Origin of the sequence: Micromonospora sp. C41, from assembly GCF_018070485.1 — a bacterium.
Taxonomy (GTDB): domain Bacteria; phylum Actinomycetota; class Actinomycetes; order Mycobacteriales; family Micromonosporaceae; genus Micromonospora; species Micromonospora chalcea.
In genome coordinates, this window is sequence record NZ_JAGPXP010000035.1 from 1 (window position 1) to 53,627 (window position 53,627).

The 53,627-nt window shown below is 72.9% G+C and carries 52 protein-coding genes, 1 tRNA gene, 2 pseudogenes and 1 riboswitch; of the genes and pseudogenes, 31 read left to right on the top strand and 24 right to left on the bottom strand.

The window, feature by feature from the left end:
* Positions 1-137 precede the first annotated feature (137 nt).
* Positions 138-1,070 carry a phosphotransferase gene (locus tag KBX43_RS26845; RefSeq protein ID WP_210887775.1) on the top strand — a complete coding sequence of 311 codons (933 nt, stop codon included), beginning with the start codon at positions 138-140 and terminating at the stop codon, positions 1,068-1,070.
* 92 nt (positions 1,071-1,162) lie between these two features.
* Here KBX43_RS26845 and KBX43_RS26850 read toward each other — a convergent pair whose 3' ends face one another.
* Together KBX43_RS26850 and KBX43_RS26855 are read right to left on the bottom strand one after the other, a co-directional pair.
* A complete protein-coding gene (locus KBX43_RS26850) occupies positions 1,163-2,389 on the bottom strand; it encodes an ROK family transcriptional regulator (protein WP_210887779.1) in 1,227 nt (408 codons plus the stop codon).
* Between the two features lie 184 nt (positions 2,390-2,573).
* On the bottom strand, positions 2,574-3,425 hold the full coding sequence (locus tag KBX43_RS26855; RefSeq protein ID WP_247677772.1) for a universal stress protein: 852 nt from the start codon (positions 3,423-3,425) through the stop codon (positions 2,574-2,576).
* 131 nt (positions 3,426-3,556) lie between these two features.
* Here KBX43_RS26855 and KBX43_RS26860 point away from each other — a divergent pair, with 131 nt between their 5' ends.
* Positions 3,557-4,015: a MarR family winged helix-turn-helix transcriptional regulator gene (locus KBX43_RS26860; protein ID WP_043329234.1), complete on the top strand. Its 459-nt coding sequence runs from the start codon at positions 3,557-3,559 to the stop codon at positions 4,013-4,015.
* Between the two features lie 74 nt (positions 4,016-4,089).
* Positions 4,090-5,517 carry an MFS transporter gene (locus tag KBX43_RS26865; RefSeq protein WP_210887782.1) on the top strand — a complete coding sequence of 476 codons (1,428 nt, stop codon included), beginning with the start codon at positions 4,090-4,092 and terminating at the stop codon, positions 5,515-5,517.
* Position 5,518: 1 nt separating this feature from the next.
* On the opposite strand, the gene KBX43_RS26870 is transcribed toward KBX43_RS26865, so the two are convergent.
* Positions 5,519-6,316: an alpha/beta fold hydrolase gene (locus tag KBX43_RS26870; protein WP_210887785.1), complete on the bottom strand. Its 798-nt coding sequence runs from the start codon at positions 6,314-6,316 to the stop codon at positions 5,519-5,521.
* Positions 6,317-6,368: 52 nt separating this feature from the next.
* A complete protein-coding gene (locus KBX43_RS26875) occupies positions 6,369-6,953 on the bottom strand; it encodes a helix-turn-helix domain-containing protein (protein WP_113972605.1) in 585 nt (194 codons plus the stop codon).
* Between the two features lie 79 nt (positions 6,954-7,032).
* On the opposite strand from KBX43_RS26875, the gene KBX43_RS26880 reads away from it, so the two are divergent.
* The 4 genes from KBX43_RS26880 to KBX43_RS26895 all read left to right on the top strand — a co-directional run bounded on the left by KBX43_RS26880 (position 7,033) and on the right by KBX43_RS26895 (position 12,480).
* Complete coding sequence (locus KBX43_RS26880; RefSeq protein WP_210887789.1) at positions 7,033-8,013, top strand: NAD(P)/FAD-dependent oxidoreductase; 981 nt, start codon at positions 7,033-7,035, stop codon at positions 8,011-8,013.
* Positions 8,014-8,071: 58 nt separating this feature from the next.
* A complete protein-coding gene (locus KBX43_RS26885) occupies positions 8,072-9,919 on the top strand; it encodes a glycoside hydrolase family 15 protein (RefSeq protein ID WP_043329230.1) in 1,848 nt (615 codons plus the stop codon).
* Between the two features lie 201 nt (positions 9,920-10,120).
* Positions 10,121-11,836: an ATP-binding cassette domain-containing protein gene (locus KBX43_RS26890; RefSeq protein WP_210887793.1), complete on the top strand. Its 1,716-nt coding sequence runs from the start codon at positions 10,121-10,123 to the stop codon at positions 11,834-11,836.
* Positions 11,837-11,970: 134 nt separating this feature from the next.
* Positions 11,971-12,480: a hypothetical protein gene (locus KBX43_RS26895; protein ID WP_210887796.1), complete on the top strand. Its 510-nt coding sequence runs from the start codon at positions 11,971-11,973 to the stop codon at positions 12,478-12,480.
* 4 nt (positions 12,481-12,484) lie between these two features.
* Here the strand turns inward: KBX43_RS26895 and KBX43_RS32165 are convergent, their stop codons facing one another.
* The 3 genes and pseudogenes from KBX43_RS32165 to KBX43_RS26900 all read right to left on the bottom strand — a co-directional run bounded on the left by KBX43_RS32165 (position 12,485) and on the right by KBX43_RS26900 (position 14,565).
* Positions 12,485-12,724 carry a hypothetical protein gene (locus KBX43_RS32165; protein ID WP_374226025.1) on the bottom strand — a complete coding sequence of 80 codons (240 nt, stop codon included), beginning with the start codon at positions 12,722-12,724 and terminating at the stop codon, positions 12,485-12,487.
* Positions 12,721-13,101, bottom strand: a pseudogene (locus KBX43_RS32170) (hypothetical protein); the annotation flags it as partial. The gene KBX43_RS32165 and the pseudogene KBX43_RS32170, both read right to left, overlap by 4 nt.
* 267 nt (positions 13,102-13,368) lie before the next feature.
* The gene (locus tag KBX43_RS26900; protein WP_210887799.1) at positions 13,369-14,565 is read right to left on the bottom strand and encodes a helix-turn-helix domain-containing protein; all 1,197 of its coding nucleotides are present in this window, start codon (positions 14,563-14,565) and stop codon (positions 13,369-13,371) included.
* 133 nt (positions 14,566-14,698) lie between these two features.
* Between KBX43_RS26900 and KBX43_RS26905 the strand changes: the two are divergent.
* The 4 genes and pseudogenes from KBX43_RS26905 (at position 14,699) to KBX43_RS26920 (ending at position 17,282) form a co-directional block, all read left to right on the top strand.
* Positions 14,699-15,345 (top strand): annotated as a pseudogene (locus tag KBX43_RS26905) (XRE family transcriptional regulator).
* Between the two features lie 108 nt (positions 15,346-15,453).
* Positions 15,454-16,011 (top strand): hypothetical protein, encoded by a 558-nt coding sequence (locus tag KBX43_RS26910; RefSeq protein ID WP_307851595.1) that lies wholly within the window; start codon positions 15,454-15,456, stop codon positions 16,009-16,011.
* 63 nt (positions 16,012-16,074) lie between these two features.
* The gene (locus KBX43_RS26915; protein ID WP_043329224.1) at positions 16,075-16,560 is read left to right on the top strand and encodes a hypothetical protein; all 486 of its coding nucleotides are present in this window, start codon (positions 16,075-16,077) and stop codon (positions 16,558-16,560) included.
* A 173-nt stretch (positions 16,561-16,733) separates the two neighbouring features.
* Complete coding sequence (locus KBX43_RS26920; protein ID WP_210887802.1) at positions 16,734-17,282, top strand: hypothetical protein; 549 nt, start codon at positions 16,734-16,736, stop codon at positions 17,280-17,282.
* A gap of 461 nt (positions 17,283-17,743) precedes the next feature.
* Here the strand turns inward: KBX43_RS26920 and KBX43_RS31975 are convergent, their stop codons facing one another.
* Entirely contained in the window at positions 17,744-17,875 is a 132-nt protein-coding gene (locus tag KBX43_RS31975) for a hypothetical protein (RefSeq protein WP_255358637.1), read from the bottom strand.
* Positions 17,876-17,998: 123 nt separating this feature from the next.
* Here KBX43_RS31975 and KBX43_RS26925 point away from each other — a divergent pair, with 123 nt between their 5' ends.
* Positions 17,999-18,205 (top strand): hypothetical protein, encoded by a 207-nt coding sequence (locus KBX43_RS26925; protein ID WP_043329221.1) that lies wholly within the window; start codon positions 17,999-18,001, stop codon positions 18,203-18,205.
* Positions 18,206-18,380: 175 nt separating this feature from the next.
* Here the strand turns inward: KBX43_RS26925 and KBX43_RS26930 are convergent, their stop codons facing one another.
* The 7 genes from KBX43_RS26930 to KBX43_RS26960 all read right to left on the bottom strand — a co-directional run bounded on the left by KBX43_RS26930 (position 18,381) and on the right by KBX43_RS26960 (position 24,833).
* Positions 18,381-19,496, bottom strand: a complete 1,116-nt coding sequence (locus KBX43_RS26930; protein ID WP_307851596.1) for an FUSC family protein — start codon at positions 19,494-19,496, stop codon at positions 18,381-18,383.
* Positions 19,497-19,782: 286 nt separating this feature from the next.
* Positions 19,783-19,854, bottom strand: a tRNA-Val gene (locus tag KBX43_RS26935).
* A gap of 82 nt (positions 19,855-19,936) precedes the next feature.
* On the bottom strand, positions 19,937-20,404 hold the full coding sequence (locus tag KBX43_RS26940; RefSeq protein ID WP_043329219.1) for a peroxiredoxin: 468 nt from the start codon (positions 20,402-20,404) through the stop codon (positions 19,937-19,939).
* A gap of 8 nt (positions 20,405-20,412) precedes the next feature.
* The gene (locus KBX43_RS26945; RefSeq protein WP_013287823.1) at positions 20,413-20,847 is read right to left on the bottom strand and encodes a DUF3052 domain-containing protein; all 435 of its coding nucleotides are present in this window, start codon (positions 20,845-20,847) and stop codon (positions 20,413-20,415) included.
* A gap of 110 nt (positions 20,848-20,957) precedes the next feature.
* A complete protein-coding gene (locus KBX43_RS26950; protein WP_247677771.1) occupies positions 20,958-23,837 on the bottom strand; it encodes a transketolase C-terminal domain-containing protein in 2,880 nt (959 codons plus the stop codon).
* A gap of 51 nt (positions 23,838-23,888) precedes the next feature.
* Entirely contained in the window at positions 23,889-24,371 is a 483-nt protein-coding gene (locus KBX43_RS26955; protein WP_064448237.1) for a MarR family winged helix-turn-helix transcriptional regulator, read from the bottom strand.
* 57 nt (positions 24,372-24,428) lie between these two features.
* Positions 24,429-24,833: a secondary thiamine-phosphate synthase enzyme YjbQ gene (locus KBX43_RS26960; RefSeq protein ID WP_197494962.1), complete on the bottom strand. Its 405-nt coding sequence runs from the start codon at positions 24,831-24,833 to the stop codon at positions 24,429-24,431.
* A gap of 189 nt (positions 24,834-25,022) precedes the next feature.
* Here KBX43_RS26960 and aceE point away from each other — a divergent pair, with 189 nt between their 5' ends.
* Positions 25,023-27,767, top strand: a complete 2,745-nt coding sequence (gene aceE / locus KBX43_RS26965; protein ID WP_043329212.1) for a pyruvate dehydrogenase (acetyl-transferring), homodimeric type — start codon at positions 25,023-25,025, stop codon at positions 27,765-27,767.
* 136 nt (positions 27,768-27,903) lie between these two features.
* Here the strand turns inward: aceE and KBX43_RS26970 are convergent, their stop codons facing one another.
* A complete protein-coding gene (locus KBX43_RS26970) occupies positions 27,904-28,350 on the bottom strand; it encodes an SRPBCC domain-containing protein (protein ID WP_030503643.1) in 447 nt (148 codons plus the stop codon).
* Positions 28,351-28,551: 201 nt separating this feature from the next.
* Here KBX43_RS26970 and KBX43_RS26975 point away from each other — a divergent pair, with 201 nt between their 5' ends.
* The 3 genes from KBX43_RS26975 to gltX all read left to right on the top strand — a co-directional run bounded on the left by KBX43_RS26975 (position 28,552) and on the right by gltX (position 32,654).
* Positions 28,552-29,865 (top strand): GH1 family beta-glucosidase, encoded by a 1,314-nt coding sequence (locus KBX43_RS26975; protein ID WP_210887819.1) that lies wholly within the window; start codon positions 28,552-28,554, stop codon positions 29,863-29,865.
* A complete protein-coding gene (locus tag KBX43_RS26980; RefSeq protein ID WP_043329208.1) occupies positions 29,862-31,139 on the top strand; it encodes an MFS transporter in 1,278 nt (425 codons plus the stop codon). The genes KBX43_RS26975 and KBX43_RS26980 overlap by 4 nt, the downstream gene beginning before the upstream one ends.
* Before the next feature lie 105 nt (positions 31,140-31,244).
* Entirely contained in the window at positions 31,245-32,654 is a 1,410-nt protein-coding gene (gene gltX, locus KBX43_RS26985; protein WP_082931128.1) for a glutamate--tRNA ligase, read from the top strand.
* A gap of 176 nt (positions 32,655-32,830) precedes the next feature.
* Here gltX and KBX43_RS26990 read toward each other — a convergent pair whose 3' ends face one another.
* On the bottom strand, positions 32,831-33,421 hold the full coding sequence (locus KBX43_RS26990) for a copper resistance CopC family protein (RefSeq protein ID WP_210887805.1): 591 nt from the start codon (positions 33,419-33,421) through the stop codon (positions 32,831-32,833).
* Positions 33,422-33,612: 191 nt separating this feature from the next.
* Here KBX43_RS26990 and KBX43_RS26995 point away from each other — a divergent pair, with 191 nt between their 5' ends.
* A complete protein-coding gene (locus KBX43_RS26995; RefSeq protein WP_069088916.1) occupies positions 33,613-34,281 on the top strand; it encodes a hypothetical protein in 669 nt (222 codons plus the stop codon).
* A gap of 44 nt (positions 34,282-34,325) precedes the next feature.
* Here KBX43_RS26995 and KBX43_RS27000 read toward each other — a convergent pair whose 3' ends face one another.
* A complete protein-coding gene (locus tag KBX43_RS27000; protein ID WP_043329196.1) occupies positions 34,326-34,655 on the bottom strand; it encodes a hypothetical protein in 330 nt (109 codons plus the stop codon).
* A 100-nt stretch (positions 34,656-34,755) separates the two neighbouring features.
* Between KBX43_RS27000 and KBX43_RS27005 the strand changes: the two genes are divergently transcribed.
* The 5 genes from KBX43_RS27005 (at position 34,756) to fabF (ending at position 39,792) form a co-directional block, all read left to right on the top strand.
* Complete coding sequence (locus tag KBX43_RS27005) at positions 34,756-36,030, top strand: CdaR family transcriptional regulator (protein ID WP_274479170.1); 1,275 nt, start codon at positions 34,756-34,758, stop codon at positions 36,028-36,030.
* Positions 36,031-36,128: 98 nt separating this feature from the next.
* Positions 36,129-37,295, top strand: coding sequence for an acyltransferase domain-containing protein (locus tag KBX43_RS27010; protein ID WP_210887808.1), 1,167 nt, complete (start codon positions 36,129-36,131; stop codon positions 37,293-37,295).
* The gene (locus KBX43_RS27015) at positions 37,296-38,240 is read left to right on the top strand and encodes a beta-ketoacyl-ACP synthase III (RefSeq protein WP_043329189.1); all 945 of its coding nucleotides are present in this window, start codon (positions 37,296-37,298) and stop codon (positions 38,238-38,240) included.
* An 83-nt stretch (positions 38,241-38,323) separates the two neighbouring features.
* Positions 38,324-38,563 (top strand): acyl carrier protein, encoded by a 240-nt coding sequence (locus KBX43_RS27020; RefSeq protein ID WP_007072348.1) that lies wholly within the window; start codon positions 38,324-38,326, stop codon positions 38,561-38,563.
* Positions 38,564-38,565: 2 nt separating this feature from the next.
* Positions 38,566-39,792: a beta-ketoacyl-ACP synthase II gene (gene fabF, locus KBX43_RS27025; protein WP_030503633.1), complete on the top strand. Its 1,227-nt coding sequence runs from the start codon at positions 38,566-38,568 to the stop codon at positions 39,790-39,792.
* Positions 39,793-39,886: 94 nt separating this feature from the next.
* Here the strand turns inward: fabF and KBX43_RS27030 are convergent, their stop codons facing one another.
* Genes KBX43_RS27030 through KBX43_RS27040 form a run of 3 tightly spaced genes read right to left on the bottom strand, consistent with a single transcriptional unit; the run spans position 39,887 to position 42,412 of the window.
* Positions 39,887-40,105 carry a hypothetical protein gene (locus KBX43_RS27030; RefSeq protein ID WP_104113058.1) on the bottom strand — a complete coding sequence of 73 codons (219 nt, stop codon included), beginning with the start codon at positions 40,103-40,105 and terminating at the stop codon, positions 39,887-39,889.
* Positions 40,106-40,162: 57 nt separating this feature from the next.
* Positions 40,163-41,887: a glycoside hydrolase family 3 protein gene (locus KBX43_RS27035; protein ID WP_069088913.1), complete on the bottom strand. Its 1,725-nt coding sequence runs from the start codon at positions 41,885-41,887 to the stop codon at positions 40,163-40,165.
* A gap of 33 nt (positions 41,888-41,920) precedes the next feature.
* Complete coding sequence (locus KBX43_RS27040; RefSeq protein WP_013287841.1) at positions 41,921-42,412, bottom strand: DUF3145 domain-containing protein; 492 nt, start codon at positions 42,410-42,412, stop codon at positions 41,921-41,923.
* Between the two features lie 331 nt (positions 42,413-42,743).
* Here KBX43_RS27040 and KBX43_RS27045 point away from each other — a divergent pair, with 331 nt between their 5' ends.
* From KBX43_RS27045 to KBX43_RS27065, 5 genes are all read left to right on the top strand, one after another.
* The gene (locus tag KBX43_RS27045; protein WP_043329183.1) at positions 42,744-43,073 is read left to right on the top strand and encodes a hypothetical protein; all 330 of its coding nucleotides are present in this window, start codon (positions 42,744-42,746) and stop codon (positions 43,071-43,073) included.
* Between the two features lie 248 nt (positions 43,074-43,321).
* Positions 43,322-44,227 (top strand): alpha/beta fold hydrolase, encoded by a 906-nt coding sequence (locus KBX43_RS27050; protein WP_064448227.1) that lies wholly within the window; start codon positions 43,322-43,324, stop codon positions 44,225-44,227.
* Positions 44,228-44,351: 124 nt separating this feature from the next.
* Complete coding sequence (locus tag KBX43_RS27055) at positions 44,352-46,469, top strand: AAA family ATPase (protein ID WP_064448226.1); 2,118 nt, start codon at positions 44,352-44,354, stop codon at positions 46,467-46,469.
* 94 nt (positions 46,470-46,563) lie between these two features.
* Positions 46,564-47,478 (top strand): cation diffusion facilitator family transporter, encoded by a 915-nt coding sequence (locus tag KBX43_RS27060; RefSeq protein WP_043329179.1) that lies wholly within the window; start codon positions 46,564-46,566, stop codon positions 47,476-47,478.
* Positions 47,479-47,621: 143 nt separating this feature from the next.
* Positions 47,622-47,753, top strand: a riboswitch (cyclic di-AMP (ydaO/yuaA leader).
* A 4-nt stretch (positions 47,754-47,757) separates the two neighbouring features.
* Positions 47,758-48,834: a hypothetical protein gene (locus KBX43_RS27065; RefSeq protein WP_043329177.1), complete on the top strand. Its 1,077-nt coding sequence runs from the start codon at positions 47,758-47,760 to the stop codon at positions 48,832-48,834.
* Here KBX43_RS27065 and KBX43_RS27070 read toward each other — a convergent pair.
* On the bottom strand, positions 48,831-49,367 hold the full coding sequence (locus KBX43_RS27070; RefSeq protein WP_231915621.1) for an SRPBCC family protein: 537 nt from the start codon (positions 49,365-49,367) through the stop codon (positions 48,831-48,833). The two genes, KBX43_RS27065 and KBX43_RS27070, sit on opposite strands and share 4 nt — an antisense overlap.
* A 41-nt stretch (positions 49,368-49,408) precedes the next feature.
* Positions 49,409-49,768: an STAS domain-containing protein gene (locus KBX43_RS27075; protein WP_013287849.1), complete on the bottom strand. Its 360-nt coding sequence runs from the start codon at positions 49,766-49,768 to the stop codon at positions 49,409-49,411.
* A gap of 421 nt (positions 49,769-50,189) precedes the next feature.
* On the opposite strand from KBX43_RS27075, the gene KBX43_RS27080 reads away from it, so the two are divergent.
* The 4 genes from KBX43_RS27080 to KBX43_RS27095 all read left to right on the top strand — a co-directional run bounded on the left by KBX43_RS27080 (position 50,190) and on the right by KBX43_RS27095 (position 52,544).
* Entirely contained in the window at positions 50,190-50,594 is a 405-nt protein-coding gene (locus KBX43_RS27080) for a hypothetical protein (protein ID WP_064448225.1), read from the top strand.
* 170 nt (positions 50,595-50,764) lie between these two features.
* Positions 50,765-51,439, top strand: coding sequence for a BON domain-containing protein (locus tag KBX43_RS27085; protein WP_064448224.1), 675 nt, complete (start codon positions 50,765-50,767; stop codon positions 51,437-51,439).
* Positions 51,440-51,498: 59 nt separating this feature from the next.
* Positions 51,499-51,996, top strand: coding sequence for a redoxin domain-containing protein (locus tag KBX43_RS27090; protein WP_209962822.1), 498 nt, complete (start codon positions 51,499-51,501; stop codon positions 51,994-51,996).
* Positions 51,993-52,544, top strand: a complete 552-nt coding sequence (locus tag KBX43_RS27095) for a DsbA family protein (RefSeq protein WP_064448223.1) — start codon at positions 51,993-51,995, stop codon at positions 52,542-52,544. The genes KBX43_RS27090 and KBX43_RS27095 overlap by 4 nt, the downstream gene beginning before the upstream one ends.
* 1 nt (position 52,545) lies before the next feature.
* Here KBX43_RS27095 and KBX43_RS27100 read toward each other — a convergent pair.
* The coding region (locus KBX43_RS27100; RefSeq protein WP_210887810.1) for a helix-turn-helix transcriptional regulator at positions 52,546-53,627 on the bottom strand (1,082 nt) is incomplete at its 5' end.

A 53,627-nucleotide genomic window follows, 5' to 3' on the forward strand; every position in this document is an offset into this window, starting at 1 on the left:
GTCGACAGCGGCTTCGACCCGCGCCGGCTCACGCTCACCTCGGCGCGCCCGTTCGACGCCGGCGTGGTCGTCCTGCACTACACGCGCAACGAGTAACCCGGTTGCCCCGGACGGCGGGCGGCACGCACCGTGGGACCGTGACGAAGACTCGGCTGCACTGGCACGAACTGCCCGGGCACGTACGCGACGGCATCGAGGGCGTCCTCGGCGACCGGGTGGTGGCGGCGCACTCGCAGCCGGGCGGCTTCTCCCCCGGCACCGCCGACCGCGTCCGTACCGCAGGTGGCGGCCGGGCCTTCGTCAAGGCGGTCAGCCCGGCGCAGAACGACCGCAGTCCCCACCTGCACCGCGCCGAGGCCCGGATCGCCGCCGCCCTGCCCCCGGACGCGCCCGCGCCCCGGCTGCTCGGCAGCTACGACGACGGCCACTGGATCGCGCTCGTCTTCACCGACGTCGAGGGCCGGCATCCGGCCACCCCGTGGCGTACCGGTGAGCTGGCCGCCGTGCTGTCCACGCTGGAGGCGATGGCGGCGACGCTCACCCCGGCGCCCGCCGCCGCCGGAACCACCACCGCCGCCGAACACCTCGCGTACGACTTCGGCGGCTGGCGGCGCCTCGCCGCCGACCCGCCGGCCGACCTCGACCCGTGGGCCCGGTCCCACCTGCCCGAGCTGTGCGCCGCCGCCGACCGGGGCCTGGCCGCGCTCGCCGGTGACACGCTCTGCCACGTCGACGTCCGCGCGGACAACCTGCTGCTCGGCCCGGACGGATCGGTCACCGTGGTCGACTGGCCGTGGGCCTGTCGCGGGCCGGCCTGGCTGGACACCCTGTTCACCGTCGTCAACGTCCAGGTGTACGGCGGACACGACCCGAACGCGCTGCTCGCCGCCCGACCGCTGACCGCGAATGTCGACCCGACCGACCTGACGGGTGTGCTGGCCGGCCTCACGGGGTTCTTCCTGGACGGCGCCCGCCAGCCCCCACCCCCCGGCATCCCCACGGTCCGAGCGTTCCAGCGCCAACAGGGCGAGGCTCTCCTCCCTTGGCTGACCCACCGCCTGACCCCCTGACCCGCCGCCGGGCGCGTGCCGCCGTCGATCTTGGAGTTGTGGCTCCTCACGAGGCTCACCAAAGCGACATCCCAGGCGCCACAACTCCAAGATCAGCGAAGCGCCGAGGCGCGGGTGAGGGTGCCGAAGGGGTCGGCGAACAACGGGGTGAAGCCCCGTTCGGCGGCGCCGATCAAGGTGGCGTCGTAGCCGAGCGCGGACACGCGCAGGCGGGCCTTGTCGCGGGAGATCGGCAGCACGTTGGCGGCGATCCGGCTGCGGACGTGGTCGGCGCAGACCGGAAAGACCTCGCTGAGCGTGCCCCCGAAGATCACCACGCCGGGGTTGAACAGATTGATCACGTTCGCCACGCCGATGCCCAGCCAGTCACCGATGTGCCGCAGCGCGTCCCGGGCGGCCGGCTCGCCCCGCGACGCGGCTGCCACCACGGCCCGTACCGCCTCGCGCCCCTTCTCCCCCGCCGGGCGGCCGGCGGCGTCGAGCAGTGCCCGCTCGCCGACCTCGGCCTCCAGGCACCCGCGCGAGCCGCAGCCGCAGGGCCGCCCCTGGTACGGGTTCACGAGCATGTGCCCGACCTCGGAGGCGTACCCGCCGTCGCCGTCGAGCAGCTCACCGCCGACGATGATCCCGCCGCCGACGCCCACGTCACCGTGCAGGTAGACGACGTTCTGCACGCCGACTCCGGCGCCCCGCTGGTGCTCCGCCAGCGCGCCCAGGTGCGCCTCGTTGCCGACCAGGACCGGCAGGCCCAGGTCCAGCCGCCCGGCCAGCTCGGCGCCGAACGCCTGGTCCACCCACCCCATGTCCGGTCCGAAGCGGACCATGCCGTCGCCGGGCCGGATCATCCCGCAGTACGACGCGCCGACGCCCACGCACACCGATCCGGGCGGCGCGGCGTGGTGCAGCGCCCGCCCGAAGTCGGCGAGCACCGAGACCACCGAGTCGAGGTCGGCCCCGGCCCGTGGGCGTTCCGCCTCCAGACGGGCCGACACCACGCCGCCGAGCCCGACGCGGGCGGCCACGAGCCGGTCCACGGCGATGTCGAAGGCGAGAACGTAGAAGGCGTCCGAGGCCGGGCGGACCACAAGCGAGGGTCGGCCCGCCCGTCCGCTGCCGCCGGCCGCCACCTCCCGGACCAGACCGGCCGACGCCAGTTCCGCGGTGAGCGCCATGACCGTGCTGCGGTTGACGCCCATCCACTCGGCCAGCTCGACGCGGGTGACCGGGCCGGTCAGGTGGACGCGCCGGAGCAGCGCGCCGAGGTTGGCTCTGCGGCCGTCCCCCTGCGCATGCCGGTCCGCGACCAGGCCCTTCCGCATCGACCACTCCGTCAGACGGCGACTTGGCTTGTGACCCGAGAATAGTTGCCGCGCATCGACGGGTGCCAGCGCCCGCCTCCGGGGACGGCTGCCTCAACCATGGCGGGCCCGACCGGCGCGCCGCGGGCAGCGGTGACGAAGCGGGTGCCTCACTCGGCCGGGGAGGCACCCGTGCGCCGCCGGGTTACTCCGCTTCGCGGACCGGGCTCTGCGGCACCACCATCACCGGCCGGTGGGCACGGTGCAGGGTGGCCATGGCGACACTGCCGAGCAGGATCTTGCGCATCGCCGTCCGTCCGCGCGAGCCGACCACCACCGCGCTCGCCTTGTGCTCGGTGGCGACTGCGGAGAGCGCGTCGGCCACCGCGCGTCCCTGGGCGCCGCGTCCGGCGCTGACCCGCACGACGGTGACCGAACCGCCGGCCGTGTCCGGGGTGGGCGTCTCCCCCTCGTCGCCGTCGACGGCGACCAGGACGACGTCCCGCTCGGGGAAGAGACGCCGGGTGGAGTCGAGCGCCGCCTCGGCGCCGGCGGAGGCGTCCCAGCCGACCACCACCGGGCCGGCGGCGAGCGCGTCGTGCTCGTCGGTGAGCAGCGGGTGCGGCACCACCAGGACTGGTCGCGGGCTGTAGTGCACAGCCATGTCCGAGACGCTGCCGAGCACGGCCCGGGCGCCGCCCAGCCCGCGTGAGCCGAGCAGCAGCACGTCGGTCTGCTTCTCGTCGGCCAGTTCGGCGAGCCGGAGCCCTTCCCCGCCGTAGCTGCGGCACACGAGCGGCTCGGCGTCCCAGCCGGCCGCGCGGGCCAGCATCACGCCGACGGAGGTGAGCCGGTCGGCCTCCCGGCCGCCCTCGCGCTCGATCGCCTCCACGAACGCGTTGATGTTGCGCTTGCCGGTCCAGAGCCGCTTGCGCAGTTCCTCGCTGGCGAACGGTGGCGTCCACAGATGCCCGATCCATGCGTGCGCGCCGGGGAACAGCAACGCGCCCGCCTCGATGGCGGCGCTCGCGGCCGGGGACCCGTCGTAACCCACCATCACTTGCCTGCCGTGCACGTCGCTCACCGCACCGAACCTCTCCTGCCGACGACATCTCACAAGATCGTATCCGCGGTCCGACCGGGTCCGCGCCGGATCATCCGCCACGAACCCATCGGTACGCTGGGCGGATGAGCACCCCGGACCTGTCGTACCTGCTCGACCACACCAGTCACGTGCTGCGCACCCGGGTGGCGGCGGCCCTGGCCGAGATCGGGCTGACCGCGCGGATGCACTGCGTGCTCGCGCACGCGCTGCCCGAGGAGCGTACGCAGATCCAGCTCGCCGAGATGGGCGACATGGACAAGACGACGATGGTGGTGACGGTGGACGCGTTGGAGCAGGCCGGGCTGGCGGTGCGGCGTCCGTCGCGTACCGACCGGCGGGCCCGGATCATCGCGGTCACCGAGGAGGGCGCCCGGGTGGCCGCGCGCAGCCAGGAGATCGTCGACCGGGTGCACGCCGAGGCGCTGGCGAGCCTGCCGGCGGACGAGCGGGCGGTCTTCCTGCGCGCGCTGGAGCGCCTGGCCGCCGGCCATTTGGCCACGCCGGTGCAGAGCCCGAAGCCGGCCCGCCGAGCCCGCCAATAGTCCCTCAATAGATTGTCTGCAACGGGACTATCCGTTACGGTCCTTCCTGTCGCACCTCTCGACAGGAGGACTCCATGTCCGCTCCCCGCTCGCATCGGGTCGCGCTCGGCGTACTCGCCACCAGCGCCCTGATGACCATCCTCGACGGCAGCATCGTCACCGTGGCGATGCCGGCCATCCAGCGCGACCTGCGCTTCTCCCCGGCCGGCCTGAGCTGGGTGGTGAACGCGTACCTGATCGCGTTCGGCAGCCTGCTCCTGCTCGCCGGCCGCCTGGGCGACCTGGTCGGACGCCGGGCGATGTTCCTCGGCGGCACCGCGCTGTTCACCGCCGCCTCGGTGCTGGCCGGGGTGGCGGCGAACAGCGCCACGCTCGTCGCGGCCCGCTTCCTCCAGGGTGTCGGCAGCGCGGCGGCGGTCGCGGTGAGCCTCGGCATCCTGGTCACGCTCTTTCCCGACGCCGCCGAGCGGGGCCGGGCGATCGCCGTGTTCGCCTTCACCGGCGCGGCCGGGGCGGCCATCGGCCAGGTCGCCGGCGGCCTGCTCACCGACGCGCTGGGCTGGCACTGGATCTTCCTGATCAACCTGCCGATCGGCCTGGCCACGATCGCGCTCGCGGTCCGTACGCTGCCCGCCGACCGGGGCCTGGGCCTGGCCGCCGGGGCCGACGTGGCGGGCGCGCTGCTGGTCACCGCCGGACTGGTGCTCGGCATCTACACGGTGGTCACGATCGAGCGGTACGGGGCGACGTCGGCGCGCACGCTCGGCCTCGGCGCGCTCGCCGTCGCGCTGGTCGCCGGGTTCGTCGTCCGGCAGGCGACCGCACGCCGCCCGCTCATGCCGCTGCGGATCCTGCGCTCGCGCGGCGTGGCGGTGGCGAACGTGGTCCAGATCCTCACCGTGGCGTCGACGTTCGCGTTCCAGGTGCTCGTCACGCTCTACCTCCAGCAGGTGCTCGGCTACGACGCCACAGGCACCGGGCTGGCCCTGCTCCCGGCGGCAGTCGTCATCGGCGCGGTGTCGCTGGGCGTCTCCGCCCGGCTCAACGCCCGGTTCGGCGAGCGGGCGGTGCTGCTGGCCGGGCTCGTCCTGCTCGTCGCCATGTTCGCGTGGCTGGCCCGCATACCGGTGGACGGCCGCTACCTGCCCGACGTGCTCCCGGTGATGCTGCTCGCCGGCGGGTTCGGGCTGGTGCTGCCGGCGCTGACCGCGCTCGGCATGTCCGCCGCCCGCCCCGACGACGCCGGTCTCGCCTCCGGGCTGTTCAACACCACCCAGCAGCTCGGCATGGCGTTCGGCGTAGCGGTGCTGTCCACGCTGGCCGCCGCCCGTACCGCGGACCGCCTCGCGCTCGGCGACGACCGGGCCACCGCGCTGACCAGCGGGTTCCACCTGGCGTTCGCGATCGGCGCGGGGCTGCTCGTGGTCGCCGTCGGGCTCGCGTACGCGCTGCTGCGCCCGCGCACGACGGCGGGCGCGGACACCCCGGCGCTGGTGGGCTGAGTCAGCCCGGGGCGCGCGCCGGATGGGTGAGGAACGGCAGCACCGCCGCCGGCAGCGCGGGCGAGGTCAGCACGTCGTAGTGGGTCAGCCCGGGCAGCACCGCCAGCCGGGACGCGGGGCGGCCGGTTCCGTCGCCGCCCGCGTCCCGGCGGCCGCCGCCGAGCAGGCCGAAGAACTCCGCCGCGTGGCTCACCGGGATCTCGTCCGCGTCGGCGAAGACCAGCAGCACCGGCATCGGCAGCGCGGCCACCTCGGCGGACCAGTCGTAGTCCCGCCGCAGCAGCTCGCCGCCGCGGGCCCAGAGCGCCTGCCAGTCCTGCGGACGGGGCGCCACCCGCGCGTACCGCTCGTGGAGCGGGGTGCCGCGCATCCGTTGTGCGACGCGCTCGTCGTGGGCGGACATCGCGGCGAGCGTCTCCGGGTACCAGCCGCGCCGCCGGAACGGCGTGGAGACCAGCACCAGGCGCCGGACCAGGTCGGGGTGCTGGATCGCGGTACGCAGGGCCACCCCGCCGCCGAGGGAGTAGCCGAGCACGTCGGCCCGGGGCAGGCCGAGGTGCCGCAGCAGCCCGGCGACGTCGTCGGCCATCGACTCGTACCGCAGCGGCCGGTCCACGTCGGCGGTGCGGCCGTGGCCCTGCAGGTCGACGGCGATCAGCCGCCGGCGCGTGGCCAGCGCCGGGCGGATCGGCGCGAACGTCTCCGTCGAGCCGTACTCGCCGTGCAGCAGGACCAGCGGCTTGCCGGCCCCGTGCTCCTCGTACCAGATCCGCAGTCCGCCGACCTCCGCATAGCTCACCCGCCGATCGTCGCGCCGCCGATGCCGCCGCGGGCGTGTTTGCGGTCGCCGCTCAGCTCGACGCGCGGGGGCGGGCCCGCAGGTGGGCGCGTTCGCCCTGGCTGCCGAAGAGGCTGAGGAACTCCACCCCCTCGCTGTCGGCACGCCCGAACCAGTGCGGTACGCGGGTGTCGAACTCGGCCGCCTCACCGGGGACCATCACCAGGTCGTGCTCGCCGAGCACGAGCCGCAGTCGCCCGTTGAGCACGTAGACCCACTCGTACCCCTCGTGGGTCTTCGGCTCGGGCTCGGACCGGCCGCCGGCCGGGATGATCAGCTTGTACGCCTGGATGCCGCCGGCGCGGCGGGTGAGCGGCAGCATGGTCATCCCGAACGCGGCGACCGGCCGCAGGTGGACGCGCGGGTCGCCGGTGGGCGGGGCGCCGACCAGCTCGTCCAGCGTCACGCCGTGCGCGCGGGCGAGCGGGAGCAGCAGTTCGAGGGTGGGCTTGCGGCCGCCGGACTCCAGCCGGGACAGCGTGCTCACCGAGATGCCGGTGGTGGCGGAGAGGTCGGTGAGCGTGGTCTCCCGCTCACGCCGCAGCGCGCGCAGCCGGGGACCGACCGCGTCGAGGGCCTGGTCGAGGTCGACATCCATGCCCCCAGTTTGCCACATCAGCAAGAGAGTTTGCGGTTCTGCGCTTCCCCGCCGCAGTCTGGTCGCGGAGGTGGTCACGATGACCGAGCTACGTGAGGACTACGAGGTACTGGTGATCGGCGGCGGCGCGGCCGGGCTGAGCGGCGCGCTGATGCTGGCCCGGGCACGCCGGTCGGTGCTCGTGGTGGACGGCGGCGAACCGCGCAACGCGCCCGCCGACGGCGTGCACGCGCTGCTGGGCCACGACGGCGTACCGCCGGCCGAACTGCTGGCACGCGGTCGGGACGAGGTCCACCGCTACGGCGGGCACCTGACCGAGGGCCGGGTCGAGTCGGTGAGCCGCGACGGCGACGGCTTCGAGGTGACGCTCGCCGACGGCCGGCGGGTACGCGCCGGTCATGTGCTGGTCGCCACCGGCCTGGTCGACGAGCTGCCCGAGGTGCCCGGCCTGCGCGAGCGCTGGGGCCGGGACCTGGTGCACTGCCCGTACTGCCACGGCTGGGAGGTGCGGGACCGGCCGATCGGGGTGATCGGCAGCGGCCCGATGTCGGTGCACCAGACGCTGCTGTTCCGGCAGTGGAGCGACGACGTGGTCTACCTGCGGCACACCGCGCCGCCGCTGACCGACGAGCAGGCCGAGCAGCTCGCCGCCCGCGGCGTGCCGGTGGTCGAGGGCGAGGTCGCGGCCGTCGAGACGGCCGCGGACCGGGTGACCGGGGTACGCCTGCGCGACGGCCGCACCGTCGACCGGGAGGTGCTGACCGTCGCGCCCCGGATGGTGGCGCGCACCGGGTTCCTGGCCGGACTGGGCCTGCGCCCGCAACCGCACCCCAGCGGGATGGGCGAGTACCTGCCGGCCGACGAGTCGGGGCGTACCGAGGTGCCCGGGGTGTGGGTCGCGGGCAACGTGACCGACCTGTCGGCGCAGGTCGGGGCCGCTGCCGCGGCTGGTGCCCGGACCGCGGCGATGATCAACGCGGAACTGGTGAACGAGGAGACCCGCCGGGCGGTCGAGGCGCGGCGTGACGCGCGAGGGTGGGTGACCACGAATCCCCTCTAACCTGACAATTCTTCCCCTAGGTTGAGTCGGAGAGGGCAGTCGGAACCTGGGGGGCGACGTGAAGAGCTATCCGGCGATCGAGGATCACGGGCTCATCGGCGACCTTCAGACCGCGGCGCTGGTGACCTGTGACGGGACGATCGACTGGTTCTGCGCGCCGCGCTTCGACTCGCCCAGCGTCTTCTGCGCGTTGCTGGACAAGGACAAGGGCGGCTTCTTCCAGATCGCCCCGCACGACGTCCGGTACGTCACGAAGCAGCTCTACCTCCCCGGCACGCCGATCCTGATCACCCGGTTCATCAGCGCGGACGGCGTCGCCGAGGTGATGGACTTCATGCCGGTGACCGGCGAGCGGGTCACCGACTCGCACCGCATCGTGCGCATGGTCAACATGGTGCGCGGCAGCATGCGGTTCCGGGTGGAGTGCCGGCCGCGTTTCGACTTCGCCCGGGAGAGCCACGAGCTGGAGCGGCACCGCAACGGTTACCTGTTCCGGAGCCGGTCGGCGACGCTCGCCTTCAACCCGATCGATCCGGTGCGGCAGCTCTGGGCCAAGACCGGCGAGATCCGCATGGAGGACGGCGACCTGATCGCCTACGGCACGTTGCAGGAGGGCGACACCGGCGGGGTGGTCCTGGAGACCGGCATCGACGAGCCCAGGATCATTCCGCCGGAAGAGGTCCAGGGCATGTTCGAGTGGACCCGGGACTACTGGCGGCGCTGGGTCGAGCGCTCCCGCTACACCGGGCGCTGGCGGGAGATGGTCGAGCGCTCGGCCATCACGCTCAAGCTCATGACGTACGCGCCGACCGGCGCGATGATCGCCGCGCCGACCGCCGCGCTGCCCGAGCTGGTCGGCGGCTCCCGCAACTGGGACTACCGCTACACCTGGGTACGCGACACCTCGTTTTCCGTGCACGCGCTGCTCGGCCTCGGGTTCACCGAGGAGGTCAGCCGGTACATGGACTGGCTGGACGAGCGCATCCGCGAGGCCGGCGACCACCAGGACCCACTGAAGATCATGTACCGGGTGGACGGGTCCTCGGACCTGCACGAGGAGGTGCTCGACCACCTGGAGGGCTACCGCGGCTCCCGTCCGGTGCGGATCGGCAACGGCGCCGCCGACCAGCTCCAGCTCGACATCCACGGCGAGGCGCTCTACGCCATGCACCTCGCCGACGAGCAGGGCATCCGGGTGTCGCACCAGGTGTGGAAGAGCACCGTGCGGCTGATCGACTGGCTCTGCCACAACTGGGACCAGCGCGACGCCGGCATCTGGGAGAGCCGCCACCACCCCCGCAACTACACGTTCGGCCGGGTGATGTCGTGGGTGGCGCTGGACCGCGCCATCCGGCTGGCCACCCGCACCGGCCGGCCCGGCGACATGCACTGCTGGACCGAACAACGCAACCGGATCTACAACCAGGTCATGGCCCGCGGTTTCCACCGGGAACGCGGCAGCTTCGTGCAGGCGTACGACGAGAACGTGCTCGACGCCGCCCTCCTCTACATGCCGGCGGTCGGCTTCGTCACGCCCACCGACCCGCTGTGGCTGTCCACCCTCGAGTCGATCGAGCGGGACCTGGTCTCGGACAGCCTGGTCCACCGGTACGACCCGGTCCACTCCCCCGACGGGCTCCCTGGTCACGAGGGCACGTTCAACATGTGCACGTTCTGGTACGTCGAGGCGCTGGCCCGCTCCGGCCGGCTGGACGACGCCCGGCTCACCCTGGAGAAGATGTTCACCTTCAGCAACCACCTCGGGCTCTACGCCGAGGAGATCGCCTCCACCGGTGAGCAGATCGGCAACTATCCGCAGGCGTTCAGCCACCTCGCCCTGATCAACTCGGCGCTGGCGGTGAACGACCTGCTCGACGCCGAGGCCTCCGCCCGCCTCCGCCGGTAACTCCGGTGATCTCCGGCCCGGAGCCGGGTACTGTTTACCGCATGAGGTTCTTCGCCGCTGTCATGAAGCCCTGGTCCCTCCGCTGACGGCGGCAGGGTGACCGGCTTCTTCTGACGTACCAGCTCTGCTCCGCCGTCCCGGCGTTCCCGCCGGGCGGTGTCCTCGCGCTGCCCGGCTCCACGACGAGCCGAAGAGCGGACTGTGCACAACCTCGACAACATTCCTTCCTTCCCATCCACCTCGGGCGGTTCGCTGCCCGCCGGGCACCGGGCGCACGTGCGGGCCGACGGCGTCCGCGTCGTACTCGGCGGCCGGGTCGTGCTGTCCGACGTCAGCGTGACCGTCTCCGCCGGTTCCCGCCTGGCGGTCGTCGGCGAGAACGGCCGCGGCAAGACCACCCTGCTGCACGTGCTGGCCGGCCTCATCGCTCCCGACCAGGGCGTGGTGGAACGGCTGGGCGCGATCGGCGTCGCCCGGCAGAACCTGGAGTCGCGCCACGGCGAGACCGTGGGCACGCTCGTCCGGGAGGCGATCCGGGAGTCCGAACGCGCGCTGCGGGCGTTCGACGAGGCCGCGATCGCGCTCACCGAGGGCCGGGCGGGCGCGGACGACGCGTACGCCGCCGCCCTGGACGCGGCGACCCGGCTGGACGCCTGGGACGCGCAGCGGCGCGTCGACGTGGCGCTGGCCGGCCTCGACGCCTGCCCGGACCGGGACCGGGAACTGGCCACGCTGTCCGTCGGCCAGCGCTACCGGGTCCGGCTGGCATGCCTGCTGGGAGCGCGGGTGGACCTGCTGATGCTGGACGAGCCGACCAACCACCTCGACGCGGACAGCCTGGCCTTCCTCACCGCCCGGCTACGCGACCACCCGGGCGGCGTCGTGCTGGTGACCCACGACCGCGCCCTGCTGCGGGACGTCGCCACGGAGTTCCTGGACCTCGACCCCAGCGCGGACGGGCGCCCGCGCCGCTACGCCGGGGACTACGCCGCCTGGCAGGACGGGCGCCGCCGCGACTTCGCGCACTGGGTACGCGACCACGAGGCGCAGCAGGCCGAGCACCAGCGGCTGGCCGACGGGGTACGGCAGGCGCAGGACCGCCTCAGCACCGGCTGGCGGCCGGAGAAGGGACACGGCAAGCACCAGCGCCAGTCCCGCGCGCCCGGACTGGTCCAGGCGCTGCGCCGCCGGCAGGAGGCGCTCGACGCGCACCGCGTCACCGTGCCGGAGCCACCGCAGCCGCTGCGCTGGCCACCGCTGGACACCCGTCCCGGACTGCCGACCCTGCGCTGCCACGACGTGACGGTGGCCGGGCGCCTGCGTACCCCGGTCACGCTCACGCTCGACGGCGGGGACCGCCTGCTGGTGACCGGACCCAACGGCGCGGGCAAGTCGACGCTGCTCTCCGCGCTGGCCGGTGACCTCACGCCGTCGACCGGGGAGGTCCGGCACCTGTCCGGCGCGCGCGTCGCGTACCTCGGTCAGGAGGTGCCCGACTGGCCACCGGCGCTGCTCGCCCACGACCTGTACGAGCAGCACGTGGGCCGGTTGCGCTCCGCCGGGCGCGTCGGCTCCGGCACGGCCCTGCCGCTGAGCGCGACGAACCTGCTCGACGCCGAGGCCCGGCGTACCCCCGTCGGCCGGATGTCGCACGGACAGCAACGGCGGCTGAACCTGGCGCTGCGCCTGGCCGAACGTCCCGACCTGCTGATCCTCGACGAACCCACCAACCACCTGTCCGCGCCGCTGGTCGACGACCTCACCGCCGCCCTGCTGACGACGAGGGCCGCGGTGGTGGTCGCCACCCACGACCGGCAGATGCTCCACGACCTGGCGGCGTGGCCCACGCTGTCGCTCACCGCCCCGGCGGTGCCAGGCCGTTTGGTCACGGAGGGTGATGCCCGGCCGGAAGACTGAGTGCTTCGAGCGATATGACTGAGAGGCATATTCATGCCTCTCAGTCATATCGACTTCTCGTCACCTATACCCCACCGGGCTGGGCGCGCTGGCTACCGTGGATGTCCGGGGGCAGTCGGCGAAGGAGCGGCGGGATGTCTGTCGACGGAGCGGGCGCCGGCCCCGTCAGCCGCCCCTCGCGCTACGAGGAGGTCGTCCTCGGCCTGCTACGGGGCGAGGGGGCGACCGTGCTGACAGCCGGTCTCTGGCTGCTCGTCACGTCCCTGTTCACCGCGCTGTTCCTGACCTTCGCCGGGTGGCAGGTGTGGGAGAACCGCATGCTGGAGACCAGAGGCCGGATCGGCGACGCCCAGGTGGTGCGCGCCAACTACGAAGGGCCCGGCAAGTCCCTGAACGTCGTCTACCTGTCAGGGCCGGTGGGCGCGACGGCGATCCTGGAGAACCCGGTGCACCGGCCGGCCGCGGGCGACGTGATAGCGGTCCGGTACGACCCCCGGCACCCCACCCACCTGAGGGAAGCGGACGCGCCCATCTGGCGGTGGCCGGACTTCCTGGTGACCGTGCCGCCCGCGGTGGCGGGCTGCCTCGTCGTACCGGCCGAGTGGATGCGGTTCCGGCGGCGGCTGCGGGAGCGGCGAGTTTGAGCAGTCACCGCCCCCGCGGACCGGCCTCCCGGGTCCACCCGACGAAGCGGCGGTGCAGCGCACCGGCAGGCGCCCAGGGCATGTCCTCGGAGGCTTGCACGAGATAGGCGCCGAGATACAGAGCCAGTGACACCGGCGCGCCGGCGTACTCCGCCCGCAGCTCACGCCTGCGAGTGGGGCACGGCCACGGCAGGTCGCAGCCGCCGCAGCTCCAGACCGGCATGACCGGACCGTGGGTGGTCACCGCGCACCCTCCAGGAACCGCGCGGTGATCGCCCGCGCCTGCCGACTCGTCGCCCATTCCGCCTGCCAGCACGGGTACGGCGTGAGCCGTGCCCACCACGCCCGGCGCCCGGCACACATGCCGTCGAGTCCCCGCACGTGTACCGCGAGGATCATCTCCTCCGGCCCGGCGATCACTTGTCGCTCGCCTGTGGCCAGTGACCACGATTGATCGGAAGCCGATGCCGCGAATGACAGGGCAGCTCGGCTCCGCACCAGCAAACCCGTCTCCACCGCCGCCAGCACCACACCGGCCGATGCCGCCGGGCGAACGTCAACGCGGCGGCCGACAGGTACGTGTCGTACGAGACGCGGCGTTCCCGCGAGGCGTCGCCGTCCGGGGACCGTTGCCCGCCTCGCGCCTGGTCCAGCAAACGGCGTCTGGCGATCTCCTGCTCCATCGCCTGGATGCGCTCGCCAAAGCCGGACACCGTCGACGGCGGAAGGTACCGACCGACGAGCCGTCGCAGGAGCCCAATGGTCACCGTCATCTGTCCGGCCCTCCGTGGTGAGGGCACGGAGGACACCTGCTGATGTGCCTATCCGCGCCCGGTGGAGATCCAGCGTCACGCCGAGCGCGTCCACGATCCAGGAGGTGACTGTCCGCTAACCAGGTGTGCTGCCCGCTGTCAATCGGCGGGCGGGGGCGTACTCGACGCACAGGTCACGCAACATCGCGGCCTCCGGCACGCCCGACTGCTCCACCTTCGCGAGCAGTTCCGCGGCTCGCCACCAGTTCGACGGCACCACCCGCCCGGACGCCACCGCCTGCGCCCCGAGCGCAACCGCCTCATCCGGCTGGTCGGCGGCGACCAGGGCAAGTCCGAGGTCGAGACGCGCCGACGCGGAACGGCGAGGACGCGCTCCCCCATCACCGTGCGGGTCCAGATCGGTCAGTACCGCCCGCGCCACCTGCTCGGCAGCCGGGTCACCGGCCCACGCCAACGTCGTGGCCATATAGGCGGCGGCCTTCGCGGGGTCGTAGCGGTAGTGATGCTCGGCCCGTTCCGGAACGGGCAGATTCGCCGTCAAACGCTCCACCCGCTCCAGCGCTCGCCGGGTGGCGGCCACATCACCGATCCGCGCCCACGCGCGAGCTTCCTGGGCAGTCGACTGAATCCTGGCCGAGCTGCCTTTCGGCGCGACCCGCTGTGCTTGATGAGACAGATCGAGTGCCGTCCGGTAGTCACCTTGCGTCAACACGTCCCAGGCCCGGGTCTCCAGACACCACGCCTGGATCTCCGCATGCTCGGCGTGTTCGGCAAGCTCACGAGCAGCACGCAGATGAGCAGCCGCCGCACCGCGCTGCCGCAGGTCGATGTGAACGGTGGCCCGCAGCACCGCCAACCAACCGCCCGCAACCAACAGCCGACGCTGCTGAGCAAGCGTGACCCGTCCGTCCAGCAGCCGCACCACATAGGCCAGATGTCGCCGCACCAGCGGCAACAGATCCGCCGGCGCCATAGTCGGATAGGAGCTGGCGAGGTCGTCGACGCCCTGCTCGATCCGTTCGAGCACCTCACCGCTGACATCACTGGCGGCAACCCTCGCCCGCAACTCGCCCGCCTCGGCCGCATGGTCGATCGGCGCATCGACCAGCCGAGCAAGCACACCTCCGGCGTCGAGAATCCGGTCCAAGTGGCGCGCCGTGTCGACAGTCGGAGCCTTGAGCCCTGCTTCCAGCTCGTGCAGATGGCTCTTGCTTCGATGGGCGAGCTGCCCGAGGGACCGAAGCGACAGACCACGCCGCTCCCGAAACTCGCGCAGAGCTGCCCCGAAGCGCGGATCGACGGAGGAAGCCATAGCCCAGCTCCAAGCTCAAGAGGCCCGGCGAACTCACCCGGCCGCCATTCTGTCGACCGTACCCCGAAACGCCGCTCGTCGATGACCTACGAGCCACGCACCAACGGTGACACCACTGCGACACAGCGCTATCGTGTCGCTCATGGCCGCTCCCGACACGGCCCTGGGCGCCCTCCATAACGGGATGCGCATGAACCAGGACGACTTCGCACGCGCGCTGGAGGTCGTCACCGGCCTGCCCATCTCACTGCTCGGCTTCGCCGCGGTGCCCGGTGGGCACGTGGCCGACGACCAGCAGGGTGGCCACGACCTGACCTCACCCGTATCGAACCTGGCCACGCCGACGCCGGCTGCCAAGCCCAGCACGGCGCACAGGTCGTACGAGGGCGTGTGGCTCAGCCGCTACCAGTACTACTCCAGCGGACGGGAGGAGTCCTTCGCCGGACAGCACTTCGTCGTCCTGCTGCAGCACGGCGACAGGCTGACCGCGCGCAGCCTGCCCGGGTCGGCGTCCTCATCTCTGTCGCTGGACCTGACCGTGGACGGGGCCGTTGTCACCGGCACCTGGGTGGAGCAGACCGACCCGGCCGGCTACTACCGAGGTGCCCGCTATCACGGGGCGATCCAGCTTCTGGCCGAGCCGACGGGGCGACGGATGGCCGGTAAGTGGGTCGGGTTCGGCAAGACATGGATGTGAACACCGGCCCGTGGGAGCTCGTCTTCCGCGACGCGTCGACCTCCAAGGCGACGCTGGACCGGTACAACACCTCAGCGACATAGCGCCGTGGCCTTGTTCTGGCGCCGACTACTCTGCACTCGGGGTACGACACGGCACGGCGTCCGGATCCAGCGAAACGCCCGGTGCCCACGACACAACAGGAGAGCGCTGTGACAGTCCGCGCCACGGGCCACCCACTGACCCGGCTGGAAGCCGCCCAGGCGCAGGCGGAGCACGTACTCGGCCCCCGGAAGGCAAAGCGGATCGCGACGTTCGGCAACGGCGGCCTGTACGTCCGGGCCGGCACCGGGGCGCAGGCCTTGGCCTGGCTCGTCGACTTCACGGTGTTCCTGTTCGGTGTCGGGGCGGGCGTCGTCGCCCTGTCCCTGGTAGACCGCGCGGTCACCCTGTCCGACAACCTCGCCGCCGGGACAAGCCTCTCGTTGCTCGTGGTGGTGCCGCTGCTCTACGGCCTCTGCTACGGCAACGGCCGGGCGCTCGGCGCGCTGCTCACCGGCACCCAACTCGTCAGGGCCAAGGACGGCGGCCGGGTCGGCCTCAAGGCGTGCTGGGCCATGCTGGTCCGGACGCTGTTGATGCCGGTGCTGGTCGTCGTGCTGGTGGTGACCGCGTTCAGTACCGGATCCTCAGACGCGCCCGGTTCGCTCGTGCGGACCACCATCGATCCGGGTGCCACCCGGCGGCTCCACGACGCGGGCATTCGCTGACCCGTCGCGCAATCGCGTCCCCATGGGCGGACACGGCCCCACGTACCGCCTAGCCTCTCGGGGATGGAGCGACTGCGCGACCTTGCCGTCCGGCTGGCGATGGACGAGCCGGTCGGCGACGACCTGGCGATGGCGGCCGCGCACGCTCTGGCCCGTGGTGTCGACTCGCCGAGCCTGCGTGAGCTCGCCGGTCTGTCGAAGGGCCAGTCCCGGGAAGCCGTCGACCTGTTCCGGCAGGCGATGGAGGAACTCGGCTCGCCGGTCCCGGACGAGAGCGGCGCCCGGCTGCACCTCATGCGGGCGGCAGCGGCGAGCATCATCGACGGAGAGGGCGATCCCGAGGACCTGGCGCACGAGATCTACTGGCAGTCGTCCTACTTTCCCTCTGCGGAGCTGCGCGAGGTGGGCTACCGCTTCCTACACCTGTACGCCGATTGCGGCGCAGCGCCGGATCAGACGGAGGAGGCGGTGGCGGCCATGAAGGAGGCGGCGCGGTCGTTCCTGCACGACCATCTATCACCTCCTCGTCCGTCAACTCGGGCTGGTTGAAGAACATCAGGGTGATGACGTCCGGGCAGCGCAGGATCCGCAGCCCGAAGGGTACGGCTCCAAGCCTGATCTCCAGCCATCCGCCGCTCGCCGGGCCTCTTGCTATCGGCGTTGCTGTCACCCCAAGAGCGATGTGCCCCTGACGCCAGATCAGCTTGTGTATGGTCCGCCGAGTGATCATCAAGAGGGCCAACCGCCGGCGAGGGTCGACGTCTCGATGGCCGCTGTTCGCACCGGCCGTCGCGGTCGGCCTACTGGTGCTCGGGTTGACGCTCAACGCCGTAACAGTCCTCTATGACCTCACGCACTGGGACGTCGTGTACCACGTGTCGCCGGAGGAGGCAGCGAACCGGAACGGGCTTGCCGACCTGGGGACCGAGGTCGTCGGCCGGCTGACGGTGGTCCTGTCCGGTCTCGCTATGGCCGGCCTGCTCCTGTCGCTGGTGGGTCTCGTGCGAGGCAGAGCGTGGGCACATGCGATGACCTGCATCCTGACCATTCCAATGGCCCTCTGCTGCGGCCAGGCGTTCATCGCAAATCGGGGCTCGTTCGCCGGAAGCCCTGACAACCCGAACGCGCCTCAGCACACCTCGGCACCGAGCGGGATCCGCCTCGCTGACTCGCTGGGGCCACCGTTACTCGTGGGAGCAGCGATCGTCGTCCTGATTCTGCTGTTCCTACCTGCCATCTACCGGCGGTTCCACCCGACGAAAACGACGTAGTAAGAGCGTTTCCGCTTGATCAACAGCGGCGCAGCCACCAGGGGTCGTGACCGGGCGTTTGAGGATCGTGATGGGTACGCCTCAACAATGCGTCGTCCAGGCGGTCGACAACTACCTGAAGCTCTCGCCCGGCATGGCTTGGCAGCGAGACGATTGCCTCTTCCAAGCGCAGTCGTGCCCAGGCTTCGCCACAGCAGGAACAGGCGAACTCCGCTTCCCACGGCTTCCACCGATGCCGGCTGCCGTACGCATGCGCGCCCCAGATCCTGATGGCGGCGGCCACCGTGCCCGGGAGCCACCGCCGCCCTTCCACCAGACGGATGGCAGCGTTCGCGGAACCGGAGAGTCCAGGAACATCCCGATAACGGGCCCACGGGCTTCGCGTGATGCGCACGCGGCGGCGAAGTGATCGGGGCTGGGGCTGCCTACGAGGCACTGCCCCTTCGGTGGAGAATCACACCTCAGATCCTCGCATGAAGGTCAACAGGGCGCAGGTCGGTCGCCCCGAACCCCTCGACGTCAGGAATGGCGGGGTCGCGCAGTTCCCGAACGAGGACCAGTGCCCTGCCCCACGATGCATCGTCCAGTTCCACAGCCCCGGAGGGTACGGCTCCGAGCCTGATCTCCGGCGGCTCATTCGTTGTCGAGGCGCCCTGGAACCAGCCTTGACCGGCTGCCTCACAGTGGGGGCAGGCATCTCACCCAGGGAGGTCGAAGTGCGCTGGCTCATCGTTCTGATCATCATCGCGGCGGCCGTCGCTGCGGTCGCACTGTGGCGCCATAGCCGGAAGACACCAGTCGACGGCGGCCAGGTGCGTGACCTCCAGGCATCCGCCGAGGCCCGCCGCAGGCTCGACGACCATCGGAACCGGACGGACGGCGGCAACACCGGCAGCGGTGGCGTCGGTGGCTGGAGCGCCTGACCTCATTGCAGGTCGTCAACGGGCTACTCGTGCCGTCACCGCACCGGCGGTTTGGCTGGCGTGAGCGGCGGGTGCGGCCGGTTCGGAGCTGCGAGCTGTCGCTTGCTCTCCCGTGTCGTCCGCCGCTAGTCGCGGCTGCGGCTTCCGCAACGCGGCAAGAACACCTGTTGTTGAATCAGCTCGAGTCGGCGGCCAACCCCGCCTGCTGATTTGCCTCTGCCTTTGGCAGTCCGGACGCTTGAAGCACGTCGCTGATGGCAAGGCGCAGCCGGGAAATGAGGACCATCTCGCAGAATCCGATCTTTTCGGCGCAGGCCTGGTTGACCTCCTCGATGGCCTGTTGCGCCCGCGCGCGTGCAAGGTCGGGCTCTCGGCCGGCGACGAAATCGCGATGCAGCAGCCGCACCGCTTGGCCGAGGTGCTCGATCGACGCTGAGAGGCCGGCGGGTACGGGTTCACGCAGCCGTACCGCCGATACGACCCAGTGCGCCAATTCGCGGCTGTTGGAGTAGGCGGATTGGAGGTGCTCGGAGGCGCGCTGATACCGGCGCAGGATGCCCAATCGTCGCCACCGCCAGGGTGAGAGAAGCGCGATCTCCCCCGCCGCGGCGACCATCTCGATCGTCTTGTCTCTTTCCTGCTCTACCGCGATCAGGCGCTGCAAGGCGTCGTCGGCCTGTTGAACCTCACGCCGATCCAACGCCTCGGCGACAGCCGTGAGAGCACGGGCGAAAACATCCAGCGACGGACCGGCAGAGCGGTGCACGACGCGCACAGGGTTGGCCGGCAGGATCAGCAACGCCACGGCGATGGCCGTCGCACCCCCGATCAACGCGTTGACCGTCCGCGCCACAGCCAGGTGGGATTGCTGCGCAGTCAGCGTCCCCAGCAGCACCGCGGTGCTTCCTGCGTGCACCATCACGGCGCCGCCTCCGCGAATCACGGCTACCGACGAGATCGCGAATGCCACGATCACGGCGATCTGTATCGGCCCCGTCCCGATGGCGAAGATGATCAACTGCCCGGCCGCCACCCCGAGGATCACCCCGGCGATGAGTTCCGCCGCTCGCCTGATCCGATTGCCGAGGGCTGCTGCGACCGTGCCGATCGAGGCGGCGGGGGCGAACAACGCCTGTGGATTGTGCAGCACGTCGCTGGCGATGAACCAGGACAATCCAGCGGCCACACCCGCCTGAACAGCGATTATGGAGTACGTGCGAAGCCGCTCGAAAGCTTCCCGGCCTTCTCGTTGCACCATCTCTGGCCGCAAACCCGGGTCCACGGTAGCCACGTCTCACCTCCGAGGAGCAGTGCAGGCGAGGGTTACGTCTGCGGCAACCGCTCGGGGGAGGTAGCGGTCCTGCGAGGTGTGGCCTGGCAGCGTAATGCAGCGCCGGCCCGGTAGGGCATTCCCGCAGGCGCGGAAGCGCTTCCTGGTCAGAGGCCACAGGCTCATTCTCCCGGACCCCAGCCGCCCTGGTCCCGGCATCAATGGCAACGGATCTAACACGTGGAGCCCGTCGAGTCACCGCCCCGGGGAGTGATCTTCTCGGGACGGTTCCCGCTGATGTGAAAGGTGGGCGCGGCAGGTTTCGAACCTGCGACCCCTCGCTTGTAAGGCGAGTGCTCTCCCACTGAGCTACGCGCCCGGAACGCCCGTACGGCGGGCCGGAGCGGCCAGCTTACCTGCCCGCCTCCGGCCCGGTCGAACGACGTACCTGGGTGTGGGACTCAGGCAGCGGCGGCCTCGGCCAGCGCCTTGCGCCAGCCCTGCTGATCGCGCGCCTCGCCGGGCATGTTCATCTCCGCGAAGCGGACCACACCGGCCTTGTCGATGACGAAGGTGCCCCGGTTGGCGATGCCCGCGACGTCGTTGAAGACGCCGTACGCCTGGGCGACCGCGCCGTGCGGCCAGAAGTCGGCGAGCAGCGGGAACTGGAAGCCCTCCTGCTCGGCCCAGATCTTGTGGGCGTACACGGAGTCGACGCTGACGGTCAGCACCTGGACGTCGTCGTTGGCGTACTCGTCGAGGTTGTCCCGCACCTCGGACAGCTCGCCCTGGCAGACGCCAGTGAAGGCGAGCGGGTAGAAGACGAGCAGCACGGTCTTGCGGCCACGGAAGTCGGCGAGCCGTACCTCCTGGTTGTTCTGGTCCTTGAGCAGGAAGTCGGGCGCTTCGGCGCCAACCTCGACGGGCATGTGCGCTCCTACTTCTTGCTCTTGGAGCCGCGCCGCATGACCAGGCGGGCTCCGCTCCAGTCGCGGCCGGCGTTGATGGTGGAGGTCTGCTGGAGGCCGGCGGTCTGCGCGCTCTCCGCGACCTCGCTCGGCTCGACGTGGCCGTCGCGGCCGGCCTTCGGGGTCAGGAGCCAGACCACGCCGTTGTCGGCGAGCGGCCCGAGGGCGTCCACGAGGAGCTCGAAGAGGTCACCGTCGCCGTCGCGGTGCCAGACCAGAACCGCGTCGACCACCTCGTCGGTGTCCTCGTCGACGAGTTCCCCACAGCGGTCGGTCAGGGCGTCCCGGAGATCGGTGTCGACGTCGTCGTCGTAGCCCATCTCCATGACGACCATGCCCGGCTCGATACCGAACCGGTCCGCCAGGCTGCGTACCCCGTCGGCCTGGCCAGCGGTCGCGCTCACTGTCGCGTGCCTCCTCATCTATCCCTGCTCGTGGCGTCGGGTGACACCGTCGGGCCCAGTCCACACAGTTGCGGCTCGCCGCGCAAGTGGCGCACCGGGTGGAACGGAATTTACCGTGCCAGCAGCGTACGGGCACCCTGGGTGATGGCTTCCTCGGAGACCAGAACCTGACGAGCGGCCGGACCTAATGGTACAAACGAGTCAAGTCCGGCCACACGGCGCGCGGCGCCGACGTACCCGGTGTCGACGAGCGCGGACACCACGCCCTCGCCCACCCCGCCGGAGCGTCGCGTCTCGTCCACCACCAGCACCCGGCCGGTCGCCGAGGCCTCCCGGATGATGTCGGCCACCGGCAGCGGGGCCAGCCAGCGCAGATCCACCACCCGGCTGCCCACGCCCTCCGCGGCGAGGGTGGCCGCCGCGCGCAGCGACATCCGCACCCCGCTACCGAAGGTGATGATGGTGAGGTCCTCGGCCGAGCCGATCCCGTAGACGCGGGCCCGCCCGATCGGCACGTGCCGGTCCGCCCAGGCGCCCGGCTCGGCGTACTCGGCCGTCCACTCGCCGTCGCCGTCGGCGTAGAGGTCACGGGCGTCATAGAGCGCGGCCGGCTCCAGGAAGACGCAGACGCTGCCGTCCACCCGGGCCGCGGCCAGGCACGTACGCAGCATCGGCGCGGCGTCGTCCGGCCGCGCCGGCACGGCGACCACGAGCCCCGGCACGTCCCGCAGCACCGCCACCGAGTTGTCGTTGCGCGCGTGGCCGCCGAGCCCGTCCTCACCCGCCAGCGCGGCCACCCGCACCACCATCGGGTTGCGGAACGCGCCCCGGGAGAAGAACCGCATGGTGGCCGCCTCGCTGCGCAACTGGTCCTCGGCGCTGTGCAGATACGCCAGGTACCGGATCTCCGGCACCGGCAGCATCCCGGCCAGGCCGGCGCCCAGCCCGAGTCCGAGGATCGAGGTCTCGTCCCGTGGCGTGTCGAACACCCGGGCCGCCCCGAACCGGTCCCGCAGCCCCTCGGTCACCCCGTGCGCCCCGCCGCCGGCGGCCACGTCCCGGCCGAACACCGCCATCCGAGGGTGGTCGAGCATGCCGTCGGCGAGCGCCGCGTTGATGCTCTGCGCCAGCGTCAGCGGCCCGGTCAGCTCCGGCGGTTTGCCGCCGAACGCCTCCGCCCGCGCCCCGGCGCCCGGCCCGGCCGCCCGCTCCGCCGCCTCGGCCACCGCCCGGGCCACCCGGACCGGCCGCCGCGGCGCCAGCTCCCGCACGACGTCGACAGCGGACGCCAGTTTCGGCTCGTCCAGCGCCTCCTCGGCGATGCGGCGCAGCTGCCAGCCCCGCTCGTCGTACCGGCTGAGCAGCTCCTCGCCCCCGGCGTACCCGGAGGTGACCAGCAGCCGCGCGGTGGCCAGCAGCGGGTCGCGGGCCGCGTCACCCTGGCCCATCAGCCGGACCGCGCCCAGGTGCAGCACGGCGGGCCGGCGGTGCCGGCGCACCCAGGCCGCCGCCTCCGCCGCCACCCGGTAGCTCTCGGCCACGTCCGTGCCGTCGGCCGCGAAGTAGCGGATGCCGGGCCGGGACCGCAGCGTCGTCGCCACCCACCCGTCGGCGGAGCCACCGCTGTCCTCGCAGACGAACAGCACCGGGATACGCAGGCCGGTGTGGTCGTACCAGCCGGCCGTGTTGAGCGCGGCGGTCACCGTGGCGTGGTTGACCGAGGCGTCGCCGAAGGAGCAGACCACCACGGAGTCCGCGGGCCAGGCCGCCGCTTCCGGCTCGCCGTCCGCGGGCCGGGCGCCCCGGCGCAGCCGCTCCAGCGCCAGCCCCAGACCGACCGCGCGGGGCAGGTGCGAGCCGGCGTTCGCGGCGGTCGGCACGACCGCGAGGTCGGCGCGGCCGAAGAGCTTCTGCCGGCCTCCGGCGGCCGGTTCCTCCACGGACGCGACAATGCCGCGCAGCACGTCGCGCGCCGCCGCCGCGAACGCGTCGTCGGGGGCAGGCGGCGGCAGATCGGGTACGCCGACAGTCGCGCCACCGTCCGCGTCCACCATGATCGAGGCTCCCACGGGAAGGCTGCCCGCCTCGCCGCCCGCCCCCGGCCGTTCGAGATCTTGGTACGAAACGGCCCCTATAGGGGCACTTTCGTTCCAAGATCTCTCCGGCTCCCGGAGGGTGGAACGTTGCTCCTGGGAGGTGGGATTGATGTGCGCATCCTGGCCGGTGCCGCGCTGGGCGGGCAGGTCGTGCGATTCGTGCACGGCGGCCGGCAGGGCCGGGGCGGCCGCCGGGTCCGGGATGACAGCAGACGGAGCGGGGGCGACAGCCGAGGAGGCGGGGGTGGCCCGCTGCGCGGAGGATGCGGCCGGCTCGTCGGGCGAGACGCCGCTCGAGGTGCCGGGGACGGCACCGGACGAGCCGTGGACCTCGGCGCGGGCAGCGGTGCCGGGCGAGCCGTCGGCGGCGGGCGAGCCGTCAACGGCGCTGCCGGGCGAGCCGGCGGCAGCCGGCGGAGCAGCACTGGGCGAGCCGTTGACGACGGTGCCGGGACCAGCATCGGGCGAGGCGTCCACGGCGGCGTCGGGATCGGCCTCCGGGGCGGGTGTCGGCGGGACGGCCGGCGGCGGGGCGGTGGGGAAGGCGCCGGCGGCCTGGGCGGCGCGCAGGCAGTAGAACGCCCCGGAGCGGTGGTGCAGCAGCGCGGGGTCGGTCGGCCGCAGCGCGGCGGCCACGGCGGCGTTGCCCTCGTGCCCCGCCGACTCGATGGTGTGGTACCCCTCACCGAAGCCGTGCAGCCACTGCCCGGCCAGGTCGAGCAGCCGGCTGGTCAGTTGCGCGTCGAACAGGGCCAGCGCTTGCGCCCCGGTCAGCGGCCCGCCGTCGGGCAGTCGCTCGCCCAGGTCGCGCCGCTTCTCGGGCGCCCCGAGCGCGGCCAGTTCGGCCCGGAGCCGGTCGTCGAGATCGTGCGGGGTGGTCACGTCGGACAGCATTACCGACTCGGGCCCGCCGCGCCCAGTCGGACACGTTCCGCCCGGCGTGGCTCAGACCTCGCCGCACTCCTCCGGGCAGCCGCCGTCGGAGACCTTGAAGACGAGTTCACGTAGCGCGGCCAGTTCGGCGGTGCTCAGGTCGTCGAGCAGCCGGGGGTCGGACATGACGTGGGCGACCCGCTCGCGGACCTCCCGGCCGCGCTCGGTGACCACGAGCGCCTTCTGCCGCCGGTCGGCCGGGTCGGTGCGTCGTTCCACCAGCCCGGCCCGCTCCAGCCGGTCGGCCAGGCCGGTGACGTTCGACCTGTCGCAGCCGAGCTGCTCGGCGAGGTCGCGGGCCGGCAGCGGGCGGTCCGGGTCCAGTTGGTGCAGCGCGCGGGCGGCCGCCGGAGTGAGCCCCAGGTCGGCGAACGCCTCGTCCTGGTGGTGGCGCAGCGCGGCGGCGACGTGCAGGATCCGGCGCACGGTGTCCCCGGCCAGGCCCGGCCGGTCACCCGGGCCGGGCTGCTCAGCGGAGACAGTGGAGTGCGCCATCAGTCGATTGTACTTGACCAGTCAACAATTGACGTACTCCACTATCTGCGCCGTCGGTCAGCCGGGCAGGAACGAGAAGCGCACCTGGCGGTCGGGGTTGTCGCCGTTGGTGTCGACCAGGCAGATCGACTGCCAGGTGCCGAGCTGGATCCGCCCGTCGAGCACCGGCAGTGTCGCGTACGGCGGCACGAACGCCGGCAGCACGTGGTCGCGTCCGTGCCCGGGCGAGCCGTGCCGGTGCCGCCACCTGTCGTCGGTGGGAAGCAGGTCGTCCAGGGCCCGCAGCAGGTCGTCGTCGGATCCGGCGCCGGTCTCGATGATCGCCAGCCCGGCGGTGGCGTGCGGGACGAAGACGTGCAGCAGGCCGTCGCCGGCGCCGGACACGAAACGTTCGGCCTCGCTCGTGATGTCCCGGACGGTCGGCCGGGAGCCGGTCCGGACGGTGATCACCTCACTGCGCATACGGCGCATTCTGCCGCAGTGCCCGGTTCCCCGCCCCGCCCGCCGATAGCGCATCCGGTGATCGCGCAAAGTTACTGATGGGTACCTGTGTTCAGCGTCGCGTCTGAGGGTGGGAGAGGTGACGGCACGCGCCACCAGGGGGCAGGATGGCGCTAGAGACCTATCCCACACGAAACCGAGGGAACGCCTGTGGCTACGGAACGCAAGCGCCCGGTGATCACCGCTGGTCTGCCGAGCCAGCTTCCGGACATCGACCCTGAAGAGACCAGCGAATGGGTCGAGTCGCTCGACGGTGTCATCGACGAGCGCGGGACAAAGCGAGCCCGGTACGTCATGCTGCGCCTGCTGGAGCGGGCCCGCGAGCGGCAGGTCGGGGTGCCGTCCCTGACCACCACCGACTACATCAACACGATCCCGCCGGAGCGCGAACCGTGGTTCCCGGGTGACGAGCACGTCGAGCGGCGGCTGCGGGCGTACATCAGGTGGAACGCCGCGATGCTGGTGCACCGGGCGCAGCGCCCGGAGATCGGCGTCGGTGGCCACATCTCCACGTTCGCCAGCTCCGCGTCGCTCTACGAGGTGGGCTTCAACCACTTCTTCCGGGGCAAGAACCACCCGGGCGGCGGCGACCAGATCTTCTACCAGGGCCACGCCTCCCCCGGCATGTACGCGCGGGCGTTCCTGGAGGGCCGGCTCAGCGAGAACCAGCTCGACGGGTTCCGGCAGGAGCTGTCGCACCCCGGTGGCGGGCTGCCGTCGTACCCGCACCCGCGGCTGATGCCGGACTTCTGGGAGTTCCCGACCGTCTCCATGGGTCTCGGGCCGCTGAACGCCATCTACCAGGCGCGGTTCAACCGCTACCTGCAGCACCGGGGCATCAAGGACACCTCCCAGCAGCACGTCTGGGCGTTCCTCGGCGACGGCGAGATGGACGAGGTCGAGTCGCTCGGCGCGATCGGCGTGGCCGCCCGCGAGGAGCTGGACAACCTCACCTTCGTGATCAACTGCAACCTGCAGCGCCTGGACGGACCGGTCCGCGGCAACGGCAAGATCATGCAGGAGCTGGAGGCGTTCTTCCGGGGCGCCGGCTGGAACGTCATCAAGGTCGTCTGGGGCCGGGAGTGGGACCCGCTGCTCGCCGCGGACACCGACGGCGCGCTGGTCAACCTGATGAACACCACGCCCGACGGCGACTACCAGACCTACAAGGCGGAGTCCGGGGCGTACGTGCGGGAGCACTTCTTCGGCCGCGACCCGCGGACCCGCAAGATGGTCGAGCACCTGTCCGACGACGAGATCTGGAACCTCAAGCGGGGTGGCCACGACTACCGCAAGCTCTACGCGGCCTACAAGGCGGCGATGGAGCACACCGGCCAGCCGACGGTGATCCTCGCCAAGACGATCAAGGGCTGGACGCTCGGCTCGCACTTCGAGGGCCGCAACGCCACGCACCAGATGAAGAAGCTGACGCTGGAGGACCTGAAGCTCTTCCGCGACCGCCTCTACCTGGACATCCCGGACAAGCAGCTGGAGGAGAACCCGTACCTCCCGCCGTACTACACGCCGGGCGAGAAGTCGGACGAGATCACCTACCTGAAGGACCGGCGTCAGCAGCTCGGCGGCTACCTGCCCACGCGCAGCACCGCCCGCAAGACGCTGGCCATCCCGGGCAGCGAGCGGTTCTCCGACGTCAAGCGCGGGTCGGGCAAGCAGAAGGTCGCCACCACGATGGCGTTCGTCCGCCTGCTCAAGGACATCATGAAGGACAAGGAGTTCGGCAAGCGCTGGGTGCCGATCATCCCGGACGAGGCCCGTACGTTCGGTATGGACTCGCTGTTCCCGACGCAGAAGATCTACTCGCCGCACGGCCAGCGCTACACCGCGGTCGACCGGGACCTGTTCCTGTCCTACAAGGAGTCGACCACCGGCCAGATCCTGCACGAGGGGATCAACGAGGCCGGTTCGGTGGCCTCGTTCACCGCCGCCGGCACGGCGTACGCGACGCACGGCGAGCCGATGATCCCGCTGTACATCTTCTACTCGATGTTCGGCTTCCAGCGCACCGGCGACGGGTTCTGGGCGGCGGCGGACCAGATGGCGCGGGGCTTCGTGCTCGGCGCGACCGCCGGCCGGACCACGCTCAACGGTGAGGGCCTGCAGCACGAGGACGGCCACTCGCTGCTGCTCGCCGCCACCAACCCGGCGGTGGTCTCCTACGACGCGGCGTTCGCCTTCGAGCTGGCGCACATCGTGGAGAACGGCCTGCACCGGATGTACGGCGAGGCGCAGGAGAACATCTTCTACTACCTCACCGTCTACAACGAGCCGATCTTCCAGCCGGCCGAGCCGGAGGGCGTGGACGTCGAGGGCATCGTCAAGGGCATCCACCGCTACTCCCCCGCGCCGCAGGTCGGCGACGACGCGCCGAAGGCGAACATCCTCGCCTCCGGCACCGGCATGCAGTGGGCGCTCAAGGCCCAGCAGCTGCTCGCCGAGGACTGGGGCGTGGCCGCCGACGTGTGGTCGGTGACGTCCTGGACCGAGCTGCGCCGCGACGCGGTCCAGTGCGAGGAGCACAACCTGCTCAACCCGGGCGAGGAGCCGCGGGTGCCGTACATCGCGCGGAAGCTGGCCGACGCCGACGGGCCGAAGGTCGCGGTCAGCGACTGGATGCGCGCGGTACCGGACCTGATCGCCCGCTGGGTACCCGGCGACTACACCTCGCTCGGCACCGACGGGTTCGGCATGTCGGACACCCGGCACGCGCTGCGCCGCCACTTCCACGTGGACGCCGAGTCGGTGGCGGTGGCCACGCTGCGCCAGCTCGCGCTGCGCGGTGTGGTGCCGGCGCACGTGCCGGCCGACGCGGCCCGCAAGTACGCGCTGGACGACGTCAACGCCGCCCCGGTCGGCGAGACCGGCGGCGACAGCTGAAAGGAAGGGCCCCTTCTTAACGCCTCCGGTAGAGGAGGGGCCCCTTCTTAACAACCTCGGGTAGAACGACGGCCCGGCGTCCCTGGCGGGAACGCCGGGCCGTCACCATCGCGGGCGACGCCGGGACTGGGCTCGGTCAGCCGACGGCGGCCAGGTCGGTCAGCCGGGCCAGCGAGTCCTCCAGGTCGGCGCCGACCCGGCGCAGGCCGAGCCGGAGCAGGGCCGCCTTGACGGGTCCGGCGGGCCACCGCACGACGATCAGCCGTACGACGGTGCCGCCGGCCTCCTCGTCCGGGGTCAGCTGGACGTAGATCTCGGTGCGCGCCTCGGCTCGGGCGCCGGCACCCTTCGCGCGTTCGCGCCAGCCGATCAGGGTCGGCTCCTGGAAGGCGATCACCTCGGCCTCGTGCGCGGCGCCGCGTCCGGCCTGGACCAGCTGCCGCCGCCCGAATCCCTCCCCGGACAGGACCTCGGCCGCGCGGACTCCCGCCAGCCAGGCCGGCAGCTGCTCGGCGCGCTGCACCACGTCCCAGACCACATCCACCGGCGCCGCCACGTGCGCGCTTCGTTCCACGAGGATCATGAGTATCTTTCCCCCACTTAAATCACATCCGCGATATTTGGCACTCTATGTGTAAATCGGACTTAAGCGGACGGGTTCGGAAAAGACACGCCGAACTCCCTTGCGCCACCCAGTCATCTCGGCCTATGGCGCGGCGGTCCGCCGAGCCCTAGAGTCGCGAGCACGCTTCATGTCTTGGAGGGTGCCTTGACGACCGCGCCGATGCCCGAGTTCCCCGCCGGCTTCCGCTGGGGGGTCTCCACCTCCGCGTACCAGATCGAGGGCGCGACCACTGCCGACGGTCGCGGTCCGTCCATCTGGGACAGGTTCGCGCACGAGCCGGGCCGGGTCGCCGACGCCAGCAGCGGCGACCGGGCCTGCGACCACTTCCACAGGTACGCCGAGGACACCGCGCTGCTGGCCGGGCTGGGGGTGTCCGCGTACCGGTTCTCGCTCGCCTGGCCCCGGATCCAGCCGGACGGCACGGGCCCGGCCAACGCCGCCGGGCTGGACTTCTACGACCGGCTGGTGGACGGCCTGCTCGCCGCCGGGGTGGACCCGGTCGCCACGCTGTTCCACTGGGACCTGCCGCAGCCGCTGGAGGACGCCGGCGGCTGGCTGAACCGGGACACCGCCGCGCGCTTCGCCGAGTACGCCGACCTGGCCGCCGCCCGGCTCGGCGACCGGGTGAAGCTCTGGATCACGCTCAACGAGCCGTTCATCCACATGAGCATGGGCTACGGCATGGGCGTGCACGCCCCCGGCCGGATGCTGCTGTTCGACGCCTTCCCGGTGGCCCACCACCAGCTTCTCGGGCACGGTCTCGCGGTCTCCGCGCTGCGCGCCCGCACCACGTCCCCGGTGGCGATCGCCAACAACTACTCCCCGGTGCGGGTCGCCGGCGACACCGACGCCGACCGGGCCGCCGCCGCGGCGTACGACGCGCTGCACAACCTCCTGTTCACCGATCCGCTGCTCGGGCGCGGCTACCCGGACGCTCCCGGCCTCGACCCGGCGGTGATCCGTGACGGCGACCTGGACGTGCTGGCCGCGCCGATCGACGTGCTGGGGGTCAACTACTACAACCCGACCGCCATCCGGGCGCCCGAGGCGGGCTCTCCGCTGCCGTTCGACATCGTGCCGCTGGAGGGCTACCCGCGTACCGCGTTCGACTGGCCGGTGGCCCCGGACGGCCTGCGCGACCTGCTGCTCCAACTGCACCGGCGGTACGGCGACGCGCTGCCGCCGATCCAGATCACCGAGAGCGGCTGCGCGTACGACGACGCGCCGGACGCCGACGGCCGGGTGCACGACCCGGAGCGGATCGCGTACCTGGACGGGCACATCCGCGCGGTGCGCGGGGCGATGGCCGAGGGCGTGCCGGTGACCGGGTACTTCGTCTGGTCGCTGCTGGACAACTGGGAGTGGGCCGAGGGCTTCACCAAGCGGTTCGGCCTGGTGCACGTCGACTTCGACACGCAGCGGCGGACGCCGAAGTCGTCGTACGCCTGGTTCCGGGACCTGGTCCGGCGGTGACCACTGTGAACCCGACGCCGGCCTCGCTGCCGGCGGCGCTCGCCGAACCGACGGTGCCGGTACGGCGGAGCTGGATCGCGCTGATCTTCGCGGCCAACCTGGGCGTCTGGATGGCGTTCTTCACCCCGATCCAGGTGCTGTTGCCGCAGCAGGTGGAACGGATCGCGCCGGCCGACAAGGAGGCGATGCTGGCGGTGGTCACCGGCATCGGCGCGCTCGCCGCGGTGCTGGCGAACCCGCTCGCCGGCGCGCTGTCCGACCGCACCTCGCTGCGGCTGGCCAACCGCCACTTCGGCCGCCGGCACGTCTGGACCGCGTTCGGCGCGGTGATCGGCGCGCTCGCCCTGGTGCTGCTGGCCCGGCAGAACACGATCGCCGGGGTGGCGGTGGCCTGGGTGGCCGCGCAGGTCTGCTTCAACGCAATGCTGGCCAGCCTCACCGCGGCGATCCCCGATCGGGTGCCGGTGGCGCAGCGTGGCGGCGTGTCCGGCTGGGTGGGCATCCCGCAGGCGCTGGGCCTGGTGCTGGGCGCGGTGCTGGTGACGGCCGTGGTGACCGGCAACGCCGCCGGGTACGCCGCGATCGCGCTCGCCGTGCTGCTGCTGTCGCTGCCGTTCGCGCTGCTGACCCAGGACGACCACCTGCCCCGGGAGCACCGCTCGCCGCTGCGGCTGCGCTCGCTGTTCTCCTCGATGTGGATCAGCCCGCGCCGCCACCCCGACTTCGCCTGGGCGTGGTTCACCAGGTTCCTGGTGCAGACCGGCAACGCGCTGGGCACGCTCTACCTGCTCTACTTCCTCACCGACGGGGTACGGGTGGCCGACCCCGAGGGCTCGCTGCTGATCCTGATCCTGCTCTACACGGTCGGCATGATGCTGACCGCCGTGGTCGCCGGGCGCATGTCCGACCGCTCCGGCCGGCGCAAGGTCTTCGTGATCGCCTCCGGGCTGATCATGGCGGTGGCGGCGACGCTACTGGCGGTGGCACCCACCTGGCCGATGGCGATCGTCGCGGCGCTGCTGCTCGGCGCCGGGTACGGCGTCTACCTGTCGGTGGACGCCGCGCTGATCACGCAGGTGCTGCCCGCCGCCACCGACCGGGCCAAGGACCTCGGCGTGATCAACATTGCCAACTCGGCGCCGCAGGTGCTCGGTCCGGCGCTGTCCGCACCGATCGTCGTGCACCTCGGCGGCTACCCGACGCTGTACGCGGTGACCGCGGCGGTCACGCTGCTCGGCAGCGCCCTGGTCGTGAAGATCCGCTCCGTGCCGTGACGCCCGCCGGCTGCCGCGCTTGTTAAGAAGGGGCCCCTTCACCTCCGGAGGCGTTAAGAAGGGGCCCTTCCTTTCTCGGTGGCGGCCCGCCGTAGGCTGGGGGACGTGACGGTACGTGTACGCTTCGCCCCCTCCCCGACCGGTATGTTCCACGTCGGCGGCGCCCGCTCGGCGCTGCAGAACTGGATCTTCGCCAAGCAGCAGGGCGGGGTGTTCGTGCTGCGCATCGAGGACACCGACGCGGCCCGCAACAAGCCCGAGTGGACCGAGGGCATCCTGTCCGCGCTGGAGTGGATCGGCATCGCGCGGGGCAGCTACGAGGGTCCGTACTTCCAGTCCTCGTACGCCGGTGAGCACCGGGCCGCCGCGCAGCGGCTGTACGAGGGCGGCCGGGCCTACTACTGCGACTGCACCCGCGAGGACGTGCAGGCGCGTACCGGGCCGCAGCAGCGCGGCTACGACGGCTTCTGCCGCGACCGCGGACTGGGGCCGGGCGAGGGCCGGGCGCTGCGCTTCCGTACGCCGGACGAGGGCGAGACCGTGGTGGTCGACCTGGTGCGCGGCGAGCCGACGTTCGAGAACAAGCTGATCGAGGACTTCGTCATCGCCCGCGGCGACGGCTCCCCGGTGTTCCTGCTGGCCAACGTCGTGGACGACATGTCGATGGGGATCACCCACGTGATCCGGGCCGAGGAGCACCTGCCGAACACCCCGAAGCAGCAGCTGCTGTGGGACGCGCTCGGGGTCAAGCCGCCGATCTGGGCGCACGTGCCGGTGGTGGTGAACGAGAAGCGGCAGAAGCTGTCCAAGCGGCGGGACAAGGTCGCGCTGGAGGCGTACCGGGACGAGGGCTACCTCGCCGACGCGATGCGCAACTACCTGATGCTGCTGGGCTGGGCGCCGTCGGGCGACCGGGAGATCGTGCCCTGGTCGGTGATCGAGGAGGAGTTCCGGCTGGACGAGGTCAACCCGTCCCCGGCGTTCTTCGACGAGAAGAAGCTGCGCGCGTTCAACGGCGACTACATCCGGGCGCTGCCGGTGGAGGACTTCGTCGCCGCCTGCCAGCCGTGGCTCACCGGCACCGACACCATCGCCCCGCCGCCGTGGCAGCCCGAGGAGTTCGACCCGGCCGCGTTCGCGGCGGTGGCTCCGCTGGCGCAGACCCGGATCGCGGTGCTCAGCGAGATCGTGCCGAACGTCGACTTCCTCTTCCTGGCCGACCCGCTGATCGACGAGGCGGCGTGGGCGAAGGCGATGAAGGAGGGCGCGGCCGACCTGCTGGACGCGGCGATCGTCGCGTTCGAGGCGCTGGAGTCCTGGGACGCCGAGTCGTTGAAGGCCACGCTGGAGGCGGTCGGCGCGGAGCGCGGGCTGAAGCTCGGCAAGGCGCAGGCGCCGGTACGGGTCGCGGTCACCGGCCGCACCGTCGGGCTGCCGCTGTTCGAGTCGCTGGAGGTGCTCGGCCGCGACCGTACGCTGACCCGGCTGCGCGCCGCCCGCGTACGCCTGGTCTGAGCGGCAGGCCCGCCGACGGCCCGGGCGTGTCGTGGCCGGGAGAAGGTGACCCTGTCGAGCGATATGCCTCTGAGTCATGATTATGACTCAGAGGCATATGCGTTTTCGGCGATCGTTGCGCCGGCCGCGTCACGCGGAGTGTTCCCCGCGAGCCGGCTCCCGCTGACCGGCCGGCGTCAGCGGCGGGCAGCCCGGCGGCGCAGCAGCAGCCCGCCGCCCAGCGCGGCCAGCACCACCACCGCGCCGGCCGCCCACAGCCAGCCCGTACCCCCGTCGTCGTCCGCCTCGGCGGCGGCCGGGGTCGGGCTCGGCGCCGCGCTGGTAGGCGCGGCGGGCGCGGCACTCGTGGGCGGCGCGCTCGCCGACGGCGCCTCGGCGGGGGTGCCGGTGGTCAGGGTGAACCGGATCTCCCCCTTGATCGGATGGCCGTCGTCGGAGGCCAGCCGGTAGGTGACGATGTAGAGCCCGGCCGCGCCCGGCCGGAACGGCACGGTCACCCGCTTGCCGGAGAAGGTCGGCGCGCCGCCGGCAGCGGCCACGTTGTCCGGCCCGGTGACGGTGACCTCGGTCGTGGCTTCCTTCGGCGTGGCCAGGAACCGCAGCTCGATCCGCTCCGGCGCGGCGGCCAGCCGGGCCCCGTCGCGCGGATCGCTGCCGGTCAGCGAGTTGTGCGCGGCGGCCGGCGCGGCCGGCAGCAGCGCGAACGCCGCCACCACCCCGAGCACCACCACCCAGGTACGCGCCGTACGGGCGACCCTGCCCCCCATGGTTCCCTCCGTCCGGGTAAGATCCGGCCGATGATCATCGACCGCTCGTTGGTCGGTCTCAGCTCGCAAATAGTTCCAAATACTCTTCCACCTGCTGCAACCGAGCGCCGTTCTGCGGAGTCTTTGTGGTGGACACCGGTCCAGTGTGACTGCAGCGGAAGCCAGCCATCGAACGGGGCGAGGAGGCGGCGATGATCCGGAAGGTGAGACGGCTGCTGATCGCCGTGACCGGGACGATGGCGGCCCTCGCGTGCACACTGGCTCTGACCGGCGCGACGGCGGCCCACGCCGCCCCGAAACCGACGCCCGCGCCCGCCCCGACCGGCGTCGACATCACCGGCGACAAGCTCGACGAGCCGCTGCGGCTGCGCACCGACAGCCGGTCGGCCGACGTCCACCTGGTGATCGACCAGATCAAGTGGCTGGGCGCGACCGGCCAGCTGCGCGGCCCGGCCGCCGCGGACCTCGGTCCGAAGTACACGGTGGTGGTGCACGTCGCCGCCGGTCCGCAGCGCACCTACGACCTCTTTCCCCTGGCCAAGGGCGGCCCGCGGGTCTACCGGCCGGCGAAGCAGCCGGACCGGAGCAACCTCCGCGCGGGCTGGTTCCTCGGGCGGCTCAACATGCCGGAGACGCTGCGCTCGGTAGGCGTGCCGTTGCCGGCGCAGTTCGACACGCTCGCCGGTGGCATCGGCGGCGGCGAGCGGGTACTGCCGGAGGAGGCGCTCGACCCGGTGGGCGAACTCGACACCGCCCTCGGCGAACTCCAGCGGCTGCTGCTGCTCAACGTGGGCGTCGTGCTGGTCATCACCGCCGGGCTCGCCGGCATCGCGCTGCTGGTGCGCCGCCGCACCCGCTGAGCCCGGCCCGACACCGCGTCGGCGTCAACCCGCCCGGCTCCGCATCAGCACCAGCGACGCGGCGGGCGCTCGCGGCGGACCGTACGGTTGCGCGGGCGTACCGCGCCGTGGCGGTGGGCGCCCGCCCAGCCCGCCAGGTCGCTGCGACAACCCTGCTCCGGCGACGCCTCGTCCGCGAGATGCGCCGGCTCGACGGCCCGCTGACGGGGCACCGCCGGCTCGTCCTCGGCGCGCTCCGCGGCCCGGCCGACGGCCTGCTCGCCCTGGTGGTGCAGGCACGGCCGACGCGGGTGCGTGGCCGTGACCGGCTGGTCGTGGCCACGCCGGCACGGCTCGCCCTGGGCGCAACCGTGCTCGGCCTCCCCCTGCGCCATCCCGGCCTCCTCACCGTCGCCCTCGCGCGCCCGCCGGAACAGCCCGGGCGCGCCCTGACACCGTACTGGCCCACCCGGACAAGATCGCCAGCGCGTACCGGTGGAGATCGTCACGCCACGGCGAAGCCGCCACCTCGGAGTGGAACCGCTGCTCAGCGCATGTCAGGCTGGTGCGGTGAGCGAACCGGGCGGCACGGAGACGTCGGCGACGCTGCGCCGTATCGAACGGGCGGCGGGCGGCCTGGCCACCGCCAGCGTGGCCCGGATGGACGAGACACTGCCCTGGTTCCGCGACCTGCCCGCCGACCAGCGCTCCTGGGTCATGCTCGTGGCCCAGGCCGGCGTGCGGTCACTGGTGCAGTGGCTGCGCCAGGGTGGCGGCGCCACCGACCGCACCCAGGAGGTGTCGGACGAGGTCTTCGCCGCCGCGCCGCAGGCGCTGGCCCGCTCGATCAGCCTCCAGCAGACCGTGGCGCTGATCAAGGTGACCATCGACGTGGTCGAGGAGCAGGTGTCGGAGCTGGCCGTGCCGGGCGAGGAGCAGTCGCTGCGGGAGGCGGTGCTGCGCTTCTCCCGGGAGATCGCGTTCGCCGCCGCGCGGGTCTACGCCCGGGCCGCCGAGAGCCGCGGCTCCTGGGACGCCCGGTTGCAGGCGCTGCTGGTCGACGCGTTGCTGCGCGGCGACTCCCCGGACGTGCTGGCCAGCCGGGCCGCCGCGCTCGGCTGGACGGACGCCCCACCGGTCGCGGTGGCGGTCGGCCGTTCCCCCGGCGGCGAGGTGGCCGCCGTGCTGCACACCGTCTACCGGCAGGCCCGGCGCATCGGCGTCGAGGTGATCGGCGGCGTGCACGGCGACCGGCTGGTCATCGTGCTGGGCGGGGCCGCCGACCCGGTGGCGGCCACGGAGAAGCTGCGTACCGCCTTCGGTGAGGGGCCGGTGGTGGTCGGCCCGGCGGTGCCCAGCCTGGACGAGGCCACCGAGTCGGCGCGGGCCGCGCTGGCCGGCTTCCGGGCCGCGCCGGCCTGGCCGACCGCGCCGTGCCCGGTCGCCGCGGACGAGTTGCTGCCGGAACGGGCGCTGGCCGGCGACACCGAGGCCCGCCGCCGGTTGCGCCACGACGTGTACGCGGCACTGGCCCGCTCCGGCGGCGAGCTGCTGGAGACGCTGGACGCGTTCTTCGCCGCCGGTGGCACGCTGGAGAGCGCCGCCCGGGCGCTCTTCGTGCACCCGAACACCGTGCGCTACCGCCTGAAGCGGATCGCCGAGGTGACCGCCTTCTCGCCGCTGGCCCCGCGCGACGCCTTCGCGCTGCAGGTGGCACTGACTGTGGGTAGGCTCGACCCGGTGGTACCGGGGGTCTCCGACCGGCGATGACCGCCCACCGATTTTTGTAGGTTTCCTCCAAAGGTTCTAGTGCGGTTTCGTGCCGTGCGTTACAGCGCGACCCGCGAGTATCCGTCAGAGTCGTACACGTGCTCGCCGTACTCTCTCCGGGACAGGGTTCGCAGAAGCCCGGCTTCCTCGCTCCGTGGCTCGACCTCGACGGTGTCGAGGCGCGCCTGCGCTGGTGGTCGGCCCTGGCCGGGGTGGACCTGATCCATTTGGGCACCCGGGCGGACGCAGACGAGATCAAGGACACCGCCCGTACCCAGCCGCTGCTGGTCGCCGCCGCGCTGCTCGCCGCCGAGCACCTGCCGATGCACGACGTCGCGCTGGTCGCCGGGCACAGCGTGGGTGAGCTGGGCGCCGCCGCCCTGGCCGGGGTACTGCCGGCCGAGGCCGCCGTGACGCTCGCCGGCGTACGCGGACACGAGATGGCCGCGGCCTGCGCGCTGGAACCCACCGGGATGGCCGCGGTGCTCGGCGGCGACCCGGACGAGGTGCTCGCCGCGCTCCAGTCCCACGGGCTGCACCCGGCCAACCGCAACGGCGCCGGTCAGATCGTGGCCGCCGGCGCGATCGACGGGCTGGACAAGCTCGCCGCCGAACCGCCGGCCCGCACCCGGATCATCCGGCTCCAGGTGGCCGGCGCGTTCCACACGCCGTACATGGCGCCGGCCGAGGCCGCGCTGGCCGCCGTCGCCGCCGGTGTCACCGCCTCCGCCCCGGCCCGGATCCTGCTGTCCAACCTCGACGGCGCGCCGGTCGGGCACGGCCCGGAGACGCTGCAGCGGCTGGTCCGGCAGGTCACCGCCCCGGTCCGCTGGGACCTGTGCATGCGTACGCTGGCCGACCTCGGGGTCACCGGCGTGATCGAGCTGCCGCCCGCCGGCACCCTCGCCGGACTGGTCAAGCGGGAACTCAAGGGCGAGGGCGCGCCCGAGATCGTCACCCTGAACACCCCCGCCGACCTGCCCGCCGCGCGGCGGCTGGTCGCCCGGCACGCCGGTCCCGCCCGCCCGTACACGCCGTGGTTCCGGGTGGTCGTCTCCCCCGCCGCCGGCCGCCTCGCCCGGGCGGCCGAGGCGACGGTGGGCGCCGAGGTACGCGCCGGCCAGGTCCTCGGCCACGTCACCGGAGCGCAGGGGCCGGTCGAGGTGACCGCACACGACAACGGGCTGCTCACCGAGTGGCTCGCGCACCACGACGACCCGGTCGCCCCGGGCCAGCCCCTCGTCCGCATCGGAGGAACGCACTAAATGGCCGGCAGCCGGATCGTCGCGATGGGGCACTACCAGCCCTCCCGCGTCGTCACGAACGACGAGATCGCGCAGATGGTGGACACCAGCGACGAATGGATCCGGGACCGGGTCGGCATCGCCACCCGGCGGATCGCGGGCGACGAGACGGTCGCCGACATGGCCACCGCCGCCGCCGGCAAGGCGCTCGCCAACTCCGGCCTCACCGCCGCCGACATCGACATGGTCGTGGTGGCCACCTGCTCGTCGGTGGACCGCAGTCCCAACGTGGCCTGCCGGGTCGCGGCGAAGCTCGGCGTCACCGCGCCCGCCGCGTACGACCTCAACACCGCCTGCTCCGGCTTCGCGTACGGGCTGGGCACCGTGGACCACGCGATCCGGGCCGGCGCGGCGCGCAACGCGATCGTCGTCGGCGCCGAGAAGCTCTCCGACTTCACCGACTGGACCGACCGCTCGACCTGCATCATCTTCGCCGACGGCGCCGGGGCGGCCGTGGTGACCGCGACCGCCGACGACGAGCCGGCCGGGATCGGGCCGGTGGTCTGGGGCTCCGCGCCGGAGAAGAGCGACGCGGTACGCATCGAGGGCTGGCAGCCGTACATCGCGCAGGAGGGGCAGTCGGTGTTCCGCTGGGCCACCACCGCGCTGGCCCCGCTCGCGCTGCAGGCCTGCGAGCGGGCCGGCGTGGCCCCGTCGGAGCTGGCCGCGTTCGTGCCGCACCAGGCCAACGGCCGGATCATCGACGGCATCGCGAAGCGGCTGAACATTCCGGACGCGATCATCGCCAAGGACATCGTCGAGTCCGGCAACACGTCGGCGGCGAGCATCCCGCTGGCCCTGTCGAAGCTGGTCGAGCGGCGCGAGGTGCCCTCGGGCGCCCCGGTCCTGCTGTTCGGCTTCGGCGGCGGCCTGACCTACGCCGGTCAGGTCGTGCGCTGCCCCTGAGACCCCCTCGGGCGCGAACGCGCCGAGGCGCGTGACCGGCGACGCCGGTCACCGGTAACCCCCGATGAGAGGAACCAACCGCAATGACCCGTGACGAGATCACCGCTGGCCTCGCCGAGATCCTCGAAGAGGTTGCCGGGGTGAACCCGGACGACGTGGCCGAGGGGAAGTCCTTCACCGACGACCTCGACGTCGACTCGCTCTCCATGGTGGAGGTCGTGGTGGCGGCCGAGGAGAAGTTCGGCGTCAAGATCCCGGACAACGAGGTGCAGAACCTCAAGACGGTCGGTGACGCGGTCAGCTACATCGAGGCGCAGTCCTGATCATGAGTCGTCCCGACGTCGTCGTCACCGGGCTCGGCGCGACGACCCCGCTCGGCGGGGACGTCGCGTCGACCTGGGACGCCATGCTCGCCGGCCGCTCCGGGGTGAGTGCGCTCACCCAGGAGTGGGCGGCGGACCTGCCCGTCCGGATCGCCGCCCAGCTGGCGGTGGACCCGTCCGAGGTGCTGGACCGGGTGAAGCTGCGCCGGCTGGACCGCTCGGAGGCCATCGCCATCATCGCCGCCCGGCAGGCGTGGGCCGACGCCGGGCTGGCCGAGGCCGGGCCGGACCCGGAGCGCCTGGCGGTCAGCGTCGGCTCGGGCATCGGCGGCGCCACCACCCTGCTCGCCCAGGACGACATCCTGGAGAAGTCGGGCCCCCGGCGGGTCTCCCCGCACACCATCCCGATGCTGATGCCGAACGGTCCGGCCGCCTGGGTCGGGCTGGAGCTGGGCGCCAAGGCCGGCGTGCACACCGTGGCCAGCGCCTGCGCGACCGGCGCGGAGGCGATCGCGCTGGGTCTGGACATCATCCGCGCCGGCCGGGCCGACGTGGTGGTGGCCGGCGGCACCGAGGCGGTCATCCACCCGCTGCCGATCGCCGGCTTCAGCTCGATGCGGGCCATGTCGACCCGCAACGACGAGCCGGAGCGGGCCTCCCGGCCGTGGGACTCCGGTCGCGACGGCTTCGTCCTCGGTGAGGGCGCGGGCGTGGTGATCCTGGAGCGCGCCGACCACGCCGCCGCCCGGGGCGCCCGGGTGTACGCGCGCCTGGCCGGCGCGGGGATCACCTCGGACGCGTACGACATCGTGCAGCCGCACGCCGAGGGCGAGGGCGCGATCCGGGCCATCGCCCGGGCGGTCGCCGACGCGGACGTGGCCCGTACCGACATCGTGCACGTCAACGCGCACGCCACCTCGACCCCGGTCGGGGACATGCTGGAGATCGGCGCGCTGCGCCAGGCGGTCGGCGACCACCCGGTGCTCACCGCCACCAAGTCGATGACCGGGCACCTGCTCGGCGCGGCAGGCGCGCTGGAGTCGATCGCCACCATCCTGGCCATCCGGGACGGCGTGATCCCGCCGACGATCAACCTGGACGACCCGGACGAGGGCCTCACCCTGGACGTCGCCGCGCACAAGGCGCGGCACATGGAGATCCCGGCGGCGCTGAACAACGCGTTCGGCTTCGGCGGGCACAACGTGGCGCTGGTCTTCACCCGCCCCTGACGTAAGGAAGGGCCCCTTCTTAACAGGCGACTGCCCTGTTAAGAAGGGGCCCTTCCTCTACCACAGGCGTTAAGAAGGGGCCCTTCCTTACACCTCAGCGGTTGCGGGGGTGTAGGCGGGCGGTGCGCTCGTTGCCCCGCCGGTAGTTGCCGGTCCACCGGGCCATGGCCAGCTGCGGATCGTCGTCGACCTCGGCCAGGAACTGCGCCGCCCGGCCGCCGCGAAGCGTGCTCGCGACCCGGCCGTGATGCGTGATCACCACCGTGCCGTCGGCGCGCTCGACGTACCGGAATCCCTGTGCTGCCTCTCCCATGGCGCCACCCTGCCAGCCGGCCGCCCCGGGCCGCACCCGAGTTACCGGCGGCGGCGGTCAGGTGCGGCAGGTGGTGGCGGGCAGGCCGGAGACCGGCACCGGGGAGCGGCCGCCCGGGCGGGCCTTGCCGGCGAGCACCGCGGCGAGGCCGTTCATCGAGGCCCGGGTGGACGAGTAGGTCGCCATCAGCGTCGGGGACTTCGCCCCGGACAGCACGTACGGCGTGTCCATCGCCACCGTCACGGCGGCGTCGGCGCGCAGGTCCTTCGCGCCGTCGCCGTACCCGACCAGGTGCACCACCGTGCCGCCGGAGGGCACCACCTTGACGCCGGCCGCGGTGAGCGCCTCGGTCAGCAGCTTGCGGGTGCGCTCCCGGCCACCGGAGGAGGTCACGCTGACCGGTCCGGTCACCGCGCCGCCGCACTTGCCGCGCAGCACAGTCACCGCGGCGGTGGCGAGGTCGTCGGCGGCCTTGCGGTGGTCGGCGCCGTCGAGCGTGGACAGCGCTGGCGTGTCCCGCCCGGCCAGCCGGAACTTCATGGTGAGCACCCGGGTGACCGCCTCGACCAGGCGGGCGCGGGGCAGCGAGCCGTCCTTGAGCGCGGCGCGCAGCCCGTCGTACGCCTGGGTGACGTTCGGCGTCATCAGGATGAGGTCGTTGCCGGCGTTGAGCGCGCGCACGGCCGCCTCACCGGGTGACCACTTCTTGGCCGGGGCCATGTTCATCCCGTCGGTGATCACCACGCCCTGGAAGCCGAGCTGGCCGCGCAGCACGTCGGTGAGCAGCTTGCGGGAGAACGTGGCGGGGGTGCCCGGGTCGACCGCCTTGACGTCCAGGTGGGCCGACATCACCGCCATGGCCCCGGCGCCGATCCCGGCCCGGAACGGCGGGAACGCGATCCGGTCCAGGTCGGCGCGGGACTGCTTGATCACGGGCAGCTCGGTGTGCGAGTCCTCGGCGCTCAGGCCGTGCCCGGGGAAGTGCTTGACCGCCGCGCCGACGCCCTCGGCCTGCAGGCCGCGTACCGCGCCGGCCACCTGGGGGGACGCGGTCGCCGGGTCCGCGCCGAAGGACCGGGAGCCGATCACCGTGCTGCGGGTGACGAGCACGTCGGCGACCGGGGCGAAGTCGAGGTTGATGCCCATCGCGGCCAGCTCGGCCCCGGCGGCCCGCCAGGCGGCCTCGGTCAGCGCCGGGTTCCCGGCGGCGCCGGCCGCGAGCGGGCTGGGCAGCAGCGTCACGCCGTCGGTGATCCGGGTGACCACGCCGTACTCCTGGTCGGTGCCGATCAGGAACGGCGCGGCGCCGGCGGGCAGCTTGCCGGCGGCGGCGCGCAGCCCGTCGGTGAGCGCCCGGACCTGCTTCGGGTTGTCGACGTTCGTGGTGGCCTGGTTGCCGGAGGTGGGGTCGTCGGCGCTGAAGCCGACCAGGATGACGCCGCCGAGCCGGTACTTCGCCACCATCTCGGCGGGGGTGTCGACGCCGGCCAGCGCGCGGTTGCCGGCTGCCGAGCCGGCCGAGACCTCGGTGGCCGAGCTGCCGTAGGCGTACGGCATCAGCACCTGCCCGACCAGGTCCTCGTCGCTCAGCGTGCCGACCAGCGCGGCGGCGCGGGCGGCCGGGTCAGCGGCCGGCGACTCGCTCGGCGCGGGCGCGGCCGACGACGGCGCCGGACTCGTCGGGGTGGGACGGGGCCGGTCCGGCCCGTCCGAGCACCCGGAGACGAGCAGCGCGGTCAGTGCGGCGAGCGCGACGGCGGAGCGCCGCGGGGAAATCGACACGCGGCCCACCGTATCGGGGCAACTCGGCCGCCGTCACCCGACCCGGGTGAGCAGCGTCACCGGGGCGCCGTCGCCGGCGTAACGGTAGGGCTCCAGTTCGGCGTCCCAGGCGGTGCCCAGCGCCTTGTCCAGCGCGTGGGCGAGCGCCTCCGGGCTGCGCGCGGCGGCCATCAGGCTGCGCAGCCGGTCCTCGCCGAGCTGGATGTCACCGGCCGCGCCGACGGCGGCCCGGAACAGGCCCCGGCCCGGTACGTACATGAAACGCTCGCCGTCGACGCCGGGACTGGGTTCCTCGGTGACCTCGAAACGGATCATGGGCCACTGCCGGAGGGCAGCGGCCAGCTCCGCGCCGGTCCCCGGGCTGCCGGTCCAGCCGCACTCGGCGCGACGAGCGCCCGGATCGGCGGGCTGCGCCGTCCAGTGCAGGTTGACCGGCGCGGCGAGGACGCGCGCGATCGCCCACTCGACGTGCGAGCACACGGCGAGCGGGGTCGAGTGGACGTATACGACGCCACGCGTTGGCACGGTGACCTCCCGGTGAGCCGAGGTGCGTCTTCCCCTACGACCTCGTCCTACCGAGTGGTACCTGGACACACATGATGACCCGTGTGACTGGTGGTGCGCCAGCGAATCGGAAAATTCGCCGGTCCCAGCCGGCGGGAAATACCCGGGAGGTGGAGCCGGTTGTGCCCTCTGACGCCGCGACGACCAGCCAGGTGTCGCGGTCGTGTACAGTTCTCTGGGCGGTTCTGTGTGCCGCCGTACATCTTCGCGGGCAGGCGCTCAACCCGGGCGTCACTCGCACAGCCCCCGGACGGCTTTCCGTCCCCACCGTACGTCTGCAAGGAGTACCTCCGTGGCGAGCAACACCTCTAAGACCGCGCGCGCGTCAGTCCGGGCCGGCCAGGCTGGCCAGGGTGGCGCCCTCAGCGTGCTGGGCGAGTTCAAGTACCTGATCCCGCTCAACGGCGGCAAGCACGCCTACGTGCGCAACCTGACCAACGGCAAGACCGCGCACCTGCGCACCGACTCCGAGGCCTTCGTCGAGGAGATCCGGGTGCTGGCCGCCGCCGGCCACGCCGCCAAGATCCGGGCTGAGATCAACGGCCTCGCCGCCGCCCACCCGGACCACGGCTGGGAGGCCACCGAGAAGCGCCTGGTCGAGGCCGGCGTCTTCGAGGGCTGAGCACCCTTCACCCGCACCACCGCGACCGCCCGCCGGGATCACCCCGGCGGGCGGTTTCGCGTCTGCTCCTGCGGCAGCAGCGTCACCTCACCGGTGGCGGATCGCCGGCGGATGCGCGTCCGGCTCGTCCACGGGCCGGACGCGAATCTTCTCCCCGCCCCGGTTGCCGTGGTGTCATGACGGGTAACGCCGGTGTCACCGCCGGGACACCCGGTGGACGCAAACCGGACGGGCTCGGGGGTGGCGACATGGAACTGCGGCTTCCGGACGGCGTACGCCTGCACGTGACGGTCACCGGGCCGGTCGACGCCGAGGTCACCGTGCTGATGCTGCACGGCTGGACGCTCGACGGCCGCAGCTGGCACCGTCAGGTCGCCGAGCTGCGGGAACGGTTCGGCGACCGGGTCCGCCTGGTCACCTACGACGCGCGCGGCCACGGCCGGTCGAGCTGCCTGGCGCTGCGCGACGCCACGCTCGCCCAGCTCGGCGACGACCTCGCCACCGTGGTCGACGAGATCGCCCCGTCCGGGCCGATCGTGCTGGTCGGGCACTCGATGGGCGGAATGACGGTGATGGAGTACGCCCACCGCCACGCCGACCGGTTCGCGGCGCGTACCGCCGGGCTGGTCTTCGTCTCGACCACTGCCGAGGGGCACACGCACACCGTCTACGGCCTGTCCCCCCGCATCACGAGGTTGATCCGGCTCGCCGAGACCACCGGCGCCGGGGTGCTGGCCCGGTGCGGCGGCTGGCGGCCACCGCACGCCCTGCTGCGCGCGCTGCGCCCGAGCATCCGCTGGATGCTGTTCGGCGACCGCTGCGACCCGGCGGACATCCGGCTGGTCACCTCGGCGGTGGCCCGGGCCACGCTGCGCTCGATCGGCGGGTTCCGCGCCTCGATCGGGGCGCAGCACCGGCTGGAGACGCTCGCCGCGCTGGGCGGGCTGCCGGCCGCCGCGCTGGTCGGGGACCGGGACCGGCTCACCCCGCCGCCGTGCGCCGAGTCGATCGCGGCGGCGCTGCCCACCACGGAGCTGACCGTCTGCCCGGGCGCCGGTCACATGCTGATGATGGAGCGCCCGGACCAGGTGAACGACGCCGTGGCCGGGGTGCTGGACCGGGTGCTGACCGGCCGTCCGGCGGCCCGCCTCTGAGCGTCTCCCGCTCCGGAACGGCACTGACGTACGCCACGCGGACGGCATGCCCCGGCGCTGCGGTTGCCGGGGGCCCGTACCCTCATTCAGCCCGTCGTGCCGTCCGACCACAGGAGCATCCGCGTTGACCGACCAGACCACGCTGGACCGGGAGATCGCCGCCGAGCAGCGCCACCTCGACCGGGTGTACGCCCGGCTGGCCGAACTGCGCCGGTCGGCGGCCGACGCCGAGCGGGAGGGCTACCGGCTGGCCCGGGTCGGCAACTTCGGCGCGCTGGTCGAGCGGGATGCGATGGTCTTCCACGCCGCCCAGCGCCGGCACGTGCTGGACGCCGAGCACGAGGGGCTGGTGTTCGGGCGGCTGGACCTGCGTACCGGGCAGGTGCTGCACGTCGGCCGCCTGGGCGTGCGGGGCGTGGACGCGGAGACGCTGGTGGTGGACTGGCGGGCCCCGGCCGCCGCCGCGTTCTACCAGGCCACGCCCGCCGAGCCGCGCGGCGTGGTACGCCGGCGCACGATCCAGTCGGCCTCGGAGAAGGTCACCCGGATCGAGGACGACCTGCTGGACCCGGAGGCCGCGCCGCCGGACATGGCGGTGGTCGGTGACGGGGCGCTGCTGGCCACGCTGTCCCGGGCCACCGGCCGGGGCATGCGCGACATCGTCGCCACCATCCAGCGCGAGCAGGACGAGGCGATCCGCTCCCCCGGCAACGGCGTCACTATCGTCTCCGGCGGCCCGGGGACCGGCAAGACGGCGGTGGCGCTGCACCGGGCCGCGTACCTGCTCTACTCCGACCGGGCCCGGTACGCCGGCGGCGGCATCCTGGTGGTCGGCCCGTCCGGCGTGTTCGTCGAGTACATCGCCTCGGTGTTGCCCTCACTGGGCGAGGAGACCGCCACGCTGCACTCGCTCGGCTCGCTCTTCCCCGGCCTGTCCGCGTCGCGGACCGACCCGCCGGACGTGGCGGCGGTGAAGGGCTCGCTGCGGATGCGCCGGGTGCTGGAACGCGCGGTCCGCGACGCGGTGCCGGACTCCCCCGCCGAGCTGCGCCTGCTGTACCGGGGTGAGCTGCTGCGCCTGGAGCGCCCCGCGCTGGACGCGATCCGGGACCGGACGCTGGCCCGGGGCGCGCGCCGCAACGAGGTACGCCGGGCGGCGTTCGACGCGGTGCTCGCCGCGCTCTACGCGCAGGCCCGCACGCTGCGGGTGGGACGGCTGCCGGAGCAGCCCGCCTTCGAGGACGAGATCATCGAGCGGCCGGAGTTCCGCGAGTTCCTCAAGGCGTGGTGGCCCCGGCTGCACCCCCGGCACGTGCTGGACTGGCTGGCCCGCCCGGACCGGCTGCGCCGCTACGCCGGGGGGATCCTCTCCTCGGCCGAGATCCGGTTGCTCGGGCAGGCGTACCGCACGCTCGCGACCGACGGGCTGACGGTGGCCGACATCGCGCTGCTGGACGAGCTGGACGCGCTGCTGGGCAAGCCGGTGCAGCGGGCCCGGCCCAAGCGCGACCCGTACCAGCTCGCCGGTGGCGTGCGCGAGCTGAGCACGTACGCCGATCGGCAGCGCGCCGCCCGCGCGGCGGCGCGGGAGCGTCCGGCCGACTACCGCGACTACGCGCACGTGGTGGTGGACGAGTCGCAGGACGTCTCGCCGATGCAGTGGCGGATGATCGGCCGGCGCGGGCGGCTGGCGTCCTGGACCGTTGTCGGTGACCCGGCGCAGACGGCCTGGACCGGCGACCCGCAGGAGCTGGACCGGGCCCGGGACCAGGCGCTGGGCCGGCGCAAGCGGCACCGCTACGAGCTGACCACCAACTACCGCAACTCGGCGGAGATCTTCGCGGTGGCGGCGGCGGAGATCCGCCGGCTCTACCCGGATCTGCCGCTGCCCGACGCGGTCCGGTCCACCGGCGTTCCGCCGGTCGAGCGCACGGTGCCCGCCGCCGAGCTGCCGGCGGCCACCGTCGAGGCGGCCGAGGCGCTGCTCGGCCAGGTGGAGGGCACCGTCGGCGTGATCACGCCGGTGCCGCGCCGGGACGAGGTGGCCGGCTGGCTGGGCGCGCTCGGCGCGGGCCGGCTCCAGGTGGTGACCAGCCTCCAGGCCAAGGGCATGGAGTACGACGGCGTGGTGCTGGTGGCGCCGAGCGAGATCCGGGCCGATCCGGGCTCGGGGGTGCGCACGCTCTACGTGGCGCTGTCCCGGGCGACCCAGCGCCTCACCACGCTCGACCCGGTGGGGTGAGGGGCCACGCCCGCGCCACCCACAGTTCACTTGCATACATAGCGATGTGAGCATACATTGGGCCCGGCCGGTACGCGGCAGGGAGGGTGTTGGCGTGGGCGCAGGTCATGACCACAGCAGCGCGGTGGCCAACGCGGCACACCGCCACGCAGGCCGGCTCTGGGCCGCGTTCGCGCTGCTCGCCGTCCTGATGGTGGTCGAGGCGGTGGCCGCCTTCACCACCGGCTCGCTCGCCCTGCTCTCCGACGCCGGGCACATGTTCACCGACGTGCTCGGCATCGGCATGGCCCTCGCGGCGATCACCGCCACCCGGCGCGCCGGCACCGACCCGCAGCGCACGTTCGGCCTCTACCGGCTGGAGGTGCTCGCCGCCCTCGCCAACGCCGTGCTGCTCGGCGCCGTCGCGGTCTACGTCCTGATCGAGGCGGTACGCCGCTTCGGCGAGCCGCCGGAGGTGCTGGCCGGCCCGATGCTCGTGGTGGCGGTGCTCGGCCTGCTCGCCAACATCGTCGCCTTCGCGCTGCTGCGCGCCGGGGCGAAGGAGAGCATCAACCTGCGCGGCGCGTACCTGGAGGTGCTCGGCGACCTGCTCGGCTCGCTCGGCGTGATCGCCGCGGCGCTGGTCATCGCGGTGACCGACTGGTGGTGGGCGGACCCACTGGTCGCCGTCGGGATCGGCCTGTTCATCCTGCCGCGCACCTGGCGGCTCGGCCGGGCCGCGGTGCGCATCCTGGTGCAGGCGGCGCCGGAGCACCTCCAGGTGACCGCCGTGCACGACCGGCTGGCCGCGGTCCCCGGCGTGGCCGAGGTGCACGACCTGCACGTCTGGACGCTCACCTCGGGCATGGAGGTGGCCTCGGCGCACCTGACCACCGACCCGGGCGTGGACCCGGCCGGGGTGCTGGCCGCCGCGCGGACGGCGCTGCACGAGGACTTCTCCATCGATCACGCCACGTTGCAGGTCGAACCCGGAGCGTCAGCCGGAGTGTGCGGAAAGACCGAGTGGTGATTAGGGCAGACTTAAATCACCGTGACTGCTGTACACTTATGTCGGTTTTGCCCCACCATGCGGCACTGCGCAACGGAGCCACGCCCGGGCCGCGCCGGTAGGCTCGGTCGCGGCCGCAGCCACCGGCGTCACCGGCGCAGGTGGGGTGGCCGTCGCCTAATCGCCCGAAGGGGCGAGCCGGGGAACCACGTACGTGGGGTGCATCCGCGTCAGCGGTAGGGATCTTCCGTCCCGAACCCGTCAGCTAACCCGGTCGGCGGTTGACGGAAGGACATGTGAATGCCCCCAGTGGCACCTGTACGACGGACGGCCGCCCGGTTGGCGGCCCTGCTCGTCGCGACGCTGACTGTCGGCGTCGCGACCGTTCCGGCCTCCCCCGCCTCGGCGGCGCCCCGGACCGCCCTGCTCGCCGCCGCGCCCGGCGACGACGAGGGCGGCACGCCCGAGCTGCGCGCCCAACTCGACGCGGCCAGCAAGGGCTGGCTGGAGGCGAAGGCCGCGCTGAACCGGTCGGTGAACCGCCAGAAGCAGCTCAACGACCAGCTCGCGAAGGTCGGCGCCGAGCTGGCCGTACGTGACGCCAAGGTCGGTGAGATCGCCGGGGTGGCGTACCGCGCCGGGCGGCTCGGCACCGCCGCCGCGCTGCTCGACAGCAGCAGCCCGGCGGGCTTCATGGACCGGGCCGCCACGCTGGAACAGGTCGCCGCGCACGAGGACCGCACGGTGCGCGAGCTGATCACCACCCGGGACGAGGCCACCCGCACCCGGGCCGCGCTCGACACCGAGATCCGCGAGCAGCGCAAGCAGGTCGAGGTGATGGGCAAGCGCAAGGAGCAGGCCGAGCGCGCGCTCGAAGTGGCGAACGAACGTTCCGCCCGCAACAACAGCAGCGGCGGCGGCAGCGTCCAGGGCACCTCAAGCAAGAACGCGAAGCCCGCGCCACGCAACTCGGACGGCTCGTGGCCGTCGGAGTCGTGCAGCGTCAACGACCCGACCCCGGCCAACGGCTGCATCACCCCGCGGACGCTGCACGCGCTGCAGCAGGCCAAGGCGGCCGGTTTCACCAGGTACGTCTCGTGCCACCGGCCCAGCGGCTCGGGCGAGCACCCGAAGGGGCGGGCCTGCGACTTCGCCGCCCAGAAGAACGGCTTCGGCGGCGTGGCCAGCGGCGGTGACCGGACGTACGGCAACAACCTGGCCGCGTACTTCGTGCGCAACGCCGACCCGCTCGCCGTGCTCTACGTGATCTGGTTCAAGCAGATCTGGCTGCCCAGCAGCGGGTGGAAGTCGTACAGCGGCGGCAACGGCGACCCGTCCAGCGACCACACCAACCACGTGCACCTGTCGGTGTACTAGCGCGCTCCCGGGGGGCCGGCCGGATCGGGCCGGCCCTCCAGCGTCGCGCCGAGACGGGCCGCCAGGCTCAGGTGAGCCGCCCGGGCCTGGCGGAACGCGTACCCGAACAGCGGCGCCGGCGCGGTGAGCGTGATCTCCACGTCGATGCGCACGGTGCCGTCGGGCTCGTCGCGCAGCCGGGTGTGGTTGCGCACCGTCGTCGCCGGCTGCTGCCGGGCGACAGTGACCACCTCGTCCTCGCTCGCGACCAGCACGTCCGCCTGGTACGTGACCGGGAAGTGCAGCGGGCCCAGTTGCAGCCGGTCGGTGATCGCGTAGCTGGCCAGCGCGCCCGGCCGGGCCGGCAGCTGCCGGACCCGGACGATCAGCGGATGCAGCTCGCCCTGGCGACTCAGGTCACCCAGCAGTGCCACCGCGTCGGCCCGGCTGCACCGGGCCTGCACGGTGTAGCTGAAGCTGTCGCTGCTCTGCAAGCGGGCCCCCTCGCCGTCGTACGTCGCGACGATCGTCCCGTACCGACGCCGGGCTGGCAACGGGTAGAAGGTCCCCTGGCCGCAGGGGGTGCGAACGGCGCTCAGGCGCCGGGCAGCACCTCGGGGGTGTCGTCGGCGAACCACGGCTCGGGAGCGCCGAAGAGGCCGAGCAGGCCGGTCACCCAGAGCTGCCGGTGCACGAACCGGCTCGGCTCGGTGACCACGAGCTTGACGCCGCTGACCTCGCAGGTCTGGAAGCCGGCCACCATGGCGCTGATGCCGACCGAGTCGATGAACGTGACGAGCCGCATGTTCAGCTCGATGCGCGAGGGACGGCCCTTCGCGAGCACCTCGGCGATCGCTTCCCGCACCTCGTACGCGGTGTCGACGTCGATCTCCCCACGGGGCGCGATCTGGACGACACCACCCGGCCGCACCGACTTCACGATCGACAGGCTCACGCGAGCACCTCCACTCGCCCTTGACGGGCGCCTCATCAGTACGCGGGCCGCGACCGAGAGTATTCCTCCAACGGCCCGGTCGCCACCCCCCGGGATGAGCAATTCGCGAACTGGGCACACCTGGGCGCTCCCAATCCGGACCTCCGGGTTCCAGTTTCCCCTTCGACGCGGGCCGCGGCCAGCCGTACGGCCGGTCGGACCCGTCGATCCGCCGACCAGGGTAGCGGGCGCGCGCACGTCCCGTCGGCACCGGTCCCGGCGCGTTCGGGTGGTTCGTCCCGTTCGCTGCTCACGAGCCGGGCACCACCGCGAGGGTTTGCCGCGTGCGCCGGTGGGGCACTGCCCCGAGACAGTGAACGCGCCGGATGGACACCGGAGTCCGAAGTGGCCGCCGGCCTTCGGCACCCGAGGAGGTAGAACGATGTTCGGATCCAACCTGCTGGACCGCCGGGGCAAGGCCGAGCGGGTCGCCGACCAGGCGTGGCAGCACCTGCTCTCCGCGGCCGGCTCCGCCGGTGACAGCGTGCGCGACGCCACCCGCAGCGCCCGCCGCAACTCCTCCGGCTTCGCCGACGACGCCACCGACCTGGTCGGCTCCGCCGCCGAGGAGGCGCGCCGGCGGGCCACGCTCGCCTTCGACGCGCTGGCCGGACGCCGGCCCGCCCTGCCCTGGACGCTGCTGATCGCGGCGGCGCTCGCGGGCGCGGCGATCGGCTGGGCCGCCGGCACCGCCGCGCGCGCCGCGGGCAGCCGCGACCGCGCCGCGGACGAGATCGAGTTCGTGGACGTGGACCGCCCGAACTCCCCGGCCGGCCTGGACGGCTGAACCCCACCCGACCGGCACGGTGGCCGCTCCCGGCACTCCCGGGGGCGGCCACCGTGCCGCGTGGTGCTCTCCCCCACCCGGACCGGGTGAGGGCCGGTCACCCGGGACACGCGCAGGATCGCGGGTGCGGGACCGCGTGCCCGCGCCGCCATCGACGGAGGGAGAGCCGGATGGCCACCGACACGATCACGCGCACCGACCGGGACATCCAGTCCGCGGTGCTCGACGAACTGACCTGGGAGCCCCGGGTCGGCCCGGACGAGATCGGCGTAACCGTCACCGAGGGCGTGGTGACGCTGACCGGCCGGGTGGACAGCTACGCCAAGAAGTGGGCTGCCGAGCGGGCCGCGCACCGGGCCGCCCGGGTCCGCGCGGTCGCCAACGACCTCGCCGTCCAGATCGCCACCGCGGCCGGCCGGGAGGACCCGGAGATCGCCGTCGCGGCCGTACGGGCGCTGGAATGGGACGCGTTCGTGCCGGTCGAGACGCTGCAGGTGACGGTCTCCGACGGCTGGGTCACGCTGCACGGCGACGTCGAGTGGGAGTACCAGCGGCGGGCCGCCGAACGGTCGGTCGCCCGGCTCACCGGCGTACGCGGGGTGAGCAACGGGATCGCCGTGCGCCCGGCGGTCCGCGCCGACGGCCACGACCTGGCCGAACGGATCGTGGACGCGCTCGCGCGCAACGCCGCCACCGAGGCCGAGAGCGTCGACGTCCGGGTGCACGGCGACACCGTCGTGCTGGGCGGGCAGGTCCACTCGCCCGGCGAGCGCGCGGAGATCGAGCGGGTGGTGTGGAACGCCCCCGGCATCCGGGAGGTGCACAACCACCTGGTCGTGCGCTGAGCCGAACCACCCCGCCCGGGTGAGCCCGCCTCACCCGGGCGCCCGCCATGGTGGGAGGCATGAGTGATCCGAACGGGCTGATCACACCCGGGCGGGCCGCCCCCGGGTTCACGCTGCCGGCGGCGCCGGACGGGCGACAGGTGGGTCCCGGGCAGTTCCGGGGCCGTCCGGTGGTGCTGGCCTTCTATCCCGCCGACTGGTCACCGGTCTGCGGCGAGCAGATGGCCCTCTACCAGGCGGCCCTGCCCGAACTGGAGCGGTACGACGCGGTGCTGCTGGGCATCTCGGTGGACAGCGTCGACTCGCACCGGGCGTTCGCCGAGAGCCAGGGCATCCGGTTCCCGCTGCTCGCCGACTTCGAGCCCAAGGGCGAGGTGTCGCGCCGGTACGGCGCGTACGCGCCGCGTGGGCAGTCCGACCGGGCGCTCGTGGTGATCGACCCGGACGGCCGGGTGGCCTGGAGCCACCTGTCGCCGCCCGAGGTGAACCCGGGCGTGGACGGCATCCTCGACGCGCTGGAGCGGCTGGACGCGGAACGGCGGGTGAGCGCCCGATGACCACGCCACTTCAGGTCACCACCGCGCGGCTGCGGACCCCGGTGACCGAACACGACCACGTCCGCGGGCCGGCGGACGCGCCGGTCACGATCGTCGAGTACGGCGACTTCCAGTGCCGGTTCTGCGGCGCCGCGTACCCGAACCTGACCGAGGTGCTGCGCCAGCGGGCCGACGTGGTGCGGCTGGCGTACCGGCACTTCCCGATCGCCAACATCCACCCGTACGCGGAGAGCGCGGCGGAGACCGCCGAGGCGGCCGCCGCCCGGGGCCGGTTCTGGGAGATGTACGACTGGCTCTTCCAGCACCAGGACCAGCTCGACCCGGTGCACCTGTCGCTCGGCGTCGAGCAGATCGGACTGTCGCCGGACGAGATCGCCGCGGAGGTCGGCCGCCAGGAGTACGCCGACCGGGTGCGGCAGGACTTCGTCGGCGGCATCCGCAGCGGCGTCAACGGCACCCCGACGCTGTTCGTCAACGGCGTCCGCCACGACGGCGGCTACGACCTGGCCGAACTGCTGACAGCGGTGGACGCCGCCGCCGACGCCTGAGTCAGATCAACCGCAGCTCGCGCGCCCGCCGGACGGCGTCCCGCCGGCGGGTCGCGTCGAGCTTGCGGTAGATGTTGCGCACGTGCGTCTTGACGGTGTTCACCGACAGCGACAGCTCGGCGGCGATCTCCACGTTGGACAGGATGCTCTGCAGGTACCGCAGGATGGTCAGCTCCCGCTCGGTGAGCGGCTCGTCCAGCCCGCGCGCCGCGCCGTCCGCCGGCCCGGTGACCGGCTGCGCGTCCGTGCCCCGGACCAGTTCGCTCACCGTGGCCCAGTACGCGGTCCCGGAGTCCAGGTGCGCGGCCAGCAGGTCCCGTACCCCCGGGTCGGTGCGGGTGAAGACGCGCCGGTAGCCGTCCGGCTCGGCGAGCGCCAGCACCTCCTCCAGCGCCCGCCCGGCCCGCCGGGCGTCACCGGACCCTCCGGCCAGCACCGCGTCGAGCAGCCCGGCGCCCAGCCGCACCGGCAGCGGCCAGTCCGCCGCGCCGGGCCCGGCCCAGTCGGGCAGCGTCCGCTCGGCCGCGCGGGCGTCACCGGCGCGCAGCAGCAACCGGGCGGACGCCAGCGCCGGCGCCGGCCCCTCACCAGTGGCGTCGAGCAGCGCCCGGGCGCCGTCGGCGTCACCGGCCGCCGCGCGTACCTGCGCCTCCTCGGCGGCCAGCCACCCGCCCAGCTCCGCGCCGGGCGCGACCGCCCGCGCGCCGGCGAGTGTGCGCAGCGCGCCCGCCGGGTCGTCGCCGTCGGCCAGCAGCCCGGCCCGGCAGAGCGCGGCCAGCGCCGCTCCCCCCGGCTCCGCGGTGGCCGGACCGGCCAGCGCCAGGTGGGCCACGGCCTCCGCGGGCCGGTCCCGGTGCCAGGCCACGAGCGCCAGCGCCAGGTACGCGTAGCCGCAGTCCGCCCGCGCCGACCAGCCCTGGCAGGCCGGCATCGCCAGCGCCTCCCCGGCGAGTTCCTCGGCCGCCCGCAACGCGCCCCGGGCCGCCTCCCGCGCCGCCGACCGGCTGACGCAGAGCAGCTCGGTCCGCGGCCGCCCGGCCCGGCGCGCCGCCTCCCGCGCCTCGGCGACCCGGGTCCGGGCGG

Bases quoted from the DNA above. Each gene is read 5' to 3' on its own strand.
- KBX43_RS26895 (WP_210887796.1), top strand. From the start codon at position 11,971: ATGTCTGTCGACGGAGCGGGCGCCGGCCCCGTCAGCCGCCCCTCGCGC.
- KBX43_RS26880 (WP_210887789.1), top strand. From the start codon at position 7,033: ATGACCGAGCTACGTGAGGACTACGAGGTACTGGTGATCGGCGGCGGC.
- KBX43_RS26860 (WP_043329234.1), top strand. From the start codon at position 3,557: ATGAGCACCCCGGACCTGTCGTACCTGCTCGACCACACCAGTCACGTG.
- KBX43_RS26940 (WP_043329219.1), bottom strand. From the start codon at position 20,404: ATGCCCGTCGAGGTTGGCGCCGAAGCGCCCGACTTCCTGCTCAAGGAC.
- KBX43_RS26900 (WP_210887799.1), bottom strand. From the start codon at position 14,565: ATGGCTTCCTCCGTCGATCCGCGCTTCGGGGCAGCTCTGCGCGAGTTT.
- KBX43_RS26875 (WP_113972605.1), bottom strand. From the start codon at position 6,953: ATGGATGTCGACCTCGACCAGGCCCTCGACGCGGTCGGTCCCCGGCTG.
- KBX43_RS26915 (WP_043329224.1), top strand. From the start codon at position 16,075: ATGGAGCGACTGCGCGACCTTGCCGTCCGGCTGGCGATGGACGAGCCG.
- KBX43_RS27090 (WP_209962822.1), top strand. From the start codon at position 51,499: ATGAGTGATCCGAACGGGCTGATCACACCCGGGCGGGCCGCCCCCGGG.
- KBX43_RS26955 (WP_064448237.1), bottom strand. From the start codon at position 24,371: ATGGCGCACTCCACTGTCTCCGCTGAGCAGCCCGGCCCGGGTGACCGG.
- KBX43_RS26990 (WP_210887805.1), bottom strand. From the start codon at position 33,421: ATGGGGGGCAGGGTCGCCCGTACGGCGCGTACCTGGGTGGTGGTGCTC.
- KBX43_RS26995 (WP_069088916.1), top strand. From the start codon at position 33,613: ATGATCCGGAAGGTGAGACGGCTGCTGATCGCCGTGACCGGGACGATG.
- KBX43_RS26850 (WP_210887779.1), bottom strand. From the start codon at position 2,389: ATGCGGAAGGGCCTGGTCGCGGACCGGCATGCGCAGGGGGACGGCCGC.
- KBX43_RS26855 (WP_247677772.1), bottom strand. From the start codon at position 3,425: ATGGTGGGTTACGACGGGTCCCCGGCCGCGAGCGCCGCCATCGAGGCG.
- KBX43_RS27080 (WP_064448225.1), top strand. From the start codon at position 50,190: ATGTTCGGATCCAACCTGCTGGACCGCCGGGGCAAGGCCGAGCGGGTC.
- KBX43_RS27095 (WP_064448223.1), top strand. From the start codon at position 51,993: ATGACCACGCCACTTCAGGTCACCACCGCGCGGCTGCGGACCCCGGTG.
- KBX43_RS26960 (WP_197494962.1), bottom strand. From the start codon at position 24,833: ATGCGCAGTGAGGTGATCACCGTCCGGACCGGCTCCCGGCCGACCGTC.
- KBX43_RS27085 (WP_064448224.1), top strand. From the start codon at position 50,765: ATGGCCACCGACACGATCACGCGCACCGACCGGGACATCCAGTCCGCG.
- KBX43_RS26975 (WP_210887819.1), top strand. From the start codon at position 28,552: ATGCCCGAGTTCCCCGCCGGCTTCCGCTGGGGGGTCTCCACCTCCGCG.
- KBX43_RS26950 (WP_247677771.1), bottom strand. From the start codon at position 23,837: ATGCTGTCCGACGTGACCACCCCGCACGATCTCGACGACCGGCTCCGG.
- KBX43_RS27020 (WP_007072348.1), top strand. From the start codon at position 38,324: ATGACCCGTGACGAGATCACCGCTGGCCTCGCCGAGATCCTCGAAGAG.
- KBX43_RS27015 (WP_043329189.1), top strand. From the start codon at position 37,296: ATGGCCGGCAGCCGGATCGTCGCGATGGGGCACTACCAGCCCTCCCGC.
- KBX43_RS27000 (WP_043329196.1), bottom strand. From the start codon at position 34,655: ATGGCGCAGGGGGAGGCCGAGCACGGTTGCGCCCAGGGCGAGCCGTGC.
- fabF (WP_030503633.1), top strand. From the start codon at position 38,566: ATGAGTCGTCCCGACGTCGTCGTCACCGGGCTCGGCGCGACGACCCCG.
- KBX43_RS26970 (WP_030503643.1), bottom strand. From the start codon at position 28,350: ATGATCCTCGTGGAACGAAGCGCGCACGTGGCGGCGCCGGTGGATGTG.
- KBX43_RS26865 (WP_210887782.1), top strand. From the start codon at position 4,090: ATGTCCGCTCCCCGCTCGCATCGGGTCGCGCTCGGCGTACTCGCCACC.
- KBX43_RS27065 (WP_043329177.1), top strand. From the start codon at position 47,758: ATGCCCCCAGTGGCACCTGTACGACGGACGGCCGCCCGGTTGGCGGCC.
- KBX43_RS27050 (WP_064448227.1), top strand. From the start codon at position 43,322: ATGGAACTGCGGCTTCCGGACGGCGTACGCCTGCACGTGACGGTCACC.
- KBX43_RS27030 (WP_104113058.1), bottom strand. From the start codon at position 40,105: ATGGGAGAGGCAGCACAGGGATTCCGGTACGTCGAGCGCGCCGACGGC.